The sequence below is a fragment of the Microbacterium sp. CFBP 8794 genome (assembly GCF_014841235.1).
Classification (GTDB): Bacteria; Actinomycetota; Actinomycetes; order Actinomycetales; family Microbacteriaceae; genus Microbacterium.
In genome coordinates this window covers 1-57671 of the sequence record NZ_JACYTT010000004.1, presented here as the reverse complement: position 1 = coordinate 57671, position 57671 = coordinate 1, and the positions used below count along the sequence as shown (strand labels likewise).

Annotated in this window: 47 protein-coding genes and 1 tRNA gene (1 of these 48 running past the window's edge); 30 read left to right on the top strand and 18 right to left on the bottom strand. The window is 69.7% G+C overall.

The features are described from left to right. The 3 genes in view from IFU19_RS11145 to IFU19_RS11135 are tightly spaced (at most 10 nt apart) and all read right to left on the bottom strand, a layout consistent with a single transcriptional unit that may run on beyond the window. Positions 1-764, bottom strand: the 5' portion of a protein-coding gene (locus tag IFU19_RS11145) for a TIGR03842 family LLM class F420-dependent oxidoreductase (protein WP_055839749.1). The gene continues 265 nt to the left of window position 1, outside the view; the window shows 764 of its 1029 coding nt (coding positions 1-764); the start codon lies at positions 762-764; the stop codon falls past the left edge of the window. Positions 765-774: 10 nt separating this feature from the next. Continuing rightward, positions 775-2211, bottom strand: coding sequence for a dihydropyrimidinase (gene hydA, locus IFU19_RS11140; protein ID WP_192013844.1), 1437 nt, complete (start codon positions 2209-2211; stop codon positions 775-777). Position 2212: 1 nt separating this feature from the next. Continuing rightward, the gene (locus IFU19_RS11135) at positions 2213-3061 is read right to left on the bottom strand and encodes a nitrilase-related carbon-nitrogen hydrolase (RefSeq protein ID WP_055839742.1); all 849 of its coding nucleotides are present in this window, start codon (positions 3059-3061) and stop codon (positions 2213-2215) included. Positions 3062-3190: 129 nt separating this feature from the next. Between IFU19_RS11135 and IFU19_RS11130 the strand changes: the two genes are divergently transcribed. From IFU19_RS11130 to IFU19_RS11100, 7 genes are all read left to right on the top strand, one after another. Beyond that, a complete protein-coding gene (locus IFU19_RS11130) occupies positions 3191-4582 on the top strand; it encodes an aminotransferase-like domain-containing protein (RefSeq protein ID WP_192013842.1) in 1392 nt (463 codons plus the stop codon). Between the two features lie 52 nt (positions 4583-4634). Then, positions 4635-5471, top strand: a complete 837-nt coding sequence (locus tag IFU19_RS11125) for an aldo/keto reductase (protein ID WP_192013840.1) — start codon at positions 4635-4637, stop codon at positions 5469-5471. A 1-nt stretch (position 5472) separates the two neighbouring features. Further along, entirely contained in the window at positions 5473-7296 is a 1824-nt protein-coding gene (locus IFU19_RS11120) for a thioredoxin domain-containing protein (RefSeq protein ID WP_192211957.1), read from the top strand. Between the two features lie 284 nt (positions 7297-7580). Beyond that, positions 7581-8591 (top strand): GDP-mannose 4,6-dehydratase, encoded by a 1011-nt coding sequence (locus tag IFU19_RS11115; RefSeq protein WP_192013838.1) that lies wholly within the window; start codon positions 7581-7583, stop codon positions 8589-8591. Next, positions 8588-9556 (top strand): NAD-dependent epimerase/dehydratase family protein, encoded by a 969-nt coding sequence (locus IFU19_RS11110; protein ID WP_192013836.1) that lies wholly within the window; start codon positions 8588-8590, stop codon positions 9554-9556. Before IFU19_RS11115 ends, IFU19_RS11110 begins: the two co-directional genes overlap by 4 nt. Before the next feature lie 223 nt (positions 9557-9779). Beyond that, positions 9780-16610 (top strand): PA14 domain-containing protein, encoded by a 6831-nt coding sequence (locus IFU19_RS11105; protein ID WP_192013833.1) that lies wholly within the window; start codon positions 9780-9782, stop codon positions 16608-16610. Between the two features lie 70 nt (positions 16611-16680). Next, positions 16681-17073: a hypothetical protein gene (locus IFU19_RS11100; RefSeq protein WP_156459489.1), complete on the top strand. Its 393-nt coding sequence runs from the start codon at positions 16681-16683 to the stop codon at positions 17071-17073. 1118 nt (positions 17074-18191) lie between these two features. Here the strand turns inward: IFU19_RS11100 and IFU19_RS11095 are convergent. Both IFU19_RS11095 and IFU19_RS11090 read right to left on the bottom strand, forming a co-directional pair. Next, positions 18192-18953 (bottom strand): AAA family ATPase, encoded by a 762-nt coding sequence (locus tag IFU19_RS11095; RefSeq protein WP_082509467.1) that lies wholly within the window; start codon positions 18951-18953, stop codon positions 18192-18194. Position 18954: 1 nt separating this feature from the next. After that, positions 18955-20526 carry a phospholipid carrier-dependent glycosyltransferase gene (locus IFU19_RS11090; RefSeq protein WP_192013831.1) on the bottom strand — a complete coding sequence of 524 codons (1572 nt, stop codon included), beginning with the start codon at positions 20524-20526 and terminating at the stop codon, positions 18955-18957. Between the two features lie 23 nt (positions 20527-20549). Between IFU19_RS11090 and rsmI the strand changes: the two genes are divergently transcribed. The 3 genes from rsmI to IFU19_RS11075 all read left to right on the top strand — a co-directional run bounded on the left by rsmI (position 20550) and on the right by IFU19_RS11075 (position 23967). After that, positions 20550-21368 carry a 16S rRNA (cytidine(1402)-2'-O)-methyltransferase gene (gene rsmI, locus IFU19_RS11085; RefSeq protein ID WP_070409642.1) on the top strand — a complete coding sequence of 273 codons (819 nt, stop codon included), beginning with the start codon at positions 20550-20552 and terminating at the stop codon, positions 21366-21368. A 47-nt stretch (positions 21369-21415) separates the two neighbouring features. Beyond that, positions 21416-23008: a methionine--tRNA ligase gene (gene metG, locus IFU19_RS11080; RefSeq protein ID WP_192013824.1), complete on the top strand. Its 1593-nt coding sequence runs from the start codon at positions 21416-21418 to the stop codon at positions 23006-23008. 74 nt (positions 23009-23082) lie between these two features. Then, positions 23083-23967, top strand: a complete 885-nt coding sequence (locus IFU19_RS11075; RefSeq protein WP_192211956.1) for a TatD family hydrolase — start codon at positions 23083-23085, stop codon at positions 23965-23967. Between the two features lie 142 nt (positions 23968-24109). Here the strand turns inward: IFU19_RS11075 and IFU19_RS11070 are convergent, their stop codons facing one another. Next, positions 24110-25570 carry a sugar porter family MFS transporter gene (locus IFU19_RS11070; protein ID WP_192013821.1) on the bottom strand — a complete coding sequence of 487 codons (1461 nt, stop codon included), beginning with the start codon at positions 25568-25570 and terminating at the stop codon, positions 24110-24112. A 57-nt stretch (positions 25571-25627) separates the two neighbouring features. Between IFU19_RS11070 and rsmA the strand changes: the two genes are divergently transcribed. Both rsmA and IFU19_RS11060 read left to right on the top strand, forming a co-directional pair. Continuing rightward, a complete protein-coding gene (gene rsmA / locus IFU19_RS11065) occupies positions 25628-26467 on the top strand; it encodes a 16S rRNA (adenine(1518)-N(6)/adenine(1519)-N(6))-dimethyltransferase RsmA (protein ID WP_191915716.1) in 840 nt (279 codons plus the stop codon). 239 nt (positions 26468-26706) lie between these two features. Continuing rightward, positions 26707-27642: a phosphodiesterase gene (locus IFU19_RS11060; RefSeq protein ID WP_055839699.1), complete on the top strand. Its 936-nt coding sequence runs from the start codon at positions 26707-26709 to the stop codon at positions 27640-27642. Here IFU19_RS11060 and IFU19_RS11055 read toward each other — a convergent pair. After that, positions 27593-29173, bottom strand: coding sequence for a stealth conserved region 3 domain-containing protein (locus IFU19_RS11055; protein ID WP_191915717.1), 1581 nt, complete (start codon positions 29171-29173; stop codon positions 27593-27595). The two genes, IFU19_RS11060 and IFU19_RS11055, sit on opposite strands and share 50 nt — an antisense overlap. Before the next feature lie 239 nt (positions 29174-29412). On the opposite strand from IFU19_RS11055, the gene IFU19_RS11050 reads away from it, so the two are divergent. The 7 genes from IFU19_RS11050 (at position 29413) to IFU19_RS11020 (ending at position 35967) form a co-directional block, all read left to right on the top strand. Continuing rightward, complete coding sequence (locus IFU19_RS11050; RefSeq protein WP_055839693.1) at positions 29413-30345, top strand: 4-(cytidine 5'-diphospho)-2-C-methyl-D-erythritol kinase; 933 nt, start codon at positions 29413-29415, stop codon at positions 30343-30345. 135 nt (positions 30346-30480) lie between these two features. Further along, entirely contained in the window at positions 30481-30783 is a 303-nt protein-coding gene (locus IFU19_RS11045; protein ID WP_055839691.1) for a DUF427 domain-containing protein, read from the top strand. Between the two features lie 13 nt (positions 30784-30796). Then, positions 30797-31621 (top strand): ABC transporter ATP-binding protein, encoded by an 825-nt coding sequence (locus tag IFU19_RS11040; protein WP_055937818.1) that lies wholly within the window; start codon positions 30797-30799, stop codon positions 31619-31621. Beyond that, positions 31618-32361, top strand: coding sequence for an ABC transporter permease (locus IFU19_RS11035; RefSeq protein ID WP_055839683.1), 744 nt, complete (start codon positions 31618-31620; stop codon positions 32359-32361). The genes IFU19_RS11040 and IFU19_RS11035 overlap by 4 nt, the downstream gene beginning before the upstream one ends. Further along, positions 32358-33140 carry an ABC transporter permease gene (locus tag IFU19_RS11030; protein ID WP_192013818.1) on the top strand — a complete coding sequence of 261 codons (783 nt, stop codon included), beginning with the start codon at positions 32358-32360 and terminating at the stop codon, positions 33138-33140. Before IFU19_RS11035 ends, IFU19_RS11030 begins: the two co-directional genes overlap by 4 nt. After that, on the top strand, positions 33137-34069 hold the full coding sequence (locus IFU19_RS11025) for an ABC transporter substrate-binding protein (protein WP_055839677.1): 933 nt from the start codon (positions 33137-33139) through the stop codon (positions 34067-34069). Before IFU19_RS11030 ends, IFU19_RS11025 begins: the two co-directional genes overlap by 4 nt. A 104-nt stretch (positions 34070-34173) precedes the next feature. Continuing rightward, positions 34174-35967, top strand: coding sequence for an ABC-F family ATP-binding cassette domain-containing protein (locus IFU19_RS11020; RefSeq protein WP_192013816.1), 1794 nt, complete (start codon positions 34174-34176; stop codon positions 35965-35967). Positions 35968-36013: 46 nt separating this feature from the next. Here the strand turns inward: IFU19_RS11020 and IFU19_RS11015 are convergent, their stop codons facing one another. Together IFU19_RS11015 and IFU19_RS11010 are read right to left on the bottom strand one after the other, a co-directional pair. Beyond that, complete coding sequence (locus IFU19_RS11015) at positions 36014-36526, bottom strand: hypothetical protein (protein WP_055839671.1); 513 nt, start codon at positions 36524-36526, stop codon at positions 36014-36016. Then, entirely contained in the window at positions 36523-36975 is a 453-nt protein-coding gene (locus tag IFU19_RS11010; RefSeq protein ID WP_181016034.1) for a MarR family winged helix-turn-helix transcriptional regulator, read from the bottom strand. Before IFU19_RS11010 ends, IFU19_RS11015 begins: the two co-directional genes overlap by 4 nt. A 138-nt stretch (positions 36976-37113) precedes the next feature. On the opposite strand from IFU19_RS11010, the gene IFU19_RS11005 reads away from it, so the two are divergent. From IFU19_RS11005 to IFU19_RS10975, 7 genes are all read left to right on the top strand, one after another. Continuing rightward, a tRNA-Gln gene (locus tag IFU19_RS11005) sits at positions 37114-37185 on the top strand. Position 37186: 1 nt separating this feature from the next. Continuing rightward, on the top strand, positions 37187-38635 hold the full coding sequence (gene glmU / locus IFU19_RS11000) for a bifunctional UDP-N-acetylglucosamine diphosphorylase/glucosamine-1-phosphate N-acetyltransferase GlmU (protein WP_192013814.1): 1449 nt from the start codon (positions 37187-37189) through the stop codon (positions 38633-38635). Continuing rightward, complete coding sequence (locus IFU19_RS10995; RefSeq protein ID WP_055839665.1) at positions 38625-39659, top strand: ribose-phosphate diphosphokinase; 1035 nt, start codon at positions 38625-38627, stop codon at positions 39657-39659. The genes glmU and IFU19_RS10995 overlap by 11 nt, the downstream gene beginning before the upstream one ends. A 154-nt stretch (positions 39660-39813) precedes the next feature. Beyond that, a complete protein-coding gene (locus IFU19_RS10990; protein WP_192013812.1) occupies positions 39814-40308 on the top strand; it encodes an FMN-binding protein in 495 nt (164 codons plus the stop codon). 5 nt (positions 40309-40313) lie between these two features. Then, on the top strand, positions 40314-41192 hold the full coding sequence (locus tag IFU19_RS10985) for an FAD:protein FMN transferase (RefSeq protein WP_192013810.1): 879 nt from the start codon (positions 40314-40316) through the stop codon (positions 41190-41192). After that, positions 41189-42742: a flavodoxin reductase gene (locus IFU19_RS10980; protein WP_192013808.1), complete on the top strand. Its 1554-nt coding sequence runs from the start codon at positions 41189-41191 to the stop codon at positions 42740-42742. The genes IFU19_RS10985 and IFU19_RS10980 overlap by 4 nt, the downstream gene beginning before the upstream one ends. A 79-nt stretch (positions 42743-42821) precedes the next feature. Next, positions 42822-43298, top strand: a complete 477-nt coding sequence (locus tag IFU19_RS10975) for an NUDIX domain-containing protein (protein WP_055839652.1) — start codon at positions 42822-42824, stop codon at positions 43296-43298. A gap of 10 nt (positions 43299-43308) precedes the next feature. Here IFU19_RS10975 and IFU19_RS10970 read toward each other — a convergent pair whose 3' ends face one another. The 6 genes from IFU19_RS10970 to IFU19_RS10945 form a co-directional block, all read right to left on the bottom strand. Beyond that, positions 43309-44838 carry a sensor histidine kinase gene (locus IFU19_RS10970; protein WP_342343405.1) on the bottom strand — a complete coding sequence of 510 codons (1530 nt, stop codon included), beginning with the start codon at positions 44836-44838 and terminating at the stop codon, positions 43309-43311. Next, positions 44835-45569 (bottom strand): response regulator transcription factor, encoded by a 735-nt coding sequence (locus IFU19_RS10965; protein WP_055839647.1) that lies wholly within the window; start codon positions 45567-45569, stop codon positions 44835-44837. Before IFU19_RS10965 ends, IFU19_RS10970 begins: the two co-directional genes overlap by 4 nt. A 5-nt stretch (positions 45570-45574) precedes the next feature. Next, the gene (locus tag IFU19_RS10960; protein WP_274604687.1) at positions 45575-46000 is read right to left on the bottom strand and encodes a VanZ family protein; all 426 of its coding nucleotides are present in this window, start codon (positions 45998-46000) and stop codon (positions 45575-45577) included. A gap of 50 nt (positions 46001-46050) precedes the next feature. After that, on the bottom strand, positions 46051-47646 hold the full coding sequence (gene gndA / locus IFU19_RS10955) for an NADP-dependent phosphogluconate dehydrogenase (protein ID WP_055839643.1): 1596 nt from the start codon (positions 47644-47646) through the stop codon (positions 46051-46053). A gap of 88 nt (positions 47647-47734) precedes the next feature. Beyond that, positions 47735-48217, bottom strand: coding sequence for a gluconokinase (locus IFU19_RS10950; protein WP_055939295.1), 483 nt, complete (start codon positions 48215-48217; stop codon positions 47735-47737). Positions 48218-48326: 109 nt separating this feature from the next. Next, entirely contained in the window at positions 48327-49730 is a 1404-nt protein-coding gene (locus tag IFU19_RS10945; protein WP_192013803.1) for a GntP family permease, read from the bottom strand. Positions 49731-49858: 128 nt separating this feature from the next. On the opposite strand from IFU19_RS10945, the gene IFU19_RS10940 reads away from it, so the two are divergent. Beyond that, positions 49859-50569, top strand: a complete 711-nt coding sequence (locus tag IFU19_RS10940; protein ID WP_055839637.1) for a FadR/GntR family transcriptional regulator — start codon at positions 49859-49861, stop codon at positions 50567-50569. A gap of 6 nt (positions 50570-50575) precedes the next feature. Here the strand turns inward: IFU19_RS10940 and IFU19_RS16880 are convergent, their stop codons facing one another. Continuing rightward, entirely contained in the window at positions 50576-50701 is a 126-nt protein-coding gene (locus IFU19_RS16880) for a hypothetical protein (protein ID WP_268768484.1), read from the bottom strand. A 392-nt stretch (positions 50702-51093) separates the two neighbouring features. Between IFU19_RS16880 and IFU19_RS10935 the strand changes: the two genes are divergently transcribed. Together IFU19_RS10935 and pth are read left to right on the top strand one after the other, a co-directional pair. Then, positions 51094-51720 carry a 50S ribosomal protein L25/general stress protein Ctc gene (locus IFU19_RS10935; RefSeq protein ID WP_055839634.1) on the top strand — a complete coding sequence of 209 codons (627 nt, stop codon included), beginning with the start codon at positions 51094-51096 and terminating at the stop codon, positions 51718-51720. 107 nt (positions 51721-51827) lie between these two features. Further along, positions 51828-52412, top strand: coding sequence for an aminoacyl-tRNA hydrolase (gene pth / locus IFU19_RS10930; protein ID WP_055839631.1), 585 nt, complete (start codon positions 51828-51830; stop codon positions 52410-52412). A 72-nt stretch (positions 52413-52484) separates the two neighbouring features. On the opposite strand, the gene IFU19_RS10925 is transcribed toward pth, so the two are convergent. Both IFU19_RS10925 and IFU19_RS10920 read right to left on the bottom strand, forming a co-directional pair. Then, positions 52485-52823 carry a hypothetical protein gene (locus tag IFU19_RS10925; protein ID WP_192013801.1) on the bottom strand — a complete coding sequence of 113 codons (339 nt, stop codon included), beginning with the start codon at positions 52821-52823 and terminating at the stop codon, positions 52485-52487. Positions 52824-53107: 284 nt separating this feature from the next. Continuing rightward, positions 53108-53590 (bottom strand): hypothetical protein, encoded by a 483-nt coding sequence (locus tag IFU19_RS10920; RefSeq protein WP_191915726.1) that lies wholly within the window; start codon positions 53588-53590, stop codon positions 53108-53110. A gap of 117 nt (positions 53591-53707) precedes the next feature. On the opposite strand from IFU19_RS10920, the gene mfd reads away from it, so the two are divergent. Next, positions 53708-57295 (top strand): transcription-repair coupling factor, encoded by a 3588-nt coding sequence (gene mfd / locus IFU19_RS10915; protein ID WP_191915727.1) that lies wholly within the window; start codon positions 53708-53710, stop codon positions 57293-57295. Positions 57296-57671 lie beyond the last annotated feature (376 nt).

Genomic DNA, 57671 nt, shown 5'->3' with positions numbered 1-57671 from the left:
TAGTCGGTCAGCGCGGCGGGCACCGACGAGTCGCCGCCGTACTTCGCCACGATGTCGGCGACGTGGTTGCCGACCATGCCGCCGAACCAGCGGCACTGCTCGATCATGTGCGCGCGGGATTCGGGGGTGTCGTCTCCGATGTACATGGGGGCGGCGACGCAGAACGAGATCTCGTCGGGGTCGCGCCCGGCGTCTTCGGCCGCGCGGCGGACGGTGCGGATCATCCACTCGGCGATGTCGAGGTCGGCCAGCTGCAGGATGAAGCCGTCGCCCACCTCGCCGGTCAGCTTCAACGCGAGCGGTCCGTAGGCGGCGACCCACACCTCGAGCTCCGACCCGCGGCTCCAGGGGAACTGCAGCGTCGCGCCGTTGTACTCCACGGCGCGGGAGTTGCCGAGTTCGCGGATGACGTGGATCGACTCCCGCAGGGCCTTCAGCGTGGTGGGCCGACCGTTGGTCACGCGCACGGCGGAGTCGCCGCGGCCGATGCCGCAGATCGTGCGGTTGCCGTACATCTCGTTGAGGGTCGCGAAGGTGGAGGCCGTGACCGTCCAGTCGCGGGTGGCGGGGTTGGTCACGAACGGGCCGACGGTGACCCGGCGGGTGGCGGCGAGGATGGCGGAGTGGATGACGTACGGCTCCTGCCACAGCAGGTGCGAGTCGAAGGTCCACACGTGGCTGAAGCCGTGCGCCTCGGCCAGCTGCGACAGCTGCACCGTGCGGGCCGCGGGGGGATTGGTCTGCAGGACGACACCGAAATCCATGGGGTTCCTCTCAGACCAGGTACTGGCTCAGGCCGCGCTTGACGAATCGCCCGTCGCCGGGGGATCCGAGGTACGCGCCGTCGTCGACGACGACCTTGCCGCGCGAGATGACGGTGTCGACGTGGCCGTCGATCTCGTAGCCCTCCCACGCGGAGTGGTCCATGTTCATGTGATGGGTCTTGCCGACGCCGATCGAGGTGTGCCCGGCCGGGTCGTAGACGACGACGTCGGCGTCGGCACCGGGCGCGATGACGCCCTTCTTGCCGTACATGCCGAACATGCGCGCGGGAGTGGTGCTGGTCAGCTCCACCCAGCGCTCGAGGGTGATCTGTCCCGTGACGACGCCCTGGTACATGAGGTCCATCCGGTGCTCGACCGAGCCGATGCCGTTGGGGATCGCGCGGAAGTCGCCCTGGCCGAGCGTCTTCTGGGCCTTCATGCAGAAGGGGCAGTGGTCGGTGGAGACCATCTGGATGTCGTTCGTCCGCAGCGCCTGCCACATGTGGTGCTGGTGGCCCTCGTCCTTCGAACGCAGGGGGGTGGAGCACACCCACTTGGCGCCCTCGAAGTCGCCCCACTGCTCGCTGTTCGCGCCGAGCTGGTCTTCGAGCGACAGGTAGAGGTACTGGGGGCACGTCTCGCCGAAGACGTTCTGGCCGTTGTCGCGCGCCCAGGCGAGCTGCTCCACCGCCTGCTTGGCGCTGACGTGCACGACGTACAGCGGCGCGCCGGTCAGGTGCGACAGCATGATGGCGCGGTGGGTCGCCTCCTCCTCCATCTGCCAGGCGCGGGCGACGCCGTGGAAGTACGGCGAGGTCTTGCCCTTGGCGATGAGCTGTTCGGCGAGCACGTCGATGACGGGACCGTTCTCGGCGTGCATCATCGTGAGCAGTCCGGTGTCGGCGGCGACCTGCATCGCCCGCAGGATCTGGGCGTCGTCGGCGTAGAAGACGCCGGGGTAGGCCATGAACATCTTGAAGCTCGAGATGCCCTCGTCGATCAGGCCCGGCAGTGCGGCGAGAGAGTCGGCATCCACTCCGCCCACGATCTGATGGAAGCCGTAGTCGATCGCGCAGTTGCCGGCGGCGAGTTCGTGCCAGTGCGCCAGGCCGTCCTGCACGCGCTCGCCGGCGCGCTGCACGGCGAAGTCGACGATGGTCGTCGTGCCGCCCCACGCGGCGGCGCGAGTGCCCGTCTCGAACGTGTCGGAGGCGCTCGTACCGCCGAAGGGCAGCTGCATGTGCGTGTGCGCGTCGATCCCGCCCGGGATGACGTACTTGCCGGTGGCGTCGATGACGGCGTCGACGGATGCCGCGAGGTCGTGGCCGAGCAGGGTCGACCCGGGCGACAGCACGGCGGCGATCGTCTCGCCGTCCAGGAGCACGTCGGCGGCGGTGCGCCCGGTCGCCGAGACCACCGTGCCGCCCGTGATCAGGGTGGTGGCCATGTCAGGCCTCCACGATCTCGCCGTAGGTGTCGGGACGACGGTCGCGGTAGAACTGCCAGTCGTCGCGCATCTGCTGAACGAGGTCCATGTCGAGGTCGCGGATGAGCAGCTCTTCGTGCTCGGCCGAGCCGATCGCGCCGACGTGGTTGCCGCGGGGGTCGATCACCTGGCTGCTGCCGTAGAACGACACCGCCTCGTCGCCGTACTCGTTGTCTTCGCGTCCGACGCGGTTGGGCTGCAGCACGAAGTAACCGTTGGCGACCGCGGCGCACGGCCCCTCGACCTCCCACAGGCGGTTCGACAGCCCGGGCTTGGTGGCGTTGGGGTTGAACACCATGTGGGCGCCGTTCAGGCCCAGCTCTCGCCAGCCCTCGGGGAAGTGTCGGTCGTAGCAGATGTACATGCCGACCTTGCCCACGGCGGTCTCGAACACGGGGTAGCCGAGGTTGCCGGGGCGGAAGTAGAACTTCTCCCAGAACTTCTCGAGGTGGGGGATGTGGTTCTTGCGGTAGCTGCCGAGCACGGTGCCGTCGGCGTCGACGAGCACGGAGGTGTTGTAGTACACCCCGGTCTGCGCCTCTTCGTAGATGGGGAGCACGCTGACCAGTCCCAGCTCCTTGGCCAGGGCGGCGAAGCGCTGCACGATCGGCCCGTCGACGGGCTCGGCGTAGCGGTAGTACTTCTGGTCCTGCGTGATGCCGAAGTAGGGACCGTAGAAGAGTTCCTGGAAGCACACGATCTCGGCGCCGCGGGCTGCGGCGTCGCGGGCGAACTGCTCGTGCTTGTCGAGCATCGATTCCTTGTCACCGGTCCACGTGGTCTGCGTGATGGCCGCTCGCACCGTCGTCATGGGTCCTCCTCGGTCTCTGCCCCGCCGGGGAGTGCGAGTGGTCGCATTCGTGCGGGTCGTTCTGTTACTGTCGCGCCTGAACATTTCCCGACGATTTCGTCGGGTGACTTCGTCGTTAATTGGAGCCGCATGCTCTCGCCCCGCGCCCTCGAGTCCCGCTCCGCGGCGGGGCTCGCCGCCGAGATCGCCCGTCTCGTCACCGACGGCACGCTCGGGCCGGGGGAGCGCCTTCCCACCGTCCGGCAGATGGCGGCCGACCTGGGGCTGTCCACCGGAACGGTCGCCGCGGCCTGGCGCGCGCTCGCCCAGGCGGGAGTCGTCACCTCTCGCGGTCGCTCGGGCACCTTCGTGCGCTCCGAGCGTCGCGAGTGGCTGAGTCCACGGGTGCGTGGAATGTCCTCGAGCGAGCGGGCGATGCCACCGACACCCACCCCGAGCGGACTCGGCGGACGGGGCGCGCACGGCATCCGTCTCGATCTGTCGCTCGGCACGCCGGATCCGGCGATGCTCCCCTCGATCGAGCGGGCGCTCTCTCGCGCGCGACCTCGCGCCGACACCGGCCGCTATCACGACCTGCCCGTGCTCCCCGAACTGCACGACGTGCTCGCCGAGGACTGGCCGGTGCGCACGGTCGAGGCGCTGACCGTCGTCGACGGAGCGCTCGACGGCATCTCCCGCACGGTCGAGCAGGTGGTGCGCTTCGGCGACCGGGTCGCGGTGGAGTCACCGGGCTTCCCGTACATCTTCGACCTGGTCGATGCCACCGGCGGCGTCGTGATCCCGCTCGAGAGCGATGCCGACGGCATCCTCCCCGCCTCCCTGGCCCGCGTGCTCGCGCAGCGTCCGTCGACGCTGGTGCTGCAGACCCGGGCGCAGAACCCCACCGGGGTGTCGATGTCGGCGGAGCGGGCGCGACGCCTGGCAGACGTGCTGCTCACCGTTCCCGGAGGACGCGCGGTGACGGTCATCGAAGACGACCACTCCGCCCTCATCGCCACCGCCCCGGCGGTCACCCTCGCGAGGTGGATCCCCGCCCAGGTCGTGCACGTGCGCGGGTTCTCGAAGTCGCACGGCCCCGATCTGCGCATCGCCGCGCTGGGTGGACCCGCCCACATCGTCGAGCGGATCGTGCGCGGTCGAATGCTGGGACCCGGGTGGACGTCGCGGCTGCTGCAGTCGGTGCTGCTCGAACTGCTCATCGACCCGCGCTCCGTCGCGCCGGTCCGCACGGCCCGCCTCATCTACCGTGATCGGCTCGATCGCATGGCCGCGGCCCTGCGACGTCTCGGCATCGACGTGGGCGCACCCGACGGGATCAACCTGTGGCTGCCTGTCCGCGACGAGCGCGCCGCCCTCGTCTACCTCGCCGCAGAGGGCATCGCGGTCGCCGCGGGCGGGCCGTTCCTCGCCGACGCCTCGGCGCAGCAGTGGGTGCGGGTGACGGCGGGATCGGTCACCGAGAACGTTCGGCTCGTCGCCGACGCGCTCGCCCGGGCGGCCTCGGCTCCTCCGCTGTCGTAGGGGCCGTCAACCCCCGGATCCGATGTCGGAGGCGCCTCCTAGGGTGGATGCCATGACCGTTCCCTCTGTGCAGCTCAATGACGGAAACTCCATCCCCCAGCTCGGCTACGGCGTGTTCCTCGTCCCCGCCGACGACGCCGAACGCGCGGTGACCGAGGCCCTCGAGGTCGGCTACCGCCACATCGACACCGCGGCGATCTACAAGAACGAAGAGGGCGTCGGTGCGGCCATCGCCGCCAGCGGCATCCCGCCCGACCAGCTCTTCGTCACCACCAAGCTCTGGAACTCGCGCCACGACGGCGACGACCCGCACGCCGCGATCGACGAGAGCCTGCAGAAGCTGGGACTCGACGCGGTCGACCTGTACCTCGTGCACTGGCCGACCCCGCAGGCCGACAACTACCTCAACGCGTGGCAGAAGCTCATCGAGATCCGCGAGGCGGGCAAGACCCGCTCGATCGGCGTCTCGAACTTCCTGGTGCCGCACCTCGACCGCATCGTCGCCGAGACCGGTGTCACCCCCGTGGTGAACCAGATCGAGCTGCACCCCGCCCTCAGCCAGCGCGAGATCGCCGCGTGGGGCGCCGAGCACGACATGCACATCGAGTCGTGGGGCCCCCTCGGCCAGGGCAAGTACGACCTGTTCGAGCTGCCCGCGGTCAAGAATGCCGCCGAAGCCCACGGAAAGTCGCCCGCCCAGGCGGTGCTGCGCTGGCACATCCAGCACGGCTTCATCGTGTTCCCCAAGTCGGTGCGCCGCGAGCGCCTCGAAGAGAACTTCGACCTGTTCGACTTCGAGCTCACCGCCGACGAGATGGCCGCGATCGACCAGGTCGACCCGGGCGACGGCTCGGGCCGCGTGGGCTCGCACCCCGACGAGGTGAACTGATCTGAACCGCCTGGCGAACGCCTCGAGCCCGTATCTGCGGGCCCATGCCGACAACCCCGTCTCGTGGTTCCCCTGGGGGCCCGAGGCGTTCGCCGAGGCTGCGCGCCGTGACGTGCCCGTCATGATCTCGATCGGGTACAGCACCTGTCACTGGTGCCACGTCATGGCGCGAGAGTCTTTTCAGGATGCCGAGACCGCTGCCGTCCTCGATGACGGCTTCGTGTCGATCAAGGTCGACCGCGAGGAGCATCCCGACGTCGACGCCGCCTACCTCGACGCCGCCTCCGCCTTCACTCCCCATCTGGGTTGGCCGTTGACGGTGTTCGCCTCTCCCGAGGGGCGCGTCTTCTACGCCGGCACGTACTTCCCTCCCGCTCCCCGCCCCCCGCAGCCGTCGTTCCGCCAGGTGCTCGCCGCGGTGCGCGAAGCGTGGACCCTGCGGCGAGACGAGGTGGATGCCACCGGCTCCTCGCTGCGCGACGCGCTCGCCGCCGCGGCGACCGATGCCGCAGACGCGCCGCCCACGCTCGACCAGCTCGCGGCAGCAGCCCGCACCGTCGCCGCGCGCGAGGACCGCGAGTACTCCGGCTTCGCGGCGGGCCCGGCGTTCGAGACACCGAAGTTCCCCAACACCCCGGTGCTGCGATTCCTGCAGCACCCCGCGCTCGTCGACGCCGCCCCCGAGGCCGCACCGGTGGCATCCCGTGCCCTGGCGGCGATGCGCGACTCCGAGCTGCACGACACCGTCGACGGCGGCTTCTTCCGCTACGCCACGCGCCGCGACTGGAGCGTGCCCCACTTCGAGCGCATGCTCACCGACAACGCGGGCCTCGTCGAGGTCGCGCTCGCCGCGCGAGACGAGGTCACCGCCACCGACGCCGCGCGCTTCCTGGTCGACGTGCTCCAGCTCCCCTCCGGAGGGATCGCCGCGGCCCAGGACTCCGAGTCGATCATCGACGGCGCGCGCAACGAGGGCGGCTACTACCGCGCGTCCGCCGAAGAGCGGGCGGGGCTGGCTCCGCCGGCGCTGGATGCCAAAGTCGTCACCGGCTGGAACGGCCACGCCATCGCCGCGCTCGCCGCCGTAGGCACCCGCACCGACCCCCGTTTCGTCGAGGCCGCCCGCTGGGCCGCCGACGCCGTGCTCGAGAACAACGTCGCCGACGACGGGACGCTCCGCCGCGCCTCGCTCGACGAGATCCGCTCCGCCGCGCCCGCGACGCTCGAGGACTACGGCGGCTTCGCCCGCGGTCTGCTCGCGCTCGCCCGCGTGACCGGCGAGGTGGCCTACGCCGAGCGGGCCCGGGCGTTGATCGATCTGTGCCTCGGCGACGACGGCATCGCTCCCCCCGGCGGCGGGGATCCCGTGCTGACCGCGCAGGGGATGCAGCCCCGCGGGGTGCCCAGCGACGGAGCCGCTCCCTCGGGCCCGTCCGTGTTCGCCGCCGCCGCTCTCGACCTGTGGCGTCTGGGCGCGGGGGAGCGCTATCGCGAAGCCGCCGACACGCTGGTGCGCGTGGCCGCCGACGCGGCTCTCGCCGCACCGCTCGCGCACGGCGCGATCCTCGAGGTGGCCCTCGGACTCGCCGCCGCCCCGCGCCAGGTGGTCGTGGTCGGAGACTCGGATGCCGAGATCGCCGACGCGGCGCGCCGCGTCGCCGCCGACGTGGTGGTCGTCGCGTCGCCGGCACAGGCCCAGGCGTTCGCCGCGGCGGGCTTCGAGCTGTTCATAGGCAAGAGTGCCCTGGCCGGCGAGGCGACGGCGTACGACTGCCGCGCGTTCACGTGCGCGTTGCCGACGACGGATCCGGCGCGACTGGTCTGAGGCGGGTCCGCCCTCTCCGCGCGTTTCCCCGCTGCGCGCGGCCGGTGCGTTCCGACCCCCGCGCGGTGGTCCGCGGACCGTCCGACGCCGGGTGAGAGCCCGGATGAACAGCGCCCGCGCGGTCCTTCGCCTCCGGGGGCGACTACCGCGGCAACGGGCGGGTATGACCTTCTTCACCCGGGGCGTTCGGCGCGGGCACGCCCGCGGAGGCCGGCGCGGTGGGCGCAGGATCTCGACGGTGCGCCCTGTCCGGCGCCCCCGATCCGGCAGAAGAGGACCCGCCCATGACCACGAACACGCCGCCCCGAGCTCTCATCACCGGAGTGACGGGTCAAGACGGGGGACACCTGACCGAGCTGCTCCTGGCGAAGGGGTACGACGTCTTCGGTCTCGTCCGTGGGCAGCGCAACCCGCGTCGCGAGGCGTTCGCGCTCGAGTTCCCCGCCGTTACCCTCATCGAGGGCGACCTCACCGACCTCACGTCCCTCATCCGTGCCGTCGAGGTGAGCCAGCCCGACGAGCTGTACAACCTCGGTGCCGTGAGCCACGTCGGGTACTCCTTCCACAACCCGCTCCTCACCGCCGAGGTCACGGGCAAGGGGGTGCTTAACGTGCTCGAGGCGGTGCGCCTGGCGGGGCGTGCGGGATCGACGCGCGTCTATCAGGCGTCCACCTCCGAGATGTTCGGCGGTCTCGACTACAACCGCCCCGCGACCGGATACACCGAGCAGTCGACCTTCCACCCCCGGAGCCCCTACGGCGTCGCCAAGCTGTTCGGCCACTGGGCGGCGACGAACTACCGCGAGAGTTACGGGATGTTTGTCTCGTGCGGCATCCTGTTCAACCACGAGGGCGAGCGACGGGGCGTGGAGTTCGTCACCCGCAAGATCACCGACGCCGTCGCCGGTATCGTGACCGGCCGGCAGTCCCACCTCGAACTCGGTGATCTCACGCCGCGGCGCGACTGGGGATACGCGGGCGACTTCGTCGAGGGCATGTGGCGCATGCTGCAGCACGACCAGCCCGACGACTTCGTGCTCGCCACGGGCGAGACCCATTCGATCGAGGACTTCCTCACGCTGGCTTTCGCCGCAGCGGGCATCGACGAGTGGCGCCCCTACGTCGTTCAGAACCCGGCGTTCTTCCGCCCCGCAGAGGTCGACGTGCTGCTCGGCGACCCGGCCAAGGCCGAGAGCGTGCTCAACTGGCGTCGCCGGGTGGACCTCCCCGAGATGACGCGGCGCATGGTCGCGCATGACCTGGCCCTCAGCGCCGCGCCGGTCGCCGCGGGATGAAACGCCTCGTCATCACGGGCGTCGGCGGTTTCGTCGGCGGTCACCTGGCGAGAGCGGCCGCCGAGGCCGGATGGTCGGTGTTCGGTATCGGCCGCAGCGAGCGGGCGGCATCCGGGATCGAGCAGGCGCTCGACGGCTACGCGGGGGTCGACCTGCGGCACGAGTGGCCGGCGTCGGCGCCGTCGGACGCCGCCATCGTGCACTTGGCCGGTCTCGCCGCCGTCGGTGCGTCGTTCGACCGACCGCAGCAGTACATCGCCGACAACAGCGCGATGACGACCGTGCTCTGCGAGGCGGCGTTGCGTTCCGGCGGAGGTGGGCGGATCGTGGCCGTCAGCTCCGGCGCGGTCTACGCGGCCTCCGCCGGCGAGTCGGTGCGCGACGAGTCCTCGCCGATCGGATTCTCGTCGCCCTACGTCGTCAGCAAGATCCTCGTCGAGAACCAGATCGCGTTCTACCGCGCGCGTGGACTCGACGCGGTGGTGGCGCGACCGTTCAACCACTTCGGTCCCGGGCAGGGCCCCGGCTTCCTGGTGCCCGACCTGGCGCGTCAGCTCACGGCATCCGCCCCCGGTGAGCCGCTCACCGTCGGCAACCTCGACACCCGCCGCGACTACTCCGACGTCCGCGACGTCGCCCGCGCCTATCTCGCTCTCGCCGACGCGCCGGCCTTGACCCATTCGCTGTACAACGTCGCCTCGGGTGTGGCTCGTTCCGGCCGCGACGTCGTCACCGCGATCTGCGCCGCCGTGGGGCGCGAGATCCCCCCGCTGCGCGTCGATCCCGAGCGCATCCGTCCCTCCGATCCGGCGTCGATCCGCGGTGACGCGTCTCGGTTGCGCGCCGAGACCGGGTGGCAACCGCTCCTCGCCTTCGAGACGACCATCGCCGACGCCGTGGTGAGCCTCGATGCGGCGGCCGCAGCGTGGCCGCCGTCCGACTCATCGGCTCTGCGGAGCGCCTGAGCCGGACTGCACGTCGGCGGGCGTCGGACGCCGTGGGGCCGGCGGCCTCTCTTCGCGCGGCGGGCCGTTCCTGTGTCCGCCGCGGGGGAAGAGCGGGCGAGCGAAGAACGCCGATCTCCCGTCGCGCGGGTGAAGTGCGGTTGTTCGAGCCGCGGAATGACGCGGAAGCAGCGCGAACCTGACAAAGCCTGATGCCTAACCTCGGCGCAACCTGAGTCCTCGGGTGACGTTCACCGCCACGTCGGCGGCACCTTCGGGGGTGGGCATGTTCCTCTCTTCACGTCTCTGGCCCGGTTCGATCGTCGCCACGATCGTGTTGATGGTGGGGACGGCCGTTCCCTTCGACGCGGCGATGGCGGTCTCACGTGTGGTCGTTTCCGCGGCCGCGCCCTCGACCGCTGACGCTCCGGCGCTGGCGGCGTCCGACGAGCCCTCACCGCCCCCGGCGCTTCCCGACGGGTCTTTCGCCATTCCGGCGAGCACCGACGTGGCAGACGGCGCCGAGCCGGCGGTGGTGCCCGCGATCGAACCGCCGCCCGTGGGCGCTGCCGTGCATGAGTGGGAGCGACGCCGCGTCCCCACCTCCGGTCTTCGCCCGGTCGATGAAACCGAGGACACCACGCGGTACGTCAGCGGCACGGGGTCGACCGTCACACGCGTGTCGTCCACACCCGAGCGGGCGCAGAACGACGACGGAACGTGGGTCGACGTGAACACGTCGGTGTCGCGCGACGGCGCGGACTGGACGGTCGACGACCACCCGCTCAGCCCCGTCTTTCGTGGAGGCGCCGACGAAGCCCCCTCGGTGACGGTCTCGCGCGAGGGCCACGACGTCTCGTTCGCTCTCGTCGGCGCTGAGGCCGGCGAGGTCGCCGCCCCGTTCTGGTGGTGGGACGACTGGGAGGAACTCACCTACCGAGACGTGACGGGCGGCGCTGACCTCGAGTACCGCGTCGAGCCGGGTGGGGTCAAGGAGTCGCTCGTGCTCGACGCCGCTCCCGTGTCTCGGTCGTCGTGGACGTGGCGTATCGATGCCGGATCTCTCACCCCGGCGCTCGGCGAGGCGGACTCCGTCGTGTTCACCGACGGATCGGGCGCCGAGGTGCTGATGATCCCCACCCCGATCGCCACCGACTCCAGCGGAGTCGAGGGCGAGTCGGGCGACACCGAGGTGGCCCTCAAGGTCGCGCTGTGGAAGGCGAGCGACGGTTCGTGGCGCTACACCCTGCGCGCCGATCGTGAGTGGCTGCGCGACCCCGCGCGTGTGTACCCCGTGCGTATCGACCCGACGGTGATGACTCCCAACGGCGCGACCGCGTACAAGTCCAACGGAACGGTCTGGCATGGCGCGCAGATGATCGGCAATACGCGCGAGGGCAACGGAAACCAATACTGGCGTTCGGTCGTTTCGTACGACTACGGCAACCTGCCCGGGCAGTTCATCGCGGCCGCGAACATGGCTGTGGGATACGACGGTGACGGCACGACCTCGTGGCAGCAGGGATGGGTCCAGCACGCGAGCGGCTTCTCGTACCATGGGACGGGTTCCCACCTCGGTTACTTCAACTTGGCGACCGATGCGGCCGAGATCGAGGGCGACGGTATCGTGGCCCGGCTGGCGAGCAACCTGCGTATCGGAGACCGTCCGGCGTTCATGATCGGGGGGTGGGAGGGGTCGAGCTACTCCCTGAAGCGTGTTCAGTCAGCGCTCTCGGTCGAGTCGTGGGGGTACCCGTCGGTGGGCGGGTGGGGTCCGGCCGACGGCGGCGGGGGCGTCTCGCTCACTCCGATGCTCGGTTTGAACGCCTGGAATCCCGGCAACCGCGCGCAGCAGTACACCTTCGAGCTCGCGACCGACCCAGGCATGACGAACCTCGTCGCCGGGCGCGGGTGGGAGGGTGGCACGCAGTATCAAGTGCCCTCTGGTGTCTTGCGCACGGGCACGACGTACTACTGGCGCGTCTCGGTCGTCGACGACCTCAACGATCTGTGGGGCCAATCGACGTATCGCCAGTCGCCCGTGTACAGCTTCACGACGAACAACGTGCCACTGCCGGATGCAGCGACGGCGGCGCCGGGCAGCGCGGTCACCGAGACGCCGGCCACGGTGACGACGTTGACCCCGAGCCTGCGCGTTGGAGCCGTCGCCGACACCGACGGGGTCGGCGGCTCTATGAGGTACCAGTTCAAGATCGCGACGGGTCAGGATGCGCGATCGGGAGCCGTGGTGACGTCCGGCTGGATCACGGCGGCGAACGGGGTCGCCTCGTGGGCCGTCCCGCCGGGAACCCTGCAAGACGGCGGGGTGTACTCGTGGACGGTTACCACCAACGATGGGCAGGACACGAACACCGAGAACGGCTGGGTGCGTCGACTGCGCACGGATCTGCGGCTCGGCGCGTCGGGGCCGTCTCCGTACGACTCCGCCGGCGCGGTGACGACGAACCTCGCGAACGGCAACGTGAGCGTCTCGTTCGCCTCCCCGGCCGTGCAGACCCTCGGGGGCGCCATGGGGATGTCGTTCACCTACAACTCGCAAGAGGTGCCGGGCGCGAATCGGGGCCTGCTCGGCGAGTACTTCGATGCCCGCTCCGGCGGCGTGCCGCCCACCTCACCCGGCGGGTACACCTTCGCCGACAAGACCGCGGCGTTCGTGCGCACCGATTCGGCCGTGTCCTTCCGGTGGGGGCTCGGTTCTCCCGCCGAGGCGCTCCCGGCTGATCACTTCCTCGCGCGATGGACCGGTTTCGTGACCCTGCCGTCGGAGTTCATCGGGCGCTCGGTGCGGTTCGGAGCGACGCACGACGATGGCATCCGAGTCACCTACGACGGGCGCACGCTCATCGACCGCTGGCAGGGCGGCGGATGGACGACCCCCGCGGCAGACACGGTGACGGGTGTCGGCGGTGCCAAGCCCCTCCAGGTGGAGTACTACGAAGAGGTGGGTCTGTCGTACGTCGATCTCTGGGTCGAGTACACCCCCGATGGCGCGTCTTCGCCCACGCGGGTGAACGTCTCGCCCGAATGGTTCACCAAGCGTGTCACGACCCTTCCCCAGGGTTGGGGTGCGTCGGTGCCGCTGGCCGGTGCCGCCGCGACATGGGTATCGGCGCAGACCACCGACGCATCGGTGGTGCTGACCGATGTGACCGGCAAGACGCACACGTACACGAAGGCGGCCGCGGGAGGGTACACGCCGCCGACGGGTGAGTACGGCGTTCTCTCCTTGGACGGCAACGGCTGGGTCGTGTTCACCGATGAGGACGGCACTGTCTACCAGTTCACCAAGGAGGGACGCGTCGCGTCGGCCACGCCGCCCGAAGATGTCCGCAAGGCTGCCGCACCGCAGCCGATCTTGAACGCCAATGGCGTTGCGACGCAGATCGTGGATCCGGTGTCGAAGAGCGGCGATCAGTACACGCGCAAGGTCGTGTTTGGGTATCAGAACGGCGACCGCTCATCCTGCCCCGAGCAGTCGGGCGCGGGCTACGCGAAGGCCCCGGTCGACATGCTCTGCCGGATCTCCTATCCCGACGGCTCCGAGTCGAGGCTGTTCTACAACGGCAACGCCCAGCTCGCGGCGATCCTCGACCCGGGTGACGAGTCGACGCTGTTCGGCTACGACAATGCCGGTGGCCTTCTGAGTCAGATTCGGGATGCCACGGCCAACGACAGCATCCCCGTCCCTGCCGCGGCGGGGGCGGACGATCCTGCGTCGACGTCGATCAACTATGACGGCATGCGTGCCACGGGGGTGACGCTCCCGGCGCCGGATGGCGTCACGGCAGCTGAGCGTCCGACGCGCAGGTACTCGTACGGTGACGGACGCACGACGGTGTCGGTGGCGGGTCTGGCCGGGGTCTCTCAGACGGTCACCTATGACGCGGCGTGGCGGCAGACGGCATCCACGAGCGCGATGGGGGTGTCGACGAGCCAGGAATGGGATGCTGCGAAAGACCTCGTGCGGCGCATCACCGACGCCACGGGCCTGGTGTCGACGAAGGTGTACGACCGCACCGATCGGCTGGTCGCGGCCTATGGAGCTGCGCCGGTCGGGTGCTTCGGTGCCGACGGGCGCCCGGTCGACCGGCCGGTGGAGGTGGCGGGCTGCGGTGTCGTGCCGTCGTCGACCGGAACCGTGTACGACGGTGGGCTGAACGGTCTGCAGGTCGCGTACTACTCGAACACGCGCAAGCTCTCGGGTAAGCCCGATGCGTACGCCCTGGGTGTGGGTCCGGCGGACGGGACGTTCGAGAAGGACTGGGGTGGGGGCTCGCCGATCGCGGGGACGGTCTCTCAAGACAACTTCTCTCTGCGTGCGACCGGTCTGATCACCTTCCCTCAGGCCGGGACGTATCAGCTGCGTACCAGCACCGACGACGGCTCGCGTGTCTGGCTCGACGACGTCCTGATGATCGACCGCTGGGTGGATCAAGGGCCGACGGCCGCCGACAGCGTCGCGTTCACGGTGGGCGAGGGTGACGTGCGCCGCGTGCGGGTGGAGTACTACGAGAACGCGGGCGGCGCGCGTGTCGATCTCCAGTGGAAGCCGCCGGGGGCGGGGTCGTTCCAGGCCGTGCCCGGAAGTCAGCTGCGCCCCGACTACGGACTCGTGACCCGCTCGACGATGGACGATTCCACGTCTGTCGCGGGGGCTGCGGCCCCGTCGATCGTGACCGAGACGACGTATCAAGATCCCATTGTCGGACAGGTGTCGGCCTCGACGGTCGACCCCGGCGGTCTGGCGTTGAAGAGCACTGTGGTGTCCGAGACGGTGAACGGCGCCGGGTGGCTGCGGCAGAAGTCGAAGGCTCTGCCGGCTGTGACGGCGTCCGGTTCGATCTCGGATGCCAAGAGCACGACGCGCGCCTATTACGGCGACGACGAGCAGCTGTCGGAAGACACGTGCGGCGTTCCTGCGGGTACGCGTCAGTTCGGGATGCTGAAGTCGTCGACCGGGCCTATACCTGACAGCGGGCCCGCGATCGTGACGTCGTATGTCTATGACGCGATGGGTCGCACCGTCGGCACACGGGTCACCGGCGACGAGGCGTGGTCGTGCACGACGGTAGATGCGCGTGGTCGCACGGTGAAGGAGGTCTCGGCGGGCGGGGACGATGTCGCAACCGACACGGTCACGACGACCTATGCTCCGACGCCCGCGGGACTCTCGGTGACGGTGATCGGAACCCCTGTGCCCGGGTCGCTCACGTCGGCGACGACGACAACCACTGACCTGCTGGGGCGCGTTGTCTCGTACACCGATGTGTGGGGTGTCGTCACGACGCCGGTCTACGAATCGCTCACCGGCCGCGTGCTGCACGTGACGACGGCCAGTCCCGGCGTTGCCTCGTCGACGACGGCGTTCGCCTACGACCGCGATGGTAAGACGACGACGGTGACGTTCGATGGGCAGGTGTATGCGGCGGCGTCGTTCGATGCGAAGCAGCGCCTCGCGCAGGTGTCGTACCTGGGTGGGTCGGCGCTGGGCGTGTCGTGGGATGACACGCGCGGCACGATCGGGGCGCAGACGTGGTCGTTCCCGTCATCGGCGTCGATCACCGATGAGGTGACCCGGTCGGTCGCGGGGCGGATCGTGCGAGAAAGCATCTCGCAAGACGGGCAGTCGTTCGACTCCACCTACGGCTACGACGCGGCAGGCCGCCTCGTCTCCGCGAACATCCCGGGGCATGAGCTGTCGTACGAGTTCGCGTCGTCGGGAGGATGCGGGCCGAACACCTCCGCGGGTGCATCGGGTAACCGCACGCGATACGTCGATCGGTACACGGCGCCGGGGTCGTCGCAGACGGCTGTGATGACGGCGGAGTACTGCTACGACTGGGCTGACCGTCTGGTGTCGAACCCGGTGTGGGGTGCGGGTCCGGGTGCGTCGCACATCGCCGACGGCTTCAACGCCGACGAGATCACGTACGACCTCCGCGGCAACACGACGCGATTGTCGGACCTGTTGTTCTCGTACGACGCCGACAACCGTCACGTGGGGACACGGACGTACGCGGGATCGAAGGTGTCCCTGACACGGGATGCGTCCGGTCGTGTCGTGTCGCGGACCGTGGACCCGGCGGGGGATGCTCCCGAAGTGACATCCCGGTACGTGTATGCGGGTGCGGGGGATAGTCCGTGGGCGGTGCTGTCGGGGGATGCTGCGCCGGTGGTGTTCTTGTCGCTTCCGGGTGGGGTGACGGTCGATATTCCCGCGTCGGGGGCGGCGTCGTGGTCGTATCCGTCGTTGCAGGGTCACACGGTGACGACGGGGGATGGTTCGTCGGCGTCGGGTGTGCTGCTGTATGACCCGTTCGGTCAGCCCCTCGACCCCGACACGCTCGCGCTGGGTACGGGGGCGGCGAATGAGTCGGGTGCGGTGAGTGGGACGACGGGGTGGCATCAGGGGGCGCAGAAGCTGACCGAGGCGTTGGAGACGGCGCTGATCGTCGAGATGGGCGCCCGCTTGTATGTCCCGGCGTTGGGTCGGTTCCTGCAAGTCGACCCGGTCGAGGGCGGCGTCGACAACGACTACGTCTGGCCCACCGATCCGGTCGAGAAAAACGACCTCAGCGGGCGGGCCTGGTGGCACGACATCGGGCGCGCGATCACCGACTCACCGGCTGGTAAGGCAGCGTTGTTCGCGTGCGGGTTCGTCCCAGGACTAGTGGGCGCTGCCTGCGGAGTCGTGGAGACCTTGGCCTATGTGGCGCAGGGACGGCTCGGCGACGCAGCTGTCTCCGCCGCAGGCGCGGTCGCGGGAAGCATAGGCATGAAGGCCGTCTTCAAAGCTGCCGCCTCCACGCTTCAGGCAACAGTGGGGGCCCGAGCGATCGCACAGCTTGGCCGAGTAACGACCCGCGTCGAAGTGCGGCCGATCTCCCGCACTGTTCGCACACAACTAGAAGTACCACTAACCGCGGTGTTCAACGTTGCCAACAACGGGATGGGTGACGCCGTACGTCCGTTGGTAACCGGTTGGCGAGTGAACGTTTTTGGTACGCAAGCAACAAAGCGTAGCGGAGGATGGATGCGGGCCTATGTATATTGAGCGCATACCAGGTTCTGCCCGCGGGGCTCGCGTCGGAGGGTGCCTTTTTGCGGCGGCATTCAGCGCGCCAATGCTCACGTATGACTGGAGCTTGCCGGGCACGAAATCTGCACTCTGGCTGCTTCTCGTCACGGTCTTCTGGTTGGTTCGTCCGTGGTTCATGGGTGTTTGGCTAACTTCGGAATCGGTCATTGTTCGTGGCTGGTTCCGAACATCGGTCATGCTTCTGGCTGAGATCGAAGGAGTTTCTATAGTTCGGTACGCCGGCATGTTCTCGTGGGGATCGATCGGTTGGCTGCCCCTTGCGGGTGCAGTGGCGGTTGTGAAGATCCGAGTGAAGGGCGAGGCGCGCGATTTTCCCGGAACCATCGGAAGGCAAGTAACCGTCCGAGCGGTCGCTCGTCGAATCCGGGAGGCCGCGGGGATTGCATTGACACGCTCGGACTTCGATCCTTTGCAGTGAGCGCAGGCGTTGTGGACGGCGTACCAGGCGGACGGCTCTGCCAAGGCTAGGTGGACAACGACAACGTGTCCGCGGTATCCCCTTCTCAGGTAAACGCCGCAGATGCCGTCCTGGCGCGTCCAGAAGCCCCCGGCGCGATCGTCGCGGGCGCCTGTACAAGGGCAAGTCTGAGGCCTGCCAATACGATCGCGCGTTGGTCAGGACGTCTTGCAGAGACGATCACGGCCTCAGGCTCCCGGGAAACGTGCTGCACCGGTGAACACCTACGCTCGAGGTAGTCGACAAGGCAAAATTCGATACTACTGAGTGAAAGTTGTTGCGGTAATGAGTATCGATCGAAGAACAAGGAACGGCCGCGTCTTTCGCCTTTTCGTGATGACGTTGATTTTGATTTGGTTTCCGATAGGGGCTCTGATTGCAAGCATTGGACGACCCATTGAGAAGATTTTGTTGTTGATCCTTCCTGTATTTCCTGTGATCGTGGGTCTTGTTTGGGCGTGGCTGCGTGTTTGGTGGGTAGGAGTCTTTCTTGAGAGCGAGATGCTGGTGGCTCGTTCGTGGTGGCGGACACGCTCCTACTCGCGTAGCTCCATAAGGCGAGCGACGGGGGTGTTAGAAGAAGGGTGGTTCTACATTCTTTGCTGGCCCGTTGTGAGCGGATCCTTGCAGAGTGGGGTCGTGCAGCTCGAAACTCAGGACAACCTTTTTGTTTTAGATGGTTCTCTCACGTCCCTTGGCTCCGCGCGTGCGGAGGCAGAGCGGGTAAATCGCTGGCTTGGGCTGGATGTGGGAGCGGGCGAAGGTCCGAGGCGACGTCGATCACAGTATGAATAGCCCAGTAATGCGGTACCCAAGGGTGCGCGGATGACGTTTGTCCACCCGGCCCGAGATGGAGCCCCAAGCGACGATTACCGACAAATTGAGTGGAGTTCCGACGAAGGCCGGACAACTCCGCATCCGCTCCCAGTCGTCGCCTGTTGCTCCGACGTCCGCCGGTCATCCTGCGTCACGACCAGAGGCAATCTCCGCCTGGCGATGACGACGATGCTCGTGGACTGAGCGGATCGGGAGTCCGCCAGAGGCCTGCCTCGTGGGGTATCGGGGCTGAACCCGCTCGTTCACTCCAGCAGATGCCGCAGGTACCGTCCCGGCGCGTCCAAGAATCCCCGGTGCAATCGCACCAGCTCCAGGTCTTCCCACGCGCTCTCGCGAATGCCCCACTCGCCGAGCTCGAGGATCGTCGCCCCCGGCAGGGCGGCGAGCACGGGGGAGTGGGTGGCGCAGATGACCTGCGTTCCGCGTGAGCGCATGCGGTCGAGCGACGCCAGCCAGCGCAGCGTGGACGAGAACGACAGGGCCGCCTCGGGCTCGTCGAGGCACGCGAGGCCCGCAACGTAGTGCTCGTGGTCGAGGGCTTCGTCGAGCAGGGCGTTGAACGACTCGCCGTGGCTCATCTCATGCAGGCTCGGCGCCGGGCCGCCCAGTTCTTCGCGCCACGAGTAGTAGCCGTGCATGGTCTCGGCGCGTAAGAAGAAGCCCCAGCGCGGCGCGCGGGGGCTGCGCTCGATACGCAGCCACTCGCCGAGGGCGCTTTCGCTGCGGCGGGTCTCGGTGCCGCCGTTCGTCGAGCCCCCCTCGGCGGGAAGCCCGGCGGCCTCGGCGATGCCCTCGATGAGGGTGGACTTGCCCGAACCGTTCTCGCCGACGAGAAAAGTGACGCCGGGACCGAACTCCCACCCGTCGCCCGCCGCGACCTCGAGAAACTGCGCCACCGCCGGCACGGTCGCCGGCCACGCGGCGTGGTCGACGGGGGCATCGCGGAACAGCTTCACCCGCTGCACCGGCCGCGGGTCGTGCAGCCACTCGTCGCCGCGGCTCACGTCAGATCCAGGTGGGCAGCCAGTTGTGCAGGCGCCAGAACTCGTACGGCACCGGCAGCCCCGCCCACACGGGGTACCAGAACGCCGAGATCCCCACGCATACCACCACGAAGACGAGCACGACACCCTGACCGCCCGCGCGCGACATGCCGCGCGTCCCCTGAGCGATGTCACGCAGGGCGAGCGCGAGCGCGAGCACCAGGAACGGCAGCATCGCCACCGTGTAGAACTGGAAGATCGTACGCTCGGGGTACAGCAGCCACGGCACGTAGGTGGCGGCGAGCCCCGTCAGCACCAGCGCGTGGCGCCAGTCCCGCACGATGACGAACCGCACGAGCAGATACACGGATGCCGCGACCCCGGCCCACCAGATGAGCGGGTTCGCGAGGCTCGAGATCGCCTCGGTGCAGCCGTCCGGCAGGGCGCAGCCGTTCACCCCGAAGTCGTCTTGGTGCCAATACATCGACGTCGGGCGGATGAGCAACGGCCATTGCCAGGCGGGGCTGGCGTAGCTGTGCGGGGTGACGAGCCCGACGTGGAAGTTGTACATCGCCTGGTGATAGGCCCACAGGTTCTGCAGGGGCTGCGGCACCCACGACCAGAACCCGCTCGCCGACGCGGCGAGGCCGCGCATGTACCCGCCCGAGGTGAACAGCCAGCCCGACCAGCTCGCGAGGTACACGACGGCGGCGACCGGCACGAGCAGCACGAACGAGGCGAGGCCCTGGCGCACGGCATCCATCGGCCACTGCACGACACCCGCGCGGCGGCGCGCGAGCGCGTCGGTGACGACGGCGTAGATGCCGACCCCGGCGAGCACGTACAGGCCCGACCACTTCACGCCGGTCGCGGCTCCCGCTGCGGCACCCGCGGCGAGCAGCCAGGGGCGGTTCCAGAGGATCGGCCCCCACCGGGGCGGATCGCCCTCGCGCGCCGCGACGAGACGGGCCAAACGATCGCCGGTGCGCCGGTGATCGAGGGCGACGAACCAGAACGTCAGCACGACGAAGAACGTGAGAAAGATGTCGAGCAGCGCGATGCGGCTCAGCACGATGCCGAGGCCGTCGATGGCGAAGAGACCGGATGCCACGGTCGCCAGCGGAATCGATCGCGTCAGCGTCCGCGCGAACAGGTAGATCAGCAGCACCGTGGCCGTGCCGAAGACCGCGGCCGACAGGCGCCATCCGGTCGCGGAGTCGGGGCCGAGCACCGCCATGCCGGCGCCGAGCAGGATGCGTCCGAGCGGGGGGTGCACGACGTAGCTGCCGATGCCGGTGAAGACGTCGGTGTCACCGTCGGCGAAGCTGGCGTCGGCGCCCTCGGGCCACGTCGAGGGATACCCGAGCACCCACTGGCTCCACGAGTCCTTCACGTAGTAGGTCTCGTCGAACACGAGCTGGTGCGGATTGCCGAGGTCGATCAGACGCAGCACGGCCGCCACGACGGTGACGAGGGCGGGAGCCAGCCATCGCCACACGCGCAGACCTCGGGGATCGAGGAGCATCGCGTCACGCCACCGGTCGAGTCGCGTTCGCTCGATCGGGGCCAGCAGAGGAGGGCCGACGGTGCTCACGGCCCCCAGCCTAAGGTGGAACGGTGATCATCCTCGCGGCGACGCCCATCGGCAACCTGGGTGACGCCTCGCGGCGTCTCATCGAAGCGCTCGAGAACGCCACCGTCGTGGCGGCGGAAGACACGCGCACCACCCAGCGGCTCATGGCCGGCCTCGGCGTCGAGAACCGTCCGCGCCTGATCGCCCTGCACGATCACAACGAGAAGGAGCGCGCCGCCGAACTCGTCGAGCTCGCGCGCGTCGACGACCTCCTCGTGTTGAGCGACGCGGGCATGCCCACCGTCAGCGACCCCGGTTACGGTCTGGTCGCCGCGGCGGCCGCCGCCGGCGTCACGGTCACCGCCCTGCCCGGTCCGAGTGCGGTCGTCACCGCCCTCGCGGTGGCGGGACTCCCCACGGACCGCTTCGCCTTCGAGGGGTTCCCCCGCCGCAAGCCCGGCGACCGGCGTCGCGCCTTCGCGCAGCTGGCGTCGGAGGAACGCACCCTGGTGTTCTTCGAGTCGCCGTCACGGCTGGCATCCACTCTCGACGACCTCGCCGCCACCTTCGGCGCGGATCGCCCCGCGGCGGTCTGCCGCGAGCTCACCAAGCTGTACGAAGAGGTCAAGCGCGGAACCCTCGCCGAACTCGCCGCCTGGGCGGCCGAGGGCGTGCGCGGGGAGATCGCGATCGTCGTGGGCGGCGCCAGTGCGCGCGAGGTCGCGTTCCCGGATGCCGTGACCCAGGTGCTCGAACTCGTGCGCGGCGGCACGCGACTCAAAGAGGCCGCGGCCGAGGTGGCGTCGTTGACCGGCCACTCCTCGCGCGAGCTGTACCAGGCGGGACTGGCCGTCAAACGCTGACCCGTCACGCGGTCGGGCGCGTCGGCGCGCCCCCGTAGAATCCTCAGGTGACTTCCGGCCGATCCTTCTACATCACGACGCCGATCTACTACCCCAGCGATCTGCCCCACATCGGGCACGGGTACACGACCGTCGCCGTCGACACGCTCGCGCGCTGGCACCGCCAGGCGGGCGACGACACCTGGATGCTCACGGGCACCGACGAGCACGGCCAGAAGATGCTGCGCGCGGCCGCCGCCAACGGCGTGACCCCGCAGGAGTGGGTCGACAAGCTCGTCACCGAATCGTGGTTCCCGCTGCTCGAGACCCTCGACGTCGCCAACGACGACTTCATCCGCACGACGCAGCCCCGTCACGAGGAGCGCGTGCAGCAGTTCGTGCAGGCACTCTTCGACCGCGGCTACATCTACGCGGGCGAGTACGAGGCCCTGTACTGCGTGGGTTGCGAGGAGTTCAAGCCCGAGGCCGAGATCGTCGACGGGACCGGTCCGTTCGAGGGGCTCAAGGTCTGCGCGATCCACTCCAAGCCGCTCGAGCTGCTGCAGGAGAAGAACTACTTCTTCAAGCTCAGCGATTTCCAGGACCGCCTGCTCGAGCTGTACAAGACCGAGCCCGACTTCGTGCGCCCCGAGTCGGCGCGCAACGAGGTCGTGTCGTTCGTGCGCAGCGGTCTGAAAGACCTGTCGATCTCGCGCTCGGCCTTCGACTGGGGCATCACGGTTCCGTGGGACCCCTCGCACGTCATCTACGTGTGGGTCGATGCGCTGCTCAACTACGCCACCGCCGTCGGCTACGGCACAGACCCGGTCACCGGAGAGGTCGCCGACGAGTTCGCCCGCCGCTGGCCCGCCTTCCACGTCGTCGGCAAAGACATCCTGCGCTTCCACGCCGTCATCTGGCCGGCGATGCTCATGGCCGCCGGCCTCGACGTGCCCCGCGGGGTCTTCGCGCACGGCTGGCTGCTCGTCGGCGGCGAGAAGATGTCGAAGTCCAAGCTCACCGGCATCGCGCCCACCGAGATCACCGACGTCTTCGGCTCCGACGCGTACCGCTTCTACTTCCTCTCCGCGATCGCCTTCGGCCAGGACGGCTCCTTCTCGTGGGAAGACCTGTCGGCCCGCTACCAGGCCGAACTCGCCAACGGCTTCGGCAACCTGGCATCCCGCACCATCGCGATGATCGAGAAGTACTTCGCAGGGATCGTGCCCCCGGCCGGCGAGTACGCCGAGGGCGATCTCGCCATCCAGCGGATCGTGGCGGATGCCGCGGCCTCCGCCGACGCGGCCGTGGAGCGGTTCCGCATCGACGAGGCGATCCAGGCGATCTGGACAATCGTCGACGCGCTCAACGGCTACATCACCGAGAACGAGCCGTGGGCGCTGGCGAAGGACGAGGCGAAGCGCGAGCGCCTCGGCACCGTGCTGTACACCGCCGCCGAGGGACTGCGCGCCCTCGCGGTGCTGTTGTCGCCCGTCATGCCCGTCGCGACCGAGAAGCTCTGGACCGCCCTCGGTGCCGCCGAGAGCCTGGGCGGCGTGCGCGATCAGCCCCTCCGCGAAGCGGGAGCCTGGGGCGTGCTGCGGGCGGGGACGTCGGTCGCCGGCCTGTCGCCGCTGTTCCCGCGCGTCGAGCAGGCGTGACGCCCGTGGCCCCTGAGTCGGTCGAAGGGTCCGCCCCCGCCGGCTCCACGCCCGTCGAGCGCCCGCGCGGAACCATCGACGGCGTCGATCCCAGCCAGTACGTGCGCGAGCGCTCGGTCGACGGGCGCCGCGACGTGAGCTACCCGCCCGCGCCCGAGCCGCTCGGTGTACCCGTCTACGACAACCACACGCACCTCGAGATCGAAGACGGCGACACCGGCCTGTCGCTCGACGAGCAGCTGGAGCGGGCCCTGGCGGTGGGTGTCCACGGCGTCGTGCAGGCCGGCGGCGACATCGACTCGTCGCGGTGGTCGGCGTGGGCGGCGCGCACGCACCCGCGTGTGCTCGCGGCCGTGGCCGTGCACCCCAACGAGGCCCCCGTGTACGAGCGGGCGGGGGAGTTGGATGCCGCGATCGCGGTCATCGACGAGCTCGCCGCCGAGCCGCGCGTGCGGGCGATCGGCGAGACGGGCCTGGACTTCTTCCGCACCGAGGCCGACGGCATCCCGGCGCAGATGCGGTCGTTCGAGGCGCACATCGCGCTGGCGAAGAAGCACGGCATCGCCATGCAGATCCACGATCGCGATGCCCACGAAGCCGTACTCGAGACGCTGGAGCGCGTCGGCGCTCCCCACAAGACGGTGTTCCACTGCTTCTCGGGCGACGCCGACATGGCGCGCATCGCGGCCGACCGCGGGTACTACCTGTCGTTCGCGGGCAACGTCACGTTCAAGAACGCGCAGAACCTGCGCGACGCGCTGGCCGTCACGCCGCGCGAGCGCATCCTCGTCGAGACCGACGCCCCGTTCCTCACCCCGGCGCCCTACCGCGGCCGCCCGAACGCGCCGTACCTCATCCCCGTGACGCTGCGGTTCCTGGCGGCCGAGTTGCGGATCGATGCCGACGAGCTCGCCGCGCAGGTCGCCGCGAACACGCTCGAGGTCTACGGCGAGTTCTAGGCCGGCGCAGGGTTCAGCGCTTCTCGTCGTCGAGTCGCGCCTCTTCGGCGCGCTCGAGACGGTCTTTCTCCTTCTGCGCCGCTTCGCGCTCTTCGCGGATCTCTTCGTGGGACTTCGAGTTGTTCGTCATGGAGGGATCCTGTCAGCTCTTCTGCTTCTTCGGCTTGCGTACGAACAACGTTTCGGTCTGCTCGAGTTCCATGCCCTTGGTCTCGGGGATCTTCCACAGCACGAAGACGAACGACAGCGCCGCGAAGAACGCGTAGGCGCCGTACGTGATCGTGAGCGACCAGTCGGCGAGCTGCGGGAAGGTCCACGACACGAGGAAGTTGGCCAGCCACTGCGCGCCGGCGGCGACGCCGAGGGCCTTGCCGCGGATGCGGCTGGGGAAGATCTCGCCGAGCAGCACCCACACGAGCGGTCCCCACGACGCGCCGAACCCGACGACGAAGAGGTTGGCGGCGACGAGCGCGACCGGACCCCAGGCACCCGGGAGCGAGACGTCCTGCCCCGAGCCCGTGGCGAACGAGAACGCGAGGGCCATCGTGCCGAGAGAGAGCGCCATCAGCGCGGAGCCCACCAGCAGCAGGGGCTTGCGGCCGACGCGGTCGACGAGCCAGATGGCGATCAGGGTCACGAGCACGTTCGTCACCGAGGTGATCACGCCGATGAGCAGTGAGTTGCTCTCGTCGAAGCCGACCGCCCGCCACAGGCTCGTGGAGTAGTAGAAGATCACGTTGATGCCGACGAACTGCTGGAACACCGACAGGATGATGCCGATCCAGACGATCGGCTGCAGTCCGAGGGCCTTGCCCGCGAGCGACGCGCTCTTGTTGCGGCGGTCGGCCTCGAGGCCGTTGGTGAGCTCGGTGAGGGTCTTCTCGAGGTCGGCCGGGGGCACGAGGCGGGCGAAGACGGCCCGCGCCTCGTCGGTGCGCCCGCGCGCGAGCAGGAAGCGCGGCGACTCGGGCATCGTGAAGGCCAGCAGACCGTAGACCGCCGCCGGCACCACGCCGATGAGGAACATCCAACGCCAGGCCTCGAGTCCCCACCAGAGCTGGTTGTCGGCGGTGCCCCCGGCGATCCCGACCAGGACGGCGTTGCTGAGCAGGGCGGCGAAGATACCGAGCGTGATCGCCAGCTGCTGGAGCGACGCGAGGCTGCCGCGGATCTGACGCGGGGCCACCTCGGCGATGTAGGCCGGGGCCACCACCGAGGCGATCCCGATGCCGAGCCCGCCGATCACGCGCCAGATGGTGAGGTCGAGCACGCTGAAAGTCAGCGCCGATCCGATGGACGACGCGAAGAACAGCACGGCGCCGACCATCATGACCTTCAGTCGACCGAAGCGGTCGGAGAGGGTGCCGGCGGCGATCGCACCCACCGCGCAGCCGATCAACGCGATCGCGACGACGAAGCCGGTGAGGGTCGGAGCCTTCGTGTATTCGGTCTCGATCGACTGGACCGCGCCGTTGATGACGGAGGAGTCGAATCCGAAGAGGAACCCGCCGACGGCCGCCGCGATCGAGAGCACCACGGCTCGTCGACCGAAGGGGCTGCGCAGGGTGAAAGCATTCGCGGGGATCGACTGGGTCTGACTCACCCGCACACGCTACTCCTGTCGCCCGGAGCGCGCAGCGAGGCTGACTACAGTGGAACAATGCCCGTTTCCCTGCTCGGTGCCGCCGAGATCCGCCGGCTCGCCGCCGACCTCGACGTCACCCCCACCAAGAAGCTCGGGCAGAACTTCGTCGTCGACGCCAACACCGTGCGCAAGATCGTCCACGTCGCCGGGGTCTCGGCATCCGACCGTGTCGTCGAGATCGGTCCCGGGCTCGGTTCGCTCACCCTCGCGATCCTCGAGACCGGTGCCTCGGTCGTGGCCGTCGAGATCGACCACCGCCTCGCCGAGCGTCTTCCCTCCACCGCCGCAGCGCACGATGTGCCCGCCGACCGGTTGACCGTCATCGACGCCGACGCGCTACGCGTGCAGTCGCTGCCGGGGGAGCCCGAGGTCCTCGTGGCGAACCTGCCCTACAACGTCTCGGTGCCGGTGCTGCTGCACTTCCTCGAGACGTTCCCGTACCTGCGCAGCGGCGTCGTCATGGTGCAGGCCGAGGTGGGGGAGCGGCTCGCCGCCCCGCCCGGGTCGAAGGTGTACGGAGCGCCGAGCGTCAAGGCGGCCTGGTACGGACGGTGGCGGCTCGCCGGCACCGTGTCGCGCCAGGTGTTCTGGCCGGTGCCGAACGTCGACAGCGTGCTGGTCGCCTTCGAACGCGACGCCGACGTACGCGGCTCCGAGGAGCACCGGCGCCGCACGTTCCAGATCGTGGATGCCGCTTTCCAGCAGCGCCGCAAGATGTTGCGCCAGGCGTTGTCCACCGTGCTGGGGGGAACCGCGGCCGAGGCATCGGCCCAGCTCGAGAGAGCCGGCGTCGACCCCACGCTGCGCGGCGAGCAGCTGACGGTCGAGGATTACGCCCGCATCGCCGCCCTCTGACGCGCGGCGGTTCCGCGTCGGGCGGCGGCGCTCGGCGCGGGGCACGGTCGGCCGGGTGGACGCCGATCCGCCCGAGGGGGCGCGGTCGTGCCGCGCTTCTCGCACCGAAATCGAGGGGCATCTGGGCGAATTCGCACCGTGTTCATCACGCGTTCGCGAAACATGCCGGTAACATTTCGAGCCAACCGGGAGCATCACGCCGGTGACGAGGTCGTACCCGACGGCCCGAGAGGAACGAGATGCGTTACGCCGAGTATCCCCGCGCTGAGCGAGTGCTCCTGCACCTGAGCGACACCCACCTGCGTGCGGGAGGAAGCCGGCTCTACGACAGGGTCGACGCCGAGGCGTATCTCGCCCGAGCCGTCGCGTCGATCGAGGCTTCCGGCATCCGCCCGCAGGCGCTCGTCTTCACGGGCGACCTCGCCGACTTCGGTGAGGCCGACGCGTACGACCGCGTCCGCGCGCTCGTCGACCCCCTCGCCGAGCGCCTCGACGCCCGCGTCGTCTGGGTGATGGGCAACCACGACGATCGCGCCACCTTCCGCTCGCACCTGCTGCCCGACGACGGCGCCGACCCTGCAGCCCCCGTCGACCGCGTCGACGAGTTCGACGGACTGCGCATCGTCACGCTCGACACCTCGGTTCCCGGCGCGCACCACGGCGAGGTCAGCGCCGCGCAGCTGGCCTGGCTCGCCGACGTCTTGGCGACACCGGCCCCGCTGGGCACCGTGCTGGCGATGCACCACCCGCCCGTGCCGAGCGTGCTCGACCTCGCCGCCTCGGTCGAACTCCGCGATCAGCGGAGCCTCGCCGACGTGCTGCGCGGTACCGACGTGCGGGCGATCCTCGCCGGTCACCTGCACTACTCCACGTTCGCCACCTTCGCCGGCATCCCGGTATCGGTCGCCTCGGCCACCTGCTACACGCAGGACCTCATGGTGCCCGCCGGGGGAACCCGGCCGCAGGACGCGGCGCAGGGCTTCAACACCGTGCACATCTACGACGAGACGATCGTGCACTCTGTCGTGCCGCTGGCCGCCACGGAGGCCCTGCAGTACGTCGACGCCGCCGAGTCGCAGCGACGCCTGCGCGACGCCGGGATCCTGGTCCCGAGCGCGCGGGAACTCAGCGGACGGGTGTCGCCGCCGACGACGCCGCTGCCGATTCTGCGCTGACCGACGGCTTCTCCCACGGAGCGGCGACCGGGAAGTACCGCTCGAGGCAGGCGCGCAGGGCGGGAACGCGCACCTCTTCGGGGATCTCGGGCACGCTGCCGTCGTTGAGGCAGAACATGTCGGTGTCGCGCCGCGAGACCAGGCGTTCCATCGTGCGCAGCGAATCGAGCTGCGTGGTCTGCACGTACCGTGTCCGCGGCTGCGTGGTGATGACCGCGCGACCCGTCGCCAGCGCGTAGTGGTGGTACAGGCTGTTGGTCACCGAGATGTCGGTCGCCGAACGGAACCGGCTGGCGGCGGTGCGCGCGTAGTCCTCGGCGAACTCCTGCTCCAGCTCGAAGGCCACCGAGCGGCGCAGCGGCGTCGCGCAGTGCTCGAGGTCGAGCGTGATGACGCGGTTGAAGTGCTCCTTGAGCAGCGCGCGGTTCACCCGCAGGGCGTTGTCGTGTCCGGAGCGGTCGACGTGCGACGGGCCGCTGCCGATGCGGACTCCGCTCTCGACGAACCGGCTCACGCCCCCGCCGCTGAAGAACAGCTCGGGAGTGACCGGACGACCGAAGAACATGTCGTCGTTGCTGTAGAGGAAGTGCTCGGCGAGCCCGGGAATGCGGTGCAGCTGGGCTTCGACGGCGTGGGAGTTGTGCGTGGGAAGCACCGACGGATCGGCGAAGAACTCCTCGCTGCGCACGATGGTGACCTTGGGGTGGTCGGCGAGCCACTCGGGAGTGGGGGAGTCGGTCGCGATGAAGATGCGACGCACCCACGGGGCGTACATGTGCACGCTCCGCAGCGCATACCGAAGCTCGTCGACCTGGCGGTAGCGGGCGGCGTTGTCGTCGCCGTCGCCCACGACGTAGCCCTGCATGCGCGCGGCACGCTGACGCTGGAACTCGCTCGAGGAGCCGTCGACCCACGAGAAGACCATGTCGACGTCGGCGGTGAACTCGTTGGGGTGCGGATCGAACATGCCCGACACCGTCGTCCACGTGCGGCCGTACCGCTCGACCTCGACCAGGTCGAGATCGGCCGCGGCGAAGCGACGTCGGGTCAGGGCGCTGGGGCGGGGCGCTTCGATGGTCGTCTTGCCGAAACGCCACAGCTCCAAGCGGGGAGCCAGTGCCGCGCCGTAGCGGTACGAGCCCTCCGAAGAGGTGCGGGGGCGGAAGACGGCGTACGCCTGGACGGTCCCGGGTGCGGGCACGACGCTGTGCGCCGGGACGGGGTCTTCGCCGCGTGCCTTCAGATACACCGGACCGAGGTCGGGATCGCACAGGGCGGCGATCGCGGCGATCGCGTCGGCGGTGTCGACGACGAGCTTGGGGCGACGGTTGGCATCGCGAACGAGCATCACGCGCACGCCCGCGGCCTCGATGGCAGCGGCCGCGGTGAGCAGGTCTTCGCGTTCCGCGAGGGCGGGCGGGGCGGTGTCGTCGATCACGTGCAGGATGCCGTCGTGCATCCGGATATCGGACCGGGACAGCAGGGCGCGCCAGGGATCGGCGTCGATCGACAGGGGGACCATCGGGCGCATGCTGCCTCCTCGGAAGGGGTGGACGGGATTCGGACACCGTATGGTTCCGGCGTTTCGGTCGCGTTTCGGCGGCGGCGCCGATCGACACGGGGGGCGCGCTACTGTCGAAGAGTGACTCGAATCGCGCGTTCCGGCCCGGACCTTCCCGTGACCTCGCGTGAGCGACGGCGGGAAGCGGGCCGACGTTCCAGTTTCGCACACGGCGACGCGGCCGGGCGCACGGTTCTGCGAGCGGGGCGATGACCCCCGCGTCGTCCGAATCCGTCCGCGTGCGCGCGCCCGGGAAGATCAACGTCTTCCTCGAGGTCGGCGACGTTCAGGACGACGGATATCACGAGCTCGCGACGGCTTTCCAAGCCGTGTCGCTGTACGAGGAGATCGTCGCGACACCGGCCGACGACATCACGCTCGAGGTCGCCGCGCGCGGACCGGTCGACGTCGACGGCGTGCCGACCGACGGACGCAACCTGGCGGTGCGGGCGGCGCGCCTGCTCGCCCAGACGGCGGGGATCGATCGGGGCGTGCACCTCGCGGTGCGAAAGGCCGTCCCCGTCGCGGGAGGAATGGGCGGCGGGTCGGCAGACGCCGCGGCGGCACTGGTGGCGTGCGATGCGCTCTGGGGGCTCGGGATGCCGTCGAGCGAACTCGCGCGACTGGGCGCCCGCCTCGGGGCCGACGTCCCCTTCGCCCTGCTGGGTGGCACGGCGGTGGGAACGGGGCGTGGCGACGAACTGAGTCCCGCTCTCGCGCGCGGTCGTTTCGACTGGGTGCTCGTGCCCAACGAGGTCGGAATGTCGACGCCCGTCGTCTACGGCGAGCTCGACGCGCACCGCGAGCGCAACGCCGTCGACATCGGGCCCGCACCCCGCGATCCCGCGGTCGACCCCGACGTGCTGCACGCCCTGCGCCAGGGCGACGCCCGCATGCTCGCCGCCACCCTGCGCAACGACCTCCAGGCGCCCGCTCTGCACCTGCGTCCAGACCTGGCGCGCGTGTTGCAACGGGGCGAGAGCTCCGGGGCCCTCGCGGGGATCGTGTCGGGGTCGGGCCCCACGCTGGCCTTCCTCGCCGCCGACGAAGCCTCCGCCCTGGATCTTCAGATCACCCTGAGCGCGGCCGGCCTCGTCGCCCTCCACGTGCACGGTCCGGTCGCCGGAGCCCGCGTCGCCTGACCGGCGGGCACCATACCCGAGCGTGTCACACAGGGCAATCTGGCCTTGGCGTGATTTCCGCCTGGGTAGCCTCGACCGAGGTGGATCGCCACCGCAGGGTGCCGTACCCCGCGGGGTGCCACGAAGGGGGACCCCATGAAGGCAGTACTCGACGGCGTCGTCATCGCCGAGGCCGACCGTGACGACCTGGCGTCCATCGAAGGCAACTGGTACTTCCCGCCGGCCGCGGTCCGCGAGGGCGCGCTCCAGCAGAGCCCCACGGCGTACACCTGCCCGTGGAAGGGTGCGGCCCAGTACTGGACCATCTCGCTCGACGGGGCCGAGCTCACCGACGGAGCGTGGTCGTACCCCGACCTTCGCCCCGGTGCCGTCGACCGCGTCGGCAAGGATTTCGCCGGCTACGTCGCATTCGACCGTAAGGTCGTGGTCTCCGACTGAGTCGGGCACGCAGATGATCGAATTCTCGACCGTTTCCAAGGTCTTCCCCGACGGCACGCGTGCCGTCGACGAGTTCAGTCTGGTGATCCCCTCGCGCAAGACGACGGTGTTCGTCGGATCGTCGGGGTGCGGCAAGACGACGCTGCTGCGCATGATCAACCGCATGGTCGAGCCCTCGTCGGGCGAGATCGCGATCGACGGCGACGACATCGGCGGCAAGCCCGCGGTGCAGTTGCGCCGCAGCATCGGCTACGTCATGCAGAACTCCGGTCTGCTGCCGCACTTCACGGTCGCCGACAACATCGCCACGGTGCCGGTCTTGCAGGGGCAGAGCCGCAAGGCAGCCCGTGCGCGCGCGCTCGAGCTGATGAAGACGGTCGGGCTCGACACCGCGATGGCCGACCGCTACCCCAGCCAGCTCTCGGGTGGGCAGCAGCAGCGTGTGGGCGTCGCCCGCGGGCTCGCCGCCGACCCCAACATCCTGCTCATGGACGAGCCGTTCGGTGCCGTCGACCCGATCGTCCGCGACGAACTGCAGCAGGAGCTGCTGCGCCTGCAGAGCGAGATCGGCAAGACCATCGTCTTCGTCACCCACGACATCGACGAAGCCTTCCTGCTCGGCGACCAGGTCGTCATCCTCGAGAAGGGTGCGAAGATCGCGCAGGTCGGAAGCCCGAGCGAGATCGTCGAGAATCCGGCATCCGACTTCGTCGCGAGCTTCATCGGCGCGGTCAAGGGCAAGCGGGCGCTCCACCTCAAGCAGACGGAGAACGGCACCGTCGTGGTGGATGCCTCGGGACGCACGCAGGGTGCGCTCAGAGACGAGCCGTTGTCGTGACGTGGCTCTGGGGCAACTTCCCCCTGGTCGTCGATCTGACCCTCAACCACATCCGGTTGAGCATCATCCCGATCGTGCTCGGGTTTCTCATCGCGATCCCGCTCGGACGGGTGACCCTCACGGGCCGCTTCGCCCGCGGCACGGTGATCACGGCCATGAGCCTGCTGTACACGATCCCGTCGCTGCCGCTGTTCGTCATCCTGCCCGCGATCCTCGGAACGCGCGTTCTGAGCGATACCAACCTCATCGTGGCGCTGACCATCTACGCCGTCGCGATCATGGTGCGTGCCACCTCCGACGCGTTCTTCTCGGTCTCGGCCGAGACGAAGCAGGCGGCGACCGCGATGGGCTTCTCGGCCTGGCGGCGGTTCTGGCAGGTGGAGTTCCCCCTGGCGGGCCCGGTCATGCTGGCGGGACTGCGCGTCGTCTCGGTCTCGACGATCGCTTTGGTCTCGGTGGGCGTGCTCATCGGCTCCGAGAACCTCGGCTACCTGTTCACCAACGGCAAGCAGCGCAACAACCTCGAGGAGGTCGGCGTCGGTATCGTCGCCACCCTGCTCATCGCGTTGCTGTTCGATCTCATCCTCGTCGCCGCGGGCAGGATCCTCATGCCCTGGGCGAGGGTGGACCGTGCCGCCCAGCGGCGTGGCAAGCGCGCCGTCGTGGCCGCCCCCCTTGCTGCCGGGGGCACCGAGCCCACCGCAGCGGCCGACGAAGTGTCTCCGAGGGGCCGCGCATGAATCTCTTCCTCGACGCGATCGCGTGGATCTTCGCGCCGCAGAATTGGCAGCGCGGCGGAGTGTCGCCCCTGCCCATCCAAGACCGACTCCTCGAGCACCTGCTGTACACGGTGGTCGCGGTGGTCATCGCCGCGGCGATCGCCCTTCCGCTCGGGTTCTACATCGGGCACACCGGTCGCGGCCGACAGTTCGTCATCGGCTTCACGGGCGCCATGCGCGCGCTGCCGACCCTGGGCGTGCTGTTCTTCCTCACGATGGTGCTGGGCGCCCTGGTGAAGGGGAACTCCGGCATCTTCTGGGGAACGACCGTCGCCCTCGTGCTCCTGGCGATCCCCTCGATCCTCGCGGGTGCCTACGCCGGTCTCGAGTCGGTGTCGCGACCGGCCATCGACGCGGCGCGCTCGATCGGCATGACCGAGATGCAGATCCTCATGCGCGTCGAGATTCCGCTGGCCCTGCCGCTGATCATCGGCGGGCTCCGTGCGGGCACGCTGCAGGTGATCGCCACCGCGGTCATCGCGTCGTACGCCGGTCTCGGTGGGCTCGGCCGCATCATCAGCAGCGGCATCGGCCTCAACGATTACGACCGCATCCTGGGCGGAGCCATCCTGGTGACGGCCTTCGCGCTCGTGGTGGACGCGCTGTTCGCGATCGTGCAACGACTCACCCGCGGCCCCGGAGCAGTCTCCGGGGGTCGCGGCAACAGATTCCGTCGACGGGCGTCCCGTCCCGAGACGGTGGTGGAAACACCAACCCAAGAGAGGAATGTCACAGCATGAGCATTTTCAGTAAAGGCCGGGTCGCCTTCGGCGTCATCGCGGTCGGGGCCGTCGTGGCCCTGGCAGGGTGTTCGCAGGCGGATCCCACCGCTCCCGAAACCGGTAATGCCGGAGGAGACTCCAGCACCATCGTCGTCGGCTCGTTCGCGTTCCCCGAGAGCGAGATCCTCGGCGAGATCTACGCGCAGGCCCTGAAGGCCAAGGGCTTCGACGTGCAGACGAAGTTCAACATCGGACCGCGCCAGCAGACGATCCCCGCCCTGCAGGACGGTTCGATCAACCTGATCCCCGAGTACAACGGCAACCTGCTGGCGTACTACGACACCGCTTTCACGCAGCGCACGACCGAAGACGTCGACGCCGCGCTGACGGATGCCGTGTCCAAGGACGACCTGACCGTCTACGCCTCGGCCGCCGCGGAGGACAAGGACGCCTACGTCGTCACCCAGTCGTACGCGCAGGCGAACGGTCTCACCTCGATCGGCGACCTCGCCAAGGTCCAGCCCTTCAGCCTGGGCGCCAACCCGCAGTTCGCGGAGCTGGGCTACGGCCTCCCGGGCCTCGCGTCGGTGTACGGCGTCAGCAACGTGACCTTCGTGCCCTACGAGGACTTCGGTGGCCCCGACACCGTCCGCGCCCTCGTCGACAACACGGTGCAGGTCGCCGACATCTACACGACGTCGCCGGCGCTGAAGGCCGAGAACCTGCTCGTGCTCGAGGACCCCGAGAACCTCATCGCCGCGCAGAACGTGCTTCCCCTGCTCAGCACGTCGATCGACACGCCGGAGCTGAAGGACGCGCTCGACGCCATCTCGGCCAAGCTCACGACCGACGATCTCATCGATCTGCGCGACCGCGTCGAGGGCAGCGAGCAGGCGTCGGCCAGCACCGCCGCCGCGGACTGGCTCTCGCAGGCCGGTCTCAGCTGAGGCCGCTCACCCCGAACATCGGAGGCCGTCCCCACTCGGGGGCGGCCTCCGTCGTTCCTCGCGCAGAGCGCGCGAGCCCGCGCACCGCGTAGCCTGGGACGGATATGGCACATCTGCTCGGGGGCGAAGCCCTGCACCTGGAATACCCGACCAAGGTCGTCTTCGACTCCGTCTCGCTCGGCGTCAACGAGGGCGACCGCATCGGCATCGTCGGTCGCAACGGCGACGGCAAGTCGAGCCTGCTCGGTATGCTCGCCGGCATCCGTGAGCCCGACGGCGGGCGCGTGACGGTGCGCGGCGGTGTGACCGTCGGCGTGCTCGATCAACAGGACACCCTCGACGACGACGAGACCATCGGCCACGCGGTCGTCGGCGAGCGCGCCGAGCACGAGTGGGCGGGCGATGCGCGCACGCGCGACGTCATCGCCGGACTCCTGGGCGACCTGCCGTGGGACGCGCGCCTCGGCGACCTCTCGGGCGGGCAGCGCCGTCGCGTGGCACTGGCCCAGCTGCTGTCGGGCGACTGGGACGTGCTCTTCCTCGACGAGCCGACGAACCACCTCGACGTCGAGGCCATCACCTGGCTGGCCGGGCACCTCCGGCGGCGGTGGGCGCCCTCGGCCGGCGGCCTGCTCGTCGTGACGCACGACCGGTGGTTCCTCGACGAGATCTGCACCGCTACCTGGGAGGTGCACGATCGCCTGGTCGAGCCCTTCGAGGGCGGGTACGCGGCCTACATCCTGCAGCGCGTCGAGCGCGACCGCCAGGCCGCGACGATCGAACAGCGTCGGCAGAACCTCGCGCGTAAAGAGCTCGCGTGGCTGCGGCGCGGTGCCCCCGCGCGCACGTCGAAGCCGAAGTTCCGCATCGACGCGGCCAACGAGCTCATCGCCGACGTGCCCGAGATCCGCGACCGCGTCGCGCTGCAGTCCCTCGCCGTCGCGCGCCTCGGCAAAGACGTCGTCGATCTTCTCGATGTCGGCGTGACGTATGGCGACCACACCGTATTGAAAGACATCGAGTGGCGCATCGCACCGGGGGAGCGCACCGGCATTCTGGGCGTCAACGGCGCCGGCAAATCGACGCTGCTCAACCTGGTGATCGGCTCGCTCGAACCCACGAGCGGACGCGTGAAGCGCGGCAAGACCGTCAAGGTCGCCACCCTCACCCAGCGCCTCGACGAGCTCGATCAGCACATGAACGACCCCGTCCGCGTGGTGATCGCGAATCTGCGCACGACGTACTCGTTCGGTACGGGCTCGAAGGCGAAGGAGCTCACCCCCGGAGAACTCCTCGAGCGCCTCGGCTTCTCGAGCGCCCAGCTCTCGACGCCCGTGAAAGACCTCTCGGGTGGTCAGAAGCGGCGCCTGCAGCTCCTGCTCGTCATCCTCGACCAGCCGAACGTGCTGATCCTCGACGAGCCCACCAACGACCTCGACACCGACATGCTCGCGGCTATGGAAGACCTGCTCGACTCCTGGTCGGGCACGCTCATCGTGGTCTCGCACGACCGCTACTTCCTCGAGCGGGTCACCGACCAGCAGTTCGCGATCCTCGACGCCAAGCTCCGCCACCTTCCCGGGGGCGTCGACGAATACTTGCGGCTGCGCGCGCTCCAGGATGCCGAGCCCTCGCGGTCCGCGGCATCCGGCACCGTGGCGACGGCTCCGGGGCTGCAGGGCGCCGAGCTGCGCGCCGCGCAGAAGGAGGCCTCGGCCACCGAACGACGCATCGAGAAGCTGCAGCAGCAGATCGACAAGGCGAAGGCTGCTCTGGCCGACCACGACCAGGGCGACTACGTGGGCCTCGGTACGGAGATGCAGCGCATCTCGCAGCTCGAGAGCGAGCGCGACGAGCTCGAGATGACGTGGTTCGAGCTCACCGAAGCCATCGGCTGACTCCGGCCACCGGTCCCGCCACGTGCCGCGCGCGGCGGCGCGGGACTCAGTGGATGACGAGCTCGAGCAGCACGATGAAGATGCCGAGGCACGCCGTGGCGAAACCCCCGAGCAGGCGCCCTAGCAGACCCGCGCCTCGGCGCCGGTAGGCGCTGTACCCGAGGAGCGCGAGTACGAGGAACGTGGTCCACCCGCACAGCTCGGCCGCGTCGCTGACCGAGACGCCGGTGGCGCCGGCCCACACGAGCACGAGCATCGCGGGCACCGACGCGTAGAGCATGCCCGCGCCGTGACGCATGCCCTCGCGTGTGGCGTGGCGCAGGCCGTGCGTGGCGTGCTCGGTGAGCGTGTGCGCGAAGACGTGGGCGATGAAGAACACGAACAGCGAACCCGTCGACGTCAGCAGCACCTCCCACACCGATTCGGCGTGGTCGTCGGCGATGGTGACGAAGGCGGCGAACACGATCAAGCCGTAGATGGCGGCGGGGGAGCGGAAGCGCACGTCGAACCACGCCTTCACGCGCGTCCACGCCGACGGCGCCTCGACCGGGGCGCTCATGCGTCGAACCCCAGGCTGAGCTTGCGCAGCAGCGTCGCGAGGCGATCGCGGTCGCCGCGCGAGAGTCCCTCGAGCAGCAGGGCCTCGGCATCGACGAGCCGGGTGATCGCGGCATCCACGCGTACGCGTCCGTCTTCGGTCAGGGTCACCAGGATGCTCCGTCCGTCCTGCGGATCGGCCTCGCGGCGCACGAAACGGCGGGCGACGAGTCGGTCGATGCGATTGGTCATGGTGCCGCTCGAGACCAGGGTCTGCTGCAGCAGTTGCTTGGGGCTCAGTTGGTACGGCTCGCCGGCACGGCGCAACGCCGACAGCACGTCCCACTCCCACGACTCGATGTCGCTGCGCCGGAACGCCTCTTTGCGCGCGATGTCGAGGTGACGCGACAAGCGGGCGACGCGCGAGAGCACCTCGAGGGGGGAGAAATCGAGGTCCGGGCGCTGATGCATCCACGCATCGACGATGCGGTCGACCTCGTCGCTGTCCCGGCTCACCGTCTCATTATGTCGAGAGCCCGTCGCGTCGCGTCGCGCCGCCCGTGCGAGACGGCGTCGTCTGGCAGACTTGACCGGTGCCCGCGGGCACGGTCCGCTGTGGTGTAACGGCAGCACGACAGCCTTTGGAGCTGTTAGGTCCAGGTTCGAATCCTGGCGGCGGAGCATGACATCACCGACCGAGCTCGCCGTCGTCGTCCTCGCCGCGGGTCAAGGTACCCGCATGCGGTCGCGCACCCCCAAGGTGCTGCACCCCGTCGGTGGTCGTCCGCTCGTCGGTCACGTGCTCGACACCGCGGCGTCCCTCGACCCGGCGCGCATCGTCGTGGTCGTGCGACACGAGCGGCAGCTGGTCGCCGACACCGTCGCCGAGCTCGCCCCGGGTGTCGTCGTCGTCGATCAAGACGAGGTCCCCGGCACCGGCCGCGCGGTCGAGGCCGCGCTGGAGGCGCTCGGCGGGTTCGAGGGCGACGTGCTCGTGCTGAGCGCCGACGTGCCGCTGCTCGAGACCGGAACGCTCACCGAGCTGCTCGCCACTCACCGCACGGGAGGGTCGGCGGTCACCCTCCTGAGCGCCCGCGTCGACCAGCCGTTCGGCTACGGCCGCATCATCCGCGACGACGCCGACGGCGTCCGCCGCATCGTCGAGCAGAAAGACGCCACGGCCGACGAGGCCGCGGTCACCGAGATCAACGTGGGCGTCTACGTCTTCCAGGCAGCGCCCCTGCGCGCGCAGTTGGCGCTCGTGGGGACCGCGAACGCCCAGGGCGAGAAGTACCTCACCGACGTGATCGGGCTCCTCCGCGACGCGCAGCTCGGGGTCGCGGCATCCGTCACCCCCGATGCCTCCGCGGCCCTCGGCGTCAACGACCGTGTGCAGCTGTCGGAGGCGGGGCGCACCCTCAACGCCCGCACCGTGCGCCGGTGGCAGCTCGAGGGTGTCACCGTCGTCGACCCGGCCACGACCTGGATCGACGTCACCGCGACGCTGGCCCCCGACGTCACGATCCTGCCCAACACGCACGTGCGCGGTGCCACCGTGATCGCCTCGGGCGCCACGATCGGACCCGACACCACCCTCGTCGACTGCGAGGTGGGCGAAGACGTCACCATCACGCGCACAGACGGAACGCTCGCGGTCGTCGAAGCGGGAGCCACCGTCGGCCCCTTCGCCTACCTGCGCGCCAATGCCCGCGTCGGCGTGAACGGCAAGGTCGGCACGTTCGTCGAGGTGAAGAACTCCTCCATCGGCGAGGGCAGCAAGGTGCCCCACCTGTCGTACATCGGCGACACCGACATCGGTCGCGGGGTCAACCTCGGCGCGGGAGCGATCACCGCGAACTACGACGATCTCACCAAGCACCGCACCGTGATCGGCGACGAGGTGCACAGCGGCTCGCACAACGTCTTCGTCGCGCCGGTTACGATTGGAGACGGCGCCAAGACGGGCGCCGGCGCCGTCATCCGCAAGGACGTCCCCGCCGGTGCGTTGGCGCTCAGCGTGGCACCCCAGCGCAACATCGAGGGGTGGGTCGAGAAGAACCGACCGGGCACTGCGGCGGCCGACGTGGCCGCGCGGGCCCGGGCTGAACAGGAAGCGGCCGATGGCTCGTAAGAAGAATCGTGTAGATCTCGACCGCGACAACGGCATCGCCCCCGGCCTCGTCGCCAAGACGAAGAAGCGGCTGGTCGTCGCGTCCGGACGCTCGCACCTCGACCTCGCCGCACAGGTCACCCATCACCTGGGCACCGAACTGGCCCCCACCGAGCACCGCACCTTCGCCTCGGGCGAAATTTACACCCGCTTCGAGGTGTCGATCCGCGGGTGCGACGTCTTCGTCATCCAGTCCTTCGGGCCGCCGGTCAACGAGTGGCTCATGGAGCTGCTCATCATGCTCGACGCGCTCAAGCGCGCCTCGGCCAAGCGCATCACGGTCGTCGCTCCGTACTTCCCGTACTCGCGGCAGGACAAGAAGGGCCGCGGCCGTGAGCCGATCAGCGCCCGTCTCGTCGCCGACCTGCTGAAGACGGCCGGTGCCGACCGCATCATGAGCGTCGACCTGCACGCGGCGCAGATCCAGGGCTTCTTCGACGGCCCCGTCGACCACCTCTTCGCCAAGCCCGTGCTGCTCGAGCACTTCCAGCACACGCTCACCGGCGAAGACCGCGAGACCCTCACGGTCGTCTCGCCCGACATGGGCCGCGTGCGGGTGGCCGACACCTGGTCCGACAGCCTGGGCGCGCCGCTCGCGATCATCCACAAGCGCCGTGACCCGAAGGTCGCCAACCAGGTCTCGGTGCACGAGATCGTCGGTGACGTGAACGGCCGCACCTGCCTGCTGGTCGACGACATGATCGACACCGGCGGCACGATCCAGAAGGCCGCGCAGGCGCTCAAGGCCGCCGGTGCCCGCAAGGTCATCGTCGCCGCCACCCACGCGATCTTCAGTGACCCGGCCACCGAGCGACTGCAGGATGCCGCGATCGACGAGGTCGTCGTCACCGACACCGTTCCGCTGCCGCCCGAGCGCCGCTTCGACCGGCTCACGGTGCTGCCGATCGCGCCGCTGCTGGCCCGCGCGATCCACGAGGTCTTCGAGGACGGCTCGGTCACGAGCATGTTCGGCGGCGACGCGTAAGGGACCGTTCGAAAACCCCCGCCTGCGGTTCGAGGCGGGGGTTTTCGCGTCCTCGTTCACAGCCCGCACAAAGGTGTGAACCGGAACGCCACCAAGGTCGTGTCCCTACCGTGAGAACGAACGCGCCGCGAGGCACGACCGAAGGAGGACCCTCATGATCCGCACCACAGCCGTACCCCGTCCCGTCCGCATCGGCACCGCCCTGCTGGGCGTCGCCGGAATCGTCACCCTCGCCGGATGCTCCGGCGGTACCACCACCACCGACGCCGCGGCCCCCGCCGAGACCAGCGCCGCGAGCGCTGCTCCCAGCGCCACCGCGAGCGCTGCCGCCGGCGGCTCGACGGCCGCGGGGACCTACTCGGACGGCACGTATGAGGCCACCGGTCAGTACGCCACCCCCGAGAGCGTCGAGACCATCGACGTCACCCTCGTCCTGGCCGGTGACACCGTCACCGACGTCACGGTGACGGGCGACCCGCAGGCGGCCGAATCGCAGCGCTACCAGGGCGAGTTCATCGGCGGGATCAAGGACGAGGTCGTCGGCAAGAAGCTCGACGAGATCTCGGTGAGCAAGGTGGCCGGTTCGTCGCTGACCAGCGGCGGATTCATGAAGGCCGTCGACACCATCAAGACCGAGGCGAAGGCCTGACCCTCGTGTCCACTCCGACCGCGACGGGCTCGACCTGGGTCTTCGACGCGATCGGCACGTCGTGGGCGATCGAGACGGCGCACCCCCTGCCCTCGATCGCCCGCGGCGCGGTGTCGGCCGTCGTCGAGCGTTTCGACCGGGAGTGGTCGCGATTCCGCGACGACTCGCTGGTGTCGGCCCTCGCCGAGGGCCGGGCGGCATCCGTGCCCGCCCCCGACGACGCGCACGCCATGCTCTCGATGTACGACGAGCTCGACGCCGCGACGGCCGGGGCGGTCAACCCGCTGGTCGGCGACTCGCTGGCCCGTCTGGGCTACGACGCGCGACTCACGCTCGCCCCCCGGGGTGAGCCGCAGCCCGCACCGTCGTGGCGCGACACCCTGACGTGGGGGAACGATCAGCTTGCCCTGGGTTCACCCGCGACGATCGACGTCGGTGCCCTCGGCAAGGGTCGGCTGGTCGACCTCGTGCACGAGACCGTGCGTCGTCACGTCGACGGCGACGTCGTGGTCGACGGGTCGGGAGACCTGGCCGCGAGCGGAGCCCCGATCCGTGTCGCCCTCGAGCACCCCTACGATTCGACGCGCGCGATCGGCGTGGCCACCGTGGTCGACGGCGCGCTGTGCGCCTCGGCGATCAACCGACGCGCGTGGGGAGACGGGCTTCATCACGTCCTTGACGCCCGGACGGGAGCGCCCGTGCGCGCCTTCGCGGCGACCTGGGCGCTCGCCGACACCGCGATGCGGGCCGACGCCCTCGCGACGGCACTGTTCTTCGACGGCGGGCCCGAGCTCGCCGCCACCTGGAAGGCGCACTGGGTGCGCATGCGTACCGACGGCCGCGTGGAGTGGTCGCCCGGATTCGACGGAGAGGTCTTCTCGTGACCACCACCCTCACCGCGGGTTCCACCCGCGTGCTCGGCCTGATCGGCCGGGTCTCGATGTACCGGCTCGTGATGTTCTCACTGGGCCTTCTGGCGCTGATCGCGCTCGTGCTGTCGTTCGCCGGCCAGGTCGGTCCGCAGCCGCTCGAGATCGTCGTCAGCGCGGTGGTGCTCGCGCTCGCGTGCGCCTTCACCGATCTCGCGGCGCAGAGCCTGCTCCGGATGCCGCGCCGGCTCGAGTCCTCGCTGATCACCGCCGCGATCCTGCTGTTCGTGCTGCGGCCGACGCTGGAGCCCATCGGCCTCGCCGGTCTCGTGCTCGCGGGTGTCGTGGCATCCGCATCGAAGTACCTGCTCGCCTGGCGCGGGCGCCACATCTTCAACCCGGCCGCCACGGGAGCCGCCGTGCTGACCATCGTCAGCATCTGGGCGCCCGATCTGGGCTCCTCCGCCTGGTGGGTCGGCTCGCCGTGGATGGCGGCCCCCGTCCTCGTGCTGGGCGTGCTGCTGCTGGTGCGCACCGACAAGCTCCCCGTGGTCGTGACCTTCTGGCTCGTGGCCATGACGGTCGCTTTCGTGCGCACGACGGTGCAGTTCCAGTCGGCGGGATTCCCCGTCGATGTGCCGGCTGTGCTGCTGCAGGTCGCGTTCTCGTCGCCGTTCCTGTTCCTGGGGGCCTTCATGCTCTCGGAGCCCCTGACGCTGCCCCCGCGCCGCGCGCAGCAGTACGTCGTGGCGGTCGTGGTCGGCGTGCTGGCCGGCTGGCCGCTGGCGGTCGGCGCGATCACGCTCGGTCAGGAGCGCGCCCTGCTGATCGGAAACCTCGTGGCGTTCCTGTTCTGCCTGCGTGCCGCGGTGCGGCTGCGTGTGGAGCGGCGGCGGGACCTCACTCCCACCGTGCGCGAACTGACGTTCCACGCGGCGCGACCCTTCTCGTTCTCGCCCGGGCAGTACCTCGAGCTCGATGTGCCCCACCGTCGCCCCGACGGGCGCGGAACGCGCCGAGAGTTCTCGATCGCGTCGGCCCCCGAAGACCTGCCCGAGGTGCGCATCGCCTTCAAGGACGGTTCGCAGTCGTCGTACAAAAAGGCCCTCGCCGCGGTCGAGCCCGGCGGAACGCTCGCGGTGACCGGCGTGTGGGGCGACTTCGTGCTCCCCGCACGCCCCACGGCGCCCGTGTTGATGGTGGCGGCCGGCATCGGCGTGACCCCGTTCGTGTCGCAGTTGCGGCACCTCGCCGCCACGGGTCAGCGTCGCGACGCGGTGCTCGCCTATGTCGTGTCGGGGTCGGACGAGCTCGCGTTCCGCGACGACATCGTCGCCAGTGGCAGCCCGGTCGTGGTGTTCTCGCCCGACGAGCCGGTCGATCTGCCGGCCGGGTGGGTCTGGGCGGGACCCGATCGGGTGGATGCCGAGGGGCTCCTGCGCGCCGTTCCCGACCTTGCGCAGCGTGCGGCCTACGTGTCGGGCCCGCCGCGATTGATCGCGGCTCTCGCACCCGCCCTGGGGAAGGCGAAGTCGCTCACGACCGACGCGTTCGCGGGGTACTGAGCGGCCGAGGTGGCGTATGCGGCGGCGGGCGGCGGGGGATCGACCCGGCCGTCCGCCGGGCTCGGTCTACAGTGAACGCGTGCCCACTCCCGACTTCGTCCTCGAGCTGCGCCGCCACGTCGGCACCATGCCCCTGCCGCTCGTCGGCGTCACCGCGGTGATCGTCCGCGGCGACGACGTCTTGCTCGGTCGCCGCAGCGACTCGGGTCGGCTCACCCCGATCACCGGCATCGTCGACCCGGGTGAGGAGCCGGCCGATGCCGCGGCGCGCGAGGCCGAGGAAGAGGCCGGCGTGCGCATCGACGTCGACCGACTGGTATGGGTGCACCAGATCCCGCGCGTGACGTACGACAACGGCGATCAGAGCGACTACCTCGACCTGGTCTTCGCCTGCACGTGGCGCTCGGGCGAGCCGGTGCCGGTCGACGGCGAGATGACCGAGGTCGGTTGGTTCGCCCTCGACGAGGTCGACGCCCTCCTCGACGCCGAGATGGCCGGGCGCGTGCGCGCCGCCCGCCAGACCGGTCCCGCGCGTTTCGAGCGCCGCGCCGACTGAGCGCGTCGGCTCACACGGGGTCGGCGGGCTTCGCGGGCAGGCGCACCTCGAAGGTCGTGTCACCGGGCGTGCTCCGCACGCCGATCGTGCCGTTGTGCGCCTCGACGATCGCGCGGGCGATCGAGAGCCCCAGACCCGTTCCGCCGGTCTTGCGGTCGCGGGAGCGATCGCCGCGGGCGAAGCGCTCGAACAACTGCGCGGCGACCGAGGGGTCGATCCCGGGGCCGTCGTCGTGCACGCGCAGTACGGCTTCGTCGCCCTCGTGGGCGACCGAGACGGCCACCACGGTGCCCGCCGGCGTGTGCGTGCGGGCGTTGGCGAGGAGGTTCGCGACGACCTGGTGCAGACGCGAGGAGTCGCCGGCGAGCTCGACCGGTTGGTCGGGCACGTCGATGGTCCAGGCGTGGTCGGGTCCGGCGGGACGCGCGTCGCCGACGGCCTCCACGGCGAGGCGGGTGAGGTCGACCGACCCGTAGACGAGCTCTTGCCCCTCGTCGAGGCGTGCCAGCAGCAGCAGGTCCTCGACGAGCGTCGTCATGCGCAGCGACTGCGCCTGGATGCGTTCGAGCGACTGCTCGGTGGTCTCGACGGCCAGCTCGATACGTTGGCGGCTCTCGTCGTCGTGCGCCTGGCGCATGGCGCGCAGTGACAGCTCCGAGAACCCGCGGATGGATGCCAGGGGCGTGCGCAGTTCGTGACTGGCATCCGCCACGAAGCGGCGCATGAGTTCCTCATTGCGCTGGCGAGCGGTCAGCGAGGCGTCGACGGTGTCGAGGAGGGAGTTGAGGGCGAGGCCGACCTGACCGATCTCGGTGTGCTCGTCGACCTGGTCGGCGGGGACGCGCTCGGTGATCGACACGTCGCCCTGGTCCATGCGCAACGAGGCGACGCGGGTGGCGGTCTCGGCGACGGCGCGTAGCGGCTTGAGCCCCAGGCGGATGACGATGGCGATGACGACGGCGAGCAGCAGCAGGCCGCCGGCGGTCACGAGGGCGACGGTGGTGAGGATGGCCCCGATGTAGCCCGTGACGTTGGACAGGGGGAGCCCGACCAAGAAGGCGACCCCGCCGGGTGAGCTGTAGGAGCGCACGAGGTACTCGCCGAGGTTGGGCAGGTTCACCGTCTGCGCGGCGGGGTCGGTGGAGCGCAGGCTGTCGGCGATCTGCCCGAGGTCGTCGGTGGTCAGGGCCCGCGCGCCGCCGTCGCTGACCACGGCGCCGGTGAGGGAGTTGCGCGAGTTCATCACGAGCAGGGTGCCCGGGTCGCGGGGGCCCGCCTCGAGCACCTCTTCGGCCGTGCTCTGGAATCCGATCTGCGACTGCACCGAAGAGGCGGCGTCGGTGACCGAGGCGTCGAGGTTGTAGAAGAGGATCTGGCTGAGGATCGCGCTGGTCGAGATGCCGATCATCACGAGGATGAACGCCACCATGCCGATGACCGCCGTCATCAGGCGCGCCTGCAGGGTCCAGGGTCGACGGAGGCGCGTGAACCTCTCACCCGCGGTCGCGGCGGGCGGCGCCGGCCGCGGGGGAATGCTCACTGGGGGGCTTTGATCATGTAGCCGACGCCGCGCACCGTGTGGATGAGCGGCTCGTGGCCGGCGTCGATCTTCTTGCGCAGGTACGAGATGTACAGCTCGACGACGCTGGAGCGTCCGCCGAAGTCGTAGTTCCAGACGCGGTCGAGGATCTGCGCCTTCGACACCACGCGCCGCTGGTTGCGCATGAGGAAGCGCAGCAGCTCGAACTCGGTCGCCGTGAGCTCGATCTCGTGGCCCCCGCGCACGACCTCGTGGCTGTCTTCGTTGAGCGACAGGTCGCCGACGCGCAGGATGGGCTCGGAGTCGCGGGTGAGTGCGGTGCCCGCGCGCCGCATGAGGCCCCGGAGCCGCGCCACGACCTCTTCGAGGCTGAACGGCTTGGTGACGTAGTCGTCGCCGCCCGCGGTGAGACCGGCGACGCGGTCGGCCACCGCGTCCTTCGCAGTGAGGAAGAGCACGGGCACGTCGTTGCCCGAGTGACGCAGTCGCTGCAACACCGCCATGCCGTCGAGGTCGGGCATCATGATGTCGAGCACCATGGCATCGGGCTCGAAGTCGCGGGCGGCCGACAGGGCGTCGAAGCCCGACCCGGCGGTGCGCACCTCCCAACCCTCCATGCGCAGGGCCATCGAGAGCAGATCGGTGAGCATCTGCTCGTCGTCGACGACGAGCACCCGCAGGGCGCTCCCGTCGGGGCGGGTGAAGGCGGGGGCGGGGGCGGTCGCGGTCATGGAACTCATTGTGCTCGCGTATCTATGAGCTTTCTATGGCGTGGGTTATGGGAATCCTGAGAGCCGGGCAGCAGGCGCCTGAGAAGTACCAGCGCGACCACGCCGAGACCGGCCCCGAGGGTGTTCGCGACGACGTCGTGCGCATCGGCGACGCGCGTGGGAAGGAACACCAGCTGGGTGGTCTCGATCGCGATGCTCAGCAGCAGCGCGATCAGGATGCCGTGCCACCACCGCCCGCCCCAGCCGAGCACGAGCAGTCCCAGGGGGACGAACATCGCCACGTTCGAGGCGGACTCCACCACATCGAACGTGACCCACGCGGTGGGCGGCCACGCCGCCAGCACGCGCAGGACGGCGGTGAGGATGCCGCCCACACCGGCGTCGTAGATCGAGGGGCGCAGCGTCATCCACCAGAGACCGAACGCGTACAACGCCGAAGCGGCGACGAGCAGTGCTCGCCGCCGCTTCGAGAGGGCCCTGATCAGTGGGTGTCCTCGGCTTCGATCTCGGTGCGGTCGCCCGACCAGAGGGTGTGGAACGTGCCCTCTTTGTCGATGCGGCGGTACGTGTGCGCCCCGAAGAAGTCGCGCTGACCCTGGATGAGGGCGGCGGGCAGGCGCTCGGCGCGCAGGCCGTCGTAGTACGCCAGCGACGAGCTGAACGCGGGGGCCGGGATGCCGCTGTCGGCCGACAGCGAGACGATGTGACGCCACGCGTCCTGCGCGCGGCCCAGGGCCTCGACGAAGTACGGAGCGGTCAGCAGCACGGGCAGCTCGGGGGCGGCGTCGTAGGCCTCGGCGATGCGGTTGAGGAACTGCGCGCGGATGATGCAGCCGCCGCGCCACAGCTTCGACACGGCGCCCAGGTCGATGTTCCAGTCGTACTGGGCGGCACCGGCGCGGATCTCGTCGAAGCCCTGGCTGTACGCGACGATCTTCGAGGCGTACAGCGCCAGGCGCACCTGCTCGATGAACGCGTCGGCGTCGGCGCCCGCGAGCACGTCCGTGCCCGAGGGGCCGGGGAGCTCGCGCGAGACCTCGCGCTGCTCGGGGTGGCTCGACAGCGACCGGGCGAAGGTGGCCTCGGCGATGCCAGAGACGGGGACGCCCAGGTCGAGGGCGGTCTGCACCGTCCAGGCGCCGGTGCCCTTGGCGCCGGCCTGGTCGAGGATGACGTCGACCAGGGGCTTGCCGGTGTCGGCGTCGGTCTGGCGCAGGACCTCGGCGGTGATCTCGATGAGGTACGACTCGAGCTCCCCGCGGTTCCACTCGGCGAACACGTCGGCGATCTCGGCCGGGCTCTTGCCGGTGGCGCGACGGATGAGGTCGTACGCCTCGGCGATGAGCTGCATGTCGGCGTACTCGATGCCGTTGTGCACCATCTTCACGAAGTGGCCCGCGCCGTCGTGGCCGACGTGCGCCACGCACGGCTCGCCCTCGGCGACCGCGGCGATGGACTTCAGGATGGGGCCGAGGGTGGCCCAGGCCTCGTCGGAGCCGCCGGGCATGATCGAGGGGCCGAGCAGCGCGCCCTCTTCTCCGCCCGAGACGCCCATCCCGACGTAGTTGATGCCCGTGTCGCGCACGGCCTTCTCGCGGCGGATCGTGTCGGTGAAGAGCGCGTTGCCCCCGTCGACGATGATGTCGCCCGGCTCGAACACCTTCACCAGCTCGTCGATGACGAAGTCGGTGGGGCGGCCGGCCTTGACCATGATGATCGCCGTGCGCGGAACCGACAGCGACGCCGCGAAGTCGGCGTACGAGAACGAGGGCACGAATTCGGCCTCGGGGTGCGCCTCGACGAGGTGCTCGGTCTTGTCGGCGCTGCGGTTGAACACCGCGACCGTGTTGCCCTCGCGGCTGGCGAGGTTGCGCGCGAGGTTCGAGCCCATCACGGCCAGGCCCACGACGCCGATGTTGGCGCGGCCGTCGCCCTCGCCCTGGGGGCGGGAGTCGGCCTCGACGGTGGGGCGGTCCACCTCTTCGATGCCGGGCGCACCCTCGTGCACCTGGGCGGCTTCGTGAGGGGCCTGATCCTGGTCGGTCGAAGGTCCGGTCGGGGAGGGGGTCGACGTCATTCGTTGCTCCGTATTCGGGTGCGAGAAAGGGGTGGGCGAGCGCACGCGGGCTGCCGCTGCCACTGTATCGGCTCGACCCGCGTGTCTCTCAGGGGGTGGCGAGGCGGAGCAGGGCGATGGCTTCGTCGACCTGCTCCTGGGGCGTCATGTCGAGGTCGATGCGGATCGCCTGCTCGTCGGCATCCGGGATCTCGAGGGTCTCGAACTGCGACGTCAGCAGCGACGGCGGCATGTAATGGCCCTGGCGGCGCAGGAGACGTTCGAGCACGAGCTTCGGGTCGCCCATCAGCAGCACGAACGACACCTGCTCGCGCCGCAGCACGTCGCGGTAGCTGCGCTTGAGCGCCGAGCACGTGATGACGCCGGGGCGTCCGGCGGCGATCTGCCCGTCGATCCAGCCGGCGACCCGGTCGAGCCAGGGCCAGCGGTCGTCGTCGTTCAACGCGTGACCGGCCGCCATCTTGGCGACGTTCTCCTGCGGGTGCAGGTCGTCGCCCTCTTGGAAGTCCCAGCCGAGGCGACCGGCGAGCATGCCGGCGACCGTGGACTTGCCGGTTCCGGCGGGTCCCATGAACACGAGGACGGGGGGAGCGGATGCCGACGACGCGGCGGCCCGTTCGGGGTCGACGTGTGCGGCAGAGGTCGGTGTGGAGGTCATGTCGGGGTTCCCTTCGCTCGACTCAGACGAACACGCTGATCACGAGGACGCCGGCCAGGCCCGTGACCGAGATCACGCACTCCAGCACGGTCCATGTTTTCAGGGTCATCGGGATGTCGAGACCGAAGTACTCCTTGATGAGCCAGAATCCGGCGTCGTTGACGTGACTGAGGAACACCGATCCCGCACCGATCGCCAGAACGAGCAGCGCGGTCATGGGGGCGTCGAGCGTCTCGGTGAGCGGCTGGAGGATGCCGGCGGCGGTGATGGTCGCCACCGTGGCCGAGCCGGTCGCCACGCGGATGACCACGGCGACGAGCCAGGCGAGCAGCAGGACCGACACGCTGGAACCGGCGACGAGGTCGGCGATCACCTTGCCGATGCCCGTGTCGACGAGGACCTGCTTGAAGCCTCCACCGGCGCCGACGATGAGGAGGATGCCGGCGATCGGACCGAGAGAGGAGCCGACGACGGTCGTGAGGCGGGCGCGATCGAAGCCGGCGCCGCGGCCGAGGACGACGAAGCCGACGAGCACGGCGAGCAGCAGCGCGATGATCGGCAGGCCCAGGAAGTCGATGACGACCTTCCACGCGTCGGTCGAGCCCGGCGCGACGATGTCGGCGACGGCCTTGAGCAGCATGAGGAAGACGGGCAGCAGGATGCTACCGAGGGTGGCGGCGAACGACGGGCGTCGCGCGGGCTCGTCTCCCTTCTCCTCGGCCGAGAGGAAGAGCTCGGGGACGGGCACCGGAGCCCAGCGGGCGGCGAGGGGCGCGAACAGGGGGCCGGCGATGATGACGGCGGGGATCGCCACGATGACGCCGAAGAAGAGGGTGAGGCCGAGGTTGGCGCCGAGAGCGTCGATGGCGGCCAGGGGGCCGGGGTGCGGGGGCACGAGGCCGTGCATGGCCGACAGGCCGGCGAGGGTGGGGATCGCGATCTTCATCAGCGCGACACCCGAGCGGCGGGCCACGAGGATGATCACGGGAACCAGCAGCACGAGGCCGACCTCGAAGAACATCGGCAGTCCGATGATCGCGCCGATGAGCCCCATGACCCACGGCAGGCTGCGCGGGGAGGCGCGGGCGACGAGGGTGTCGACGATGCGGTCCGCTCCTCCGGAGTCGGCGAGGAGCTTGCCGTAGATGGCGCCGAGGGCGACGAGGATTCCGACCCCGCCCATGGTGGATCCGAAGCCTCCGGTGAAGCTCGTCACGGTGGTGGGGATTGCCATGCCGGCCACGACACCGGTGGTCAGGGCGCCGATGGTGAGAGCGAGGAAGGGGTGCAGCTTGCCCCACGTGATCAGCACCACGATGAGTGCGACGCCCACGAGGGCGGCGGTGATGAGCTGCCCGGCGGGCGCGGCGGGACCGCTGTCGGCGGCGGCGAGCACGAGCACGGGGGAGAGGGATGTGATGGCCATGAGCGTCCTTGGTCCGGCGGGCGGCAGCGATACCGCAGGTCTATTTGTCGTACATAAAAGCACAGGATGACGAATTCTGCACGACAAATATGTCGGCCGGTCCGGATGACGTCTGTCATCATCGGGGGATGACGATGGACCGTCCGCCCGTGCCGACGCTGCACGACGCACTCGTGGACCGCGTCGGCTCCGCCATCGTGCGCGGCGAGATCGCCGCGGGGTCCCGCCTGGTCACGGGAGAACTCGCCGAGGGGTCGTCACGCGGGGCCGGACGCGAGGCGGTGCGCGTGCTGCAGTCGCTGGGGCTGGTGCGGGTGCGACGCAAGACCGGCGTCGAGGTGCTGCCGGCGACGGACTGGAATGTCTACGCCCCGGAGATCATCGCCTGGCGTCTCGCCGGACCCGGTCGCGACGCGCACCTGCGCGAACTCGGCGAGCTGCGCGCGGCCATCGAGCCGCTCGCGGCGCACGGGGCGGCGGTCCACGCCGACGACGCGCAGCGTCGGGAGCTCGTCTCCGCCGTCATGGAGATGGCGCGTACCGAGAACCACGCCGACGGCGGGGAGTACCTCGCGGCCGACGTGCGGTTCCACCGGACGCTGCTCTCCGCGTCGGGCAACGCGATGTTCGCCGCGCTGGGCACGGTCGTCGAATCCGTGCTCGTCGGGCGCACGCTGCACGAACTCATGCCGCACGACGCCAACCCGCACGCGGTGCGCTGGCATCAGGACGTGGCGTTCGCCGTGACCGCCGGGCGTGCTGATGAGGCCGCCGACGCGATGCGGTGGATCGTCCGCGAAGCGGACGACGCCATGCGGGGCGTGGCCCGAGAGGACTGAACGGCGTCAGTGCTTCTTGTACGCCGCCGAGCGGCCCAGGGTGAAGAGGGCGCCGACCGTGCCGACCAGGCCGATCGCGGCGATGCCGCCGATGACCCAGAGCACGACGTGAGAGAAGAAGCCGCTGTCCATGATGATCCTCCGGGTCGATTGGCCTCTCGACTCTACCGTCGCGCCCACCGAACCGACGCCGTGCGCCTCCGGGGCTCCGCACCCGGCGGTGCCGCACGCATCGGTGAGGGTGATCGGGGCGGTGGCCGCGGGAGCTCGTCGAGCCCCGAGTGGGCGTCGAGGAGGCCCACCTCCGGGCGGGTCGTGCCGACGGTCGCGCGCTGGTAGACTTCCGGGGAACTTCGGCGAGGGAATGCCGCGCACCGTCAGGTGCACGCGGCATCCGTGATCGACGCGGTGATGCAGGCTTCCGGCTTTCCTCACGCGATCGCGTTCGAGTCGAATCCAGACCACACACGCGCGGACCCGGTCCGCTCACAAGCTGCGGGACACGTACCCGCGAGGAGAACATCATGTCGGAAGACAACAAGGTCGTCGCGGAACTCCGTGAGAACTTCGGCAAGGGCTTCGCCCGTCGCCTCCGCGCCGCGGGCAAGATCCCGGCCGTCATCTACGGTCACGGCACCGAGCCCCAGCACGTCGCGCTGCCCGGCCACCAGGTCGCGCTGCTCATCCGTCGCGCCAACGCGCTGCTCGACCTCGACATCGCCGGCAAGGGCCAGCTCGTCCTCGTCAAGGACGTGCAGAAGGACCCCGTGCGTCAGATCATCGAGCACATCGACCTGATCGTGATCAACAAGGGCGAGAAGGTCCAGGTCGACGTGCCCGTCACGGTCGTCGGCGAGCCCTTCTCCGGCACGGTCGCCAACCTCGAGAACACCACGGTGTCGCTCGAAGTCGAGGCCACCCACATCCCCCAGAACATCGAGGTCTCGGTCGAGGGCGCCGAGGACGGCACGCAGATCACCGCCGCCGACCTGACCCTCCCCGCCGGCGCGGTTCTGGTGACCGAGCCCGACACGCTGATCATCGGCGTCTCGGTCCCCCTCGACACGCTCGCTGCCGACGAAGAGATCGCCGAAGCCGACGCAGAGGTCGCCGAGGAGCAGTCCGAAGAGGCCGAGGGCGACCAGAACTGATCTCCGGCGGGCCGCGTCACGGCCTGCCGACCACGAGGGGGCGCGTTTTCGCGCCCCCTCGTTTTCTCTGTGCGGGGTCCGAGCGCGGACCCGGAAGGATGGATGCCATGGCAGACACCTGGCTGATCGTCGGTCTCGGCAACCCCGGCCCGCGGTACGAGGCGACCCGGCACAACATCGGTCAGATGGTCATGGATGAGCTGGCATCCCGCCGCCGCGAGGCTTTCCGCGCGCACAAGGCGAACGCGCGCGTCGTCGAGACCTGGCTGCGGCCGGGCGCGGCGAAGCTCGTGCTGGCCAAGCCCAACAGCTTCATGAACGTCTCGGGCGGGCCGGTGGCCGGCCTCGCCCGGTTCTACGGCACCGAGCCCGAGCGCGTGGTCGTCGTGCACGACGAGCTCGACATCCCCTACGACACGATCAAGCTGAAGACCGGCGGGGGTCACGGCGGCCATAACGGGGTGCGCGACATCGCGAAGGCACTGGCGACGCCCGAGTTCCCCCGGGTGCGCGTGGGCATCGGCCGGCCGGTGGGGCGGCAGGATCCCGCGGACTGGGTGCTCGATCCCTTCAGCGCGACCGAGCGTCAGACGCTCCCCATCCTCGTGTCCGATGCGGCGGACGCGGTGGAGATGCTCGTCGACGAGGGCCTGGTGGCCGCGCAGCAGCGCTTCCACGCCCCCCGCAGCTGACACCGCGACCCGCGCGGGTTCGAACGACGACGGCCCCGGTCTCGAGAGATCGGGGCCGTCGATGTGCCGGTGTCACATGCTGGGCGCCACTCCCAGGCCGACCCCGCCCACGAAGGCGACGATGACGGCGATGCCGCCGAGCACGGCGATGACCACGGCGGCGATTCCCCAGCCGCGTCCGCGGTTCTTGACCGCCGCGACGATGCCCTGGATGAAGCCCCAGAGGCCGAAGATGCCGTAGACCGCGAAGGCCGTCACGCTGAGGACGGCGATCAGGATGGCGGTCTGTTCGGTACCGGGCGGGAGGGTGCTCGGGTCGATCTCGCCGCTGGCGTCGGCGTACTGCGCCAGGGAACCGCTCTGCAGGCCCGCGATGAGGGCGCAGACGATGCCGACGACCACGCCGACCATCGACGCGAGGAACGCGATGAGGCCCAGGGTCCGCGAACCCTTCGCCCCTCGGGACGACGGCGGGGAGCGTAGGCCGGTGCGGCGGGTGCGCCGTACGCGGGCTCCGCGGCGCCGGCGCGCGCGACGGGCGGGTCGTAGGGCTCGGGGGGCGGTGGGGTGACGCTGCTCACGGTGTCCTCCTCAGGTCGGAGACGGGCCGGATCCGCCCGTCGCTCCAGTGTAGGAACGACGGCGGGGTGACCGCCCGGGCTGGACGCGCCGCGCCGGAGCACGGTAGCGCGGGCTCAGACGACCGAGCCCCCGCCCGCCGGCATCGTCGCGACTCCACCGACGACGGCGATCACGATGAACGCCGCGAACAGAAGGGGGCCGAGCACTGACACCACGATCGCCCCGATGCCGGCGCCGCGACCCGCGGCGCGGGCCGTGGCCACCACGCCCAGCACGAAGGCGATGAGGCCGATGACGGTGGCCGTCCAGAACGTGACCTCCGCGGCGAGGACCAGGTCGCGTACGGGTGAGAACACCCGCCAGTCGACCGTCGTCGAGTTCAGGAGGTCGGGGCCGACGCCCCGGGCGATGCGGAAGGCGAGGAACCCTCCGACGGCGGATGCCAGCACCGTGGCGATGAGCGACAGCAGCAGCGCCCAGGTTCCCAGGGGGCGTCCTCGACGTGCGACGGGCGGGGGAGTCAGCAGCGTGCCGGCCGGGGGCGCGACGTGCGGTGCGGCGAAGACCGGGCCGTTCGGGGCGCTCGGAGAGGACATGCGGCCACTCTACGAGAACGCCCGAGCGGACGGTGAGCCGGATCCGGGTGTCGATCACGGGCGACCACGACTGTCCAGCCGGGTCCGATGTCGGTACCCCCGCGTAGACTTCTGCGAGTGACAGTTCCCGGGATCGTGCGCGCCCTCGAGCAGGCTGAGTCGTACCGTGAGGCCGCTTCTGCGGCCTCCGCCGACCTGTCTCTCTCCCTCGTCGACGGACTCGACGCCCCCGTCATCGCGGGCCTCGTCGAACGACGCCGGGCGGCGGGTGAGCCGGGTGCCGTCCTCGTGATCACCCCGACCGGCCGACGCGCCGAGTCGCTCGGTCCGGCTCTGGACGCCGTCCTTCCGGGTGCGCAGGTGCTCCATTTCCCCGCGTGGGAGACGCTGCCGCACGAGCGGCTCAGCCCGAGCCCCGAGACGGTCGGACGCCGCCTCGATGTGCTGCGGCGGATCGCGGCGTGGGATGGGCGGGCACCCCTCGTCGTCACGGCCTCGGTGCGCAGCGCCCTGCAGCCGCTGGCCCCCGGCCTCGGCGACGTCGAGCCGATCGAACTCGTCGTGGGCGGACGCGGTCACGAGCTCGAGTCCGTCATCATGCGCCTGGTCGAGCTGGCCTACCACCGCGTCGACATGGTCTCGCGGCGCGGCGAGTTCGCCGTGCGCGGAGGCATCCTCGACGTGTTCCCCACCGTGGCCGACCACCCCTTCCGCGTCGAGTTCTTCGGCGACGAGGTCGATCAGATCCGGGCCTTCTCGGTCGCCGACCAGCGCTCTCTGCCGGGAGACGTGGCATCCGTGTCGCTCAACCCCAGCCGCGAACTCCTTCTCACCGCCGAGGTGCGCTCCCGTGCCGCCGACCTGCGCGACGGCTACCCGGGTCTGCGTCAGCTGCTCGAGAAGATGGCCGAGGGCATCCCCGCTGAGGGCATGGAGTCCCTCATCCCGGTGCTGGTCGACGACCTCGTCACCCTCGTCCACTACCTCCCGGGCGGCAGTGCGGTGGCGCTGGTCGACCCCGAGCGCTCGACGGCGCGTGCCACCACGCTGGGTGACACCAACCGCGAGTTCCTCGAGGCCGCGTGGTCGGCGGCGACCGCCGGCGCCGACACCCCCGTCGACCTCGACTCGGGCGACTTCGTCACCCTGCACGACCTGCACGAGATCTCGAGCGGACGTGGCGGCGTGTGGTGGCAGCTGAGCGCGTTCGACTCGGGCGCAGCGGATGCCGAAGACGAGGGCCTCGTGGTCGGTGATGAGTCCGCGTACCGGGTGAAGGCCGATCCCGTCCCCTCGTACCAGGGCAATGTCGACGGCGCGACGTCGCACGTCGGACAGCTCTTGGCCGACGGGTGGTCCGTGGTGGTCACCGCGTCGGGCCCCGGCATGGTCGATCGAGCGCGCGACGTGCTGGCCGAGCGCGGCATCGCGGCGCGACGCGTCGACGAGGTGCGCACGCCCCCCGAGCCGGGGGTCGCGCACGTCGTGTGCGCACCGCTGGAACGCGGATTCCACCTGCCCGAGGCGAAGTTCGCCGTCATCACCGAAACCGAGTTCTACGGTCGTTCGGTCAGCGGCGACAACCGCGGCCCGAAGAAGCTGGCGTCGCGCCGCCGCAACGTCGTCGACCCGCTGCAGCTGAAGCCGGGCGACGTGGTGGTGCACGCGACCCACGGCATCGGCAAGTTCCTCGAACTCACGCAGCGCGAGGTGTCGAGCGGCGGGCGCAACGCGGTCAAGACGACCAAGGAGTACCTCGTCCTGGAGTACGCCCCGGCCAAGCGCGGGTACCCGGGCGACAAGCTCTTCGTCCCCACCGACCAGCTCGACCTGCTGTCCAAGTACGTCGGCGGCGAGGCGCCCACGCTGTCGAAGATGGGCGGAGGCGACTGGGCCGCGGCGAAGGGGCGGGCACGCAAGGCGGTCCGTGACATCGCGGTCGAACTGGTGAAGCTGTATTCGGCGCGCATGGCGTCGAAGGGGTACGCCTTCGGACCCGACACCCCCTGGCAACGCGAGCTCGAAGAGGCCTTCCCGTTCGCCGAGACCCTCGACCAGCTGCAGACGATCGACGAGATCAAGGCCGACATGGAGAAGCCGATCCCCATGGATCGCCTGCTGTCGGGCGACGTGGGTTTCGGTAAGACCGAGGTCGCCGTGCGCGCCGCCTTCAAGGCGATCCAGGACGGCAAGCAGGTCGCCATGCTCGTGCCGACGACGCTGCTGGTCAAACAGCACCTCGAGACCTTCGCGGAGCGCTTCGCGGGCTTCCCGGTCACGGTTAGGCCGTTGTCGCGCTTCCAGAGCGACAAAGAGGCGAAGGCGACGCTGGCGGGGATCGCCGACGGCACCGTCGACATGGTCATCGGAACGCACCGCATCCTCACCGAGAAGGTGCACTTCAAAGACCTCGGTCTCATGATCATCGACGAGGAGCAGCGGTTCGGCGTCGAGCACAAGGACTCTCTCAAGAAGCTCAAGACGAACGTCGACATCCTGGCCATGAGCGCCACGCCCATTCCGCGCACGCTCGAGATGGCGGTCACCGGCATTCGCGAGATGTCGACGCTGGCGACTCCGCCCGAGGACCGGCATCCGATCCTGTCGTACGTGGGTCCGCGTAACGACAAGCAGGTGGCGGCTGCCATCCGCCGCGAACTCCTGCGCGAGGGACAGATCTTCTACGTGCACAACCGCGTGTCGTCCATCCAGCGGGTCGCCGCTCATCTCTCCGAACTCGTCCCCGAGGCGCGCGTCGTGGTCGCGCACGGGCAGATGGGGGAGCACGCCCTCGAGCAGGTCGTCGACGACTTCTGGGAGCGCCGGGCCGACGTGCTCGTCTCGACGACGATCATCGAGACCGGCCTCGACATCTCGAACGCCAACACGATCATCATCGACCGGGCCGACAAGTACGGACTCTCGCAGTTGCACCAGCTGCGCGGACGCGTGGGCCGTGGGCGCGATCGTGCCTACGCGTACTTCCTGTACGACGAGATGAAGCCGCTCTCCGAGACGGCGGCCGACCGTCTCGAGACCATTGCCGTCAACAACGACCTGGGCAGCGGCATGCAGGTCGCCTTGAAAGACCTCGAGCTGCGCGGCGCGGGAAACCTGCTCGGTGCCGAGCAGGCCGGGCACATCGCCGGCGTCGGGTTCGATCTGTACCTGCGCATGATCGGCGAGGCCGTGTCGACCTTCCGCGGCGAAGACGTCGATGGCCCCACCGAGCTCCGTCTGGAGCTGCCGATCGACGCGCGTCTGCCGGAGTTCTACATCGACAGTGAGCGGTTGCGCCTCGAGGCGTACCAGAAGCTGTCGGCGGCGGCATCCGCCACGGCCAAGAACGACGCCATCGACCTGGTGGTCGAGGAGCTCCGCGACCGGTATGGCGAGCCACCGGCCGAGGTCGAGGGGCTCATCGCCGTCGCTCGACTTCGCCGGCGGGCCGCGCAAGCGGGTCTCGCCGACGTGGTCGCGATGGGGTCGAACCTGCGGGTCGCACCGGCGAACCTCGCCGACTCCATGCGGGTGCGCCTTCAGCGCCTGTACCCCAAGGCGAAGCTCGTCGCGGGGGGAGACGCCATGGTGGTTCCGCTTCCGCAGGATGCCGATGATGCGAACCTCCTCGCGTGGGTGCGTCAGCTGCTCGACGCCCTCTGGCCGCTGCCGGTCGACAAGGCCTCCGAGCCCGCGTCGGTCTGATCGGATGAGACCCGCACCCGTGACGGGGCGGGTCTCCGGGGGAGCGGCGAATCCCGCGTCATTCCGGTGATCCGGCGCCGTGACACGCCCGGGATGTGGCTGGATTCGCCGAGTCGGTGTCCCGCACGTAATCTTTTACTTGTTCGCCCCACAGGGGAGAGCGGCTCGGCCGAAAGGCCCCGCATCCTCTCAAGTGGTGAACCACCCAGAACACACATCGAATGGTGTAACGTTCTGGTCTGGCCTTCGGCCCGCTTCTCACGACGTTGATCTTCTACAGGTCCCAGGGTGAGAGACAAGGGGTCGTGGGTCGTAGGCGTGAATTGCCTCACGGGTAGGTCGAGAGATTGTTTCTGTGGGTGCGTCCGTTCCTTGA

Coding starts and splice junctions, on each gene's coding strand:
- hydA (WP_192013844.1), bottom strand. CDS start 2,211: ATGGCCACCACCCTGATCACGGGCGGCACGGTGGTCTCGGCGACCGGG.
- IFU19_RS11135 (WP_055839742.1), bottom strand. CDS start 3,061: ATGACGACGGTGCGAGCGGCCATCACGCAGACCACGTGGACCGGTGAC.
- IFU19_RS11130 (WP_192013842.1), top strand. CDS start 3,191: ATGCTCTCGCCCCGCGCCCTCGAGTCCCGCTCCGCGGCGGGGCTCGCC.
- IFU19_RS11125 (WP_192013840.1), top strand. CDS start 4,635: ATGACCGTTCCCTCTGTGCAGCTCAATGACGGAAACTCCATCCCCCAG.
- IFU19_RS11115 (WP_192013838.1), top strand. CDS start 7,581: ATGACCACGAACACGCCGCCCCGAGCTCTCATCACCGGAGTGACGGGT.
- IFU19_RS11110 (WP_192013836.1), top strand. CDS start 8,588: ATGAAACGCCTCGTCATCACGGGCGTCGGCGGTTTCGTCGGCGGTCAC.
- IFU19_RS11100 (WP_156459489.1), top strand. CDS start 16,681: ATGCTCACGTATGACTGGAGCTTGCCGGGCACGAAATCTGCACTCTGG.
- rsmA (WP_191915716.1), top strand. CDS start 25,628: ATGCCCGTTTCCCTGCTCGGTGCCGCCGAGATCCGCCGGCTCGCCGCC.
- IFU19_RS11060 (WP_055839699.1), top strand. CDS start 26,707: ATGCGTTACGCCGAGTATCCCCGCGCTGAGCGAGTGCTCCTGCACCTG.
- IFU19_RS11055 (WP_191915717.1), bottom strand. CDS start 29,173: ATGCGCCCGATGGTCCCCCTGTCGATCGACGCCGATCCCTGGCGCGCC.
- IFU19_RS11050 (WP_055839693.1), top strand. CDS start 29,413: ATGACCCCCGCGTCGTCCGAATCCGTCCGCGTGCGCGCGCCCGGGAAG.
- IFU19_RS11045 (WP_055839691.1), top strand. CDS start 30,481: ATGAAGGCAGTACTCGACGGCGTCGTCATCGCCGAGGCCGACCGTGAC.
- IFU19_RS11040 (WP_055937818.1), top strand. CDS start 30,797: ATGATCGAATTCTCGACCGTTTCCAAGGTCTTCCCCGACGGCACGCGT.
- IFU19_RS11030 (WP_192013818.1), top strand. CDS start 32,358: ATGAATCTCTTCCTCGACGCGATCGCGTGGATCTTCGCGCCGCAGAAT.
- IFU19_RS11025 (WP_055839677.1), top strand. CDS start 33,137: ATGAGCATTTTCAGTAAAGGCCGGGTCGCCTTCGGCGTCATCGCGGTC.
- IFU19_RS11020 (WP_192013816.1), top strand. CDS start 34,174: ATGGCACATCTGCTCGGGGGCGAAGCCCTGCACCTGGAATACCCGACC.
- IFU19_RS11015 (WP_055839671.1), bottom strand. CDS start 36,526: ATGAGCGCCCCGGTCGAGGCGCCGTCGGCGTGGACGCGCGTGAAGGCG.
- IFU19_RS11010 (WP_181016034.1), bottom strand. CDS start 36,975: ATGCATCAGCGCCCGGACCTCGATTTCTCCCCCCTCGAGGTGCTCTCG.
- glmU (WP_192013814.1), top strand. CDS start 37,187: ATGACATCACCGACCGAGCTCGCCGTCGTCGTCCTCGCCGCGGGTCAA.
- IFU19_RS10995 (WP_055839665.1), top strand. CDS start 38,625: ATGGCTCGTAAGAAGAATCGTGTAGATCTCGACCGCGACAACGGCATC.
- IFU19_RS10990 (WP_192013812.1), top strand. CDS start 39,814: ATGATCCGCACCACAGCCGTACCCCGTCCCGTCCGCATCGGCACCGCC.
- IFU19_RS10965 (WP_055839647.1), bottom strand. CDS start 45,569: ATGACCGCGACCGCCCCCGCCCCCGCCTTCACCCGCCCCGACGGGAGC.
- gndA (WP_055839643.1), bottom strand. CDS start 47,646: ATGACGTCGACCCCCTCCCCGACCGGACCTTCGACCGACCAGGATCAG.
- IFU19_RS10950 (WP_055939295.1), bottom strand. CDS start 48,217: ATGGGACCCGCCGGAACCGGCAAGTCCACGGTCGCCGGCATGCTCGCC.
- IFU19_RS10945 (WP_192013803.1), bottom strand. CDS start 49,730: ATGGCCATCACATCCCTCTCCCCCGTGCTCGTGCTCGCCGCCGCCGAC.
- IFU19_RS10940 (WP_055839637.1), top strand. CDS start 49,859: ATGACGATGGACCGTCCGCCCGTGCCGACGCTGCACGACGCACTCGTG.
- IFU19_RS16880 (WP_268768484.1), bottom strand. CDS start 50,701: ATGGACAGCGGCTTCTTCTCTCACGTCGTGCTCTGGGTCATCGGCGGC.
- IFU19_RS10935 (WP_055839634.1), top strand. CDS start 51,094: ATGTCGGAAGACAACAAGGTCGTCGCGGAACTCCGTGAGAACTTCGGC.
- pth (WP_055839631.1), top strand. CDS start 51,828: ATGGCAGACACCTGGCTGATCGTCGGTCTCGGCAACCCCGGCCCGCGG.
- IFU19_RS10925 (WP_192013801.1), bottom strand. CDS start 52,823: ATGGTCGGCGTGGTCGTCGGCATCGTCTGCGCCCTCATCGCGGGCCTG.
- IFU19_RS10920 (WP_191915726.1), bottom strand. CDS start 53,590: ATGTCCTCTCCGAGCGCCCCGAACGGCCCGGTCTTCGCCGCACCGCAC.